This window comes from Pseudomonas sp. IPO3774, assembly GCF_013386835.1.
In the GTDB taxonomy this organism is placed as follows: domain Bacteria; phylum Pseudomonadota; class Gammaproteobacteria; order Pseudomonadales; family Pseudomonadaceae; genus Aquipseudomonas.
On the sequence record NZ_JACAQY010000005.1, the window covers coordinates 54004 to 108768 of the forward strand.

Below are 54765 nucleotides of genomic sequence, written 5' to 3' on the forward strand. Positions count from 1 at the left end.
ACTTTCGTACGTTTGCCAAGCTGGCCGGCCACACCCTGCTGCATGAAGAAGACGAAGCGGGCGTCTATCGTTACTGGTTGCGCAAGGCCTGAATCGCTTGAATATGCTGTCCTTATCGCCTGAGGTTTATTGATGTTCAAAGTGTTACGTGACTGGATTCAGCGCTACTTCTCCGACGAAGAAGCCGTGGTGCTGGCCGTCCTGCTGTTTCTTGCCTTTACGGCCGTGCTCACTTTGGGCGGCATGCTGGCGCCGGTACTGGCGGGGATGGTGCTGGCGTACCTGATGCAAGGCCTGGTCTCCATCCTGGAGCGTCTGCGCTTGCCGGGTGGGGCAGCGGTGGGTCTAGTGTTTGCCTTGTTCATGGGGCTGTTGCTGGTATTTATCGTGATCGTGGTGCCTTTGCTGTGGCACCAGTTGATCACCTTGTTCAACGAGCTACCGGGCATGCTCGCCAAGTGGCAGTCATTGCTGCTGCTGTTGCCTGAGCGCTATCCGCACCTGGTGTCGGACGAGCAGGTCCTGCAGGCCATTGAGGTGGCTCGCGGCGAAATCGGAAAGTTCGGACAGTGGGCGCTGACCTTTTCCCTTTCGAGCTTGCCGCTGCTGGTCAACATCATGATCTACCTGGTACTGGTGCCGATCCTGGTGTTTTTCTTCCTCAAGGACCGCGAGATGATCGGTCGCTGGGTGCGTGGCTATCTGCCCCGTGAGCGTGCGCTGATTACCCGGGTCGCCGAGGAAATGAACCGGCAGATTGCCAACTACATCCGCGGCAAGGTTATCGAGATTTTTATCTGCGGTGGCGTCACTTACATCGGTTTTGTCGCGCTGGGGCTTAACTACGCTGCCCTGTTGGCGCTGCTGGTGGGTGTTTCAGTGGTGGTGCCATACGTTGGCGCGGTGGTGGTGACGGTGCCGGTGATGTTGATCGCGCTGTTCCAGTGGGGCTGGAGTGATCAGTTCATCTACCTGATGGCGGTGTACGGCATCATCCAGGTGCTGGACGGCAACGTGCTGGTGCCGCTGCTGTTCTCCGAGGCGGTGAACCTGCATCCGGTGGCGATCATCTGTGCGGTGTTGTTGTTTGGCGGGTTGTGGGGCTTCTGGGGGGTGTTCTTTGCGATTCCCCTGGCGACGCTGTTCAAGGCGGTGCTGGATGCCTGGCCTCGGCAGGAGCCGGTGGTGGCGCCGTTACTCTGATATTTGTGGTGCCGGTGCAGGCCTCATCGCGGGCAAGCCCGGCTCCCACATTGACTGAGTTGTCCTGTCGAACAATGATCACAGGTGGGAGCTGGCTTGCCTGCGATAGCTATTTCAAAGCCAGCAGGTGAATCAAGCCTGGTTCAGCGCCTGTGCCGCTTCGAGCACTGCATCCACATGGCCTGGCACTTTCACACCGCGCCATTCCTGGCGCAATACGCCATTCTTGTCGATCAGGAAGGTACTGCGATCAACACCCAGGTATTCCTTGCCATACAGCTTCTTCAGCTTGATCACATCAAACAGCTGGCAAACCGCTTCGTCCTTGTCGCTGATCAGCTCAAAGGGGAATTCCTGCTTTGCCTTGAAGTTCTCGTGGGACTTCACGCTGTCCCGGGACACGCCAAACACCTCGGTGTTGGCCGCCTTGAACGCAGCATGCTGGTCACGGAAGCCCTGGCCTTCAGTGGTGCAGCCCGGGGTGCTGTCTTTCGGGTAGAAGTAGATCACCACTTGCTTGCCCTTGAGCCCGGCGAGGCTGAAGGTTTGCCCGCTGGTGGCCTGGGCTTCGAAGTCGGCTACCGGTTGGTCGATCACTACAGACATGAAGACTTCCTTACATAGGGTTCTGTGGGCGCCAAGGCTCGATCAGTGCGTCGAGGTTCAGGGCATCGGCGAAATCCAGAAACTGGTCGCGCAGCCAACTGATCTGCACGCCGGCCGGCAAGGTCACGGTAAAGGTGGCGTTGAGCATGGTGCCGCCGGTCTGCGGAGCCTGATAGGTGTCGCAGGTCAGGTTTTCCAGCTCGACGTTGTGGTCGATAAAGAACTGGCACAGCTCGTTGACGATGTCCGAGCGGTAGGCCGAACTGACATAGGCCACGTAGGGCAGGGCCTGCGGACGGTTTTCCAGGGCGGCGCTGCGCACCACGTTGACCGTGAAGTCATGCTTCTTCGCCAAACCCGGTAAACCGGTTTCAAGGCGGGCCAGGGCATCCCAGGTCCCGGAAATCTGCAGGACCAGCGCACTGCACTCGCCATGGCGGGTCAGGCGGGAGGTCACGACGGCGCAGCGGTTTTCATGGCTGGCGCGGCACAGGACGTTAGTCAGCTCCATGGGGTTGGCGCCAAGGGCACTGATGACAAGGAATTGTTCGCGGACTGTGGGGGTGGACATGCAGCCTTCCTAAAGCGATGAGCGGTCGATACGATGCAAGCGGTATCAATCAAAGGTTGAAGGGTAGCGAAAACCATCGCCAAGGGCTAGGAGGTGGCGTTTTCATTACGTAATCAGCTTCATCAAACCCCGCTTTGGCAGAATGATGGCGCTGCTGCGAACTAAGTTGATCCAGAACGCATCCTCAGGCGGTACTTCGCTTGTACAAGCATCTTGGCGCCAGTACCATTACCGCTCTCTTTTTCCGGCAGGAGCGGTTGCATGATTGCGGGCAGTATGGTGGCACTGGTCACACCCATGGATGCACAAGGTAATCTCGACTGGGACAGCCTGGGCAAACTGGTGGACTTCCACCTGCAAGAGGGCACCAACGCCATCGTGGCGGTCGGCACCACAGGTGAATCGGCCACACTGGATGTGGAAGAACACATCGAAGTGATCGAGTTCGTGGTCAAGCGCGTTGCAGGGCGCATTGCTGTCATCGCCGGCACGGGCGCCAATTCGACCCGCGAAGCGATCGAATTGACCAGCAACGCCAAGAAAGCCGGCGCCGATGCCTGCCTGCTGGTGACGCCGTACTACAACAAGCCGACCCAGGAAGGCCTGTACCTGCACTTCCGCGCCGTTGCCGAAGCGGTCGATATCCCGCAGATCCTCTACAACGTACCCGGTCGTACCGCCTGCGACATGAAGGCCGAGACCGTGATCCGCCTGTCCACCGTACCGAACATCATCGGTATCAAGGAAGCCACCGGTGACCTGCAGCGCGCCAAGGACATCCTGGCCGGCGTCAGCAGCGACTTCCTGGTGTACTCCGGTGACGACGCCACGGCGGTCGAGCTGATCCTGCTGGGCGGCAAAGGCAACATCTCGGTGACTGCCAACGTTGCACCGCGCGCCATGAGCGAGCTGTGTGCCGCGGCCATCGCCGGTGATGCGGTCAAGGCCCGGGCGATCCACGAACAACTGGCACCGCTCAACAAAACCCTGTTTATCGAATCCAACCCTATCCCCGTGAAATGGGCGCTGCATGAGATGGGCCTGATGCCGGACGGTATCCGTCTGCCGCTCACCTGGCTCAGCGAAGCCTGTCACGAACCGCTGCGACAGGCCCTGCGCCAGTCCGGCGTCCTGGTTTAATTGAGGAAGCACTACGCATGAAGCGATTGGCCGGACTTTCCGCACTTGCCTTGATTATCTCCAGCACCAGTGGCTGCGGTTGGATCTGGGGCCCGGAAGGCTACTTCCGCGACCGCGGTAGCGATTACCTGGAAGCCCAACAAACCGCCCCGATGAAATTGCCGCCGGACGTCAATGTCGCCAAGCGCCTTGACCCGTTGCTGCCGATTCCGCGCAACGTGGCCGACGACACCGTCAAGGGTGAATACGAAGTGCCGCGTCCACAGCCGTTGTCGGCCGTGGCCGACGCCAGCGACTACAGCCTGCAGAAGAGCGGCGACACCCGTTGGGTCATGGCCCAGCGCCCACCTGCCGAAGTCTGGCCGGTGGCGGTCCAGTTCTTCCAGGACAACGGTTTCCGCATTGACGAACAACGCCCGCAGACCGGTGAGTTCACCACCGCGTGGCAGCACACCAGCGAACTGTCGGCATCCATGGCCAAGCGCCTGCAGGCCGGTGGTGTAGCCAATGACAGCGAAGCCCGCATCCGCGTGCGTATCGAGCCAGGCGTGCAACGCAACACCAGTGAAGTCTACGTAGTCAGCGCCGAGCGTCCTGCCGGCAGCACCGCCAACGTCGATTTCACCCCACGTTCGGTCAACACCGGCGTGGACGCTGCCCTGGTCGACGAAATGCTCGCCAGCATGAGCCGTATCTCCGAGAAGGGCGGTTCCGTCTCCCTGCTCGCCGCCGGTAGCTTTGACACACCTAGCCGCGTCAGCCTCAGCGAAGACGGCAGCGGCAACGTGGTGCTCAACCTGGGTGAAGACCTGGATCGCGCCTGGTCGAGTGTCGGCCGCGCGCTGGAGCACGGCGAATGGCGCGTTGAAGACATCAACCGCAGCCTGGGCCTGTACTACATCAACCTGGCCGAAAAAGCCGAGAAGAAAGACGACGAGCCAGGTTTCTTCAGCAAGTTGTTCGGCAGCAAGCCGACCAAGGAAGAGATCGAGACCCGCGCCGAGCGTTACCAGGTTCGTTTGAGCAAGGTAGGCGAAAGCGTGCAAGTCACCGTCGAGAAAAACATCAACACCGTGGCGCCGGCAGAAGTGGCGCGCAAAGTGTTGGGCGTGATTCAGGACAACCTGGGCTGATCCGATGCGTTTTGCCGTTCTCGGCAGCGGTAGCCAAGGGAACGGCACGCTTGTAGCCCACGACGACACGTACGTCCTGGTGGATTGTGGTTTCTCCCTGCGGGAAACCGAGCGGCGTCTGCTGCGCCTGGGGGTTCACCCCGCGCAGTTGAGCGCGATTCTGGTGACCCACGAACATGCCGACCACGTGCATGGCGTGGGTTTGCTGTCTCGGCGCTACAATCTTCCGGTGTACCTGAGTCGCGGCACCTTGCGCGGGATGCGCAAACCGATTGAACCCGCAGGTTTGCTGGCCGGTGGCGAACAATTGCAGATCGGTGCCTTGAGCATCGATGTGATTGAAGTGGCCCACGATGCCCAGGAACCGACGCAATACGTATTCAGCGACGGTGAACGGCGTTTTGGCCTGCTCACCGACCTGGGTTCGTACTGCGCCAAGGTGCTGGACGGTTACCGGGACCTCGACGCATTGATGATCGAGTCCAACCACTGCCGTGACCTGCTTGCGCGTGGCCACTACCCGGCCTTTCTCAAGCAGCGGGTCGGCGGGCAGTTTGGACATTTGAATAACCACCAGGCGGCGTACCTGGTGTATGAGTTGGGCTGGCAAGACCTGCAACACCTGGTCCTGGCCCACCTGAGCAGCAAGAACAACCTGCCGCAGCTGGCCCGGCAATGTTTTGTCGACACCCTTGGGTGCGACCCGGACTGGCTGCAACTGGCCGATCAAGATTCAGGGCTCGACTGGCGACACATCGCCTAGCCCACCTACTTAGCAAGCGGAGCCCATCATGGAAAAACGTGAAGAACTCTACCGCGGCAAAGCCAAATCGGTTTACAAGACCGACGACGCCAACCGCTTGATCCTGCTGTTTCGCAACGACACCTCGGCGTTCGACGGCAAGCGCATCGAACAGCTCGACCGCAAAGGCATGGTGAACAACAAGTTCAACGCCTTCATCATGCAGAAACTCGAAGCGGCCGGCATTCCGACCCAATTCGACAAACTGCTGGGCGACAACGAATGCCTGGTGAAAAAACTCGACATGATCCCGGTCGAGTGCGTCGTGCGTAACTATGCGGCCGGCAGCCTGGTGAAGCGTTTGGGCGTGGAGGAGGGCCTCAAGCTCAACCCCTACACCTTCGAGCTGTTCCTGAAAGACGACGCCAAGGGTGACCCGTTCATCAACGAATCCCACGTGGTGGCATTTGGTTGGGGCACCGCTGAGCAACTGGCTCGCATGAAGGAGCTGTCGCTGAAGGTCAACGACGTCCTGAGCAAACTGTTCGACGACGCCGGCCTGCTGCTGGTGGACTTCAAACTGGAATTCGGCGTGTTCCACGACGGCTCCATCGTCCTGGGCGACGAATTCAGCCCGGACGGCTGCCGCCTGTGGGACAAAGACACTCGCAAGAAGATGGACAAAGACCGCTTCCGCCAGGGCCTCGGTGACGTCATCGAAGCCTACGAAGAAGTCGCCAATCGTCTCGGCGTACCGCTGTAACCGACGCAAGCATCTGATAGCACGGAAAAAAATCGCTTTGGCGCTTTGCTTCCAGGAAACAGGCTGTTATGATGCGCGCCGTTGGAGAGATGCCAGAGTGGCCGAATGGGACGGATTCGAAATCCGTTGTACCTTCACCGGTACCTAGGGTTCGAATCCCTATCTCTCCGCCATATTAAAAACCCTTATAAATCAATAGTTTATAAGGGTTTGGTAAAGCGAGCTTGTACCAGCGCTTTGTACTAAAAAAATAGCCCTGATCTTCGGATTGGGGCTTTTTTTTGCTTGAAATTTGACCAGTCCCAATGCCTAGGATGCATCAATAATAGACTTCTCGGGGGAGTTTGCTGAAGGCGTTGATTGCTGAGGGTTCAATTCCCGTGATGATGGTTAGCCGATAAGATGCCGATCATCCTTTTGTAAGAGCACACACCAATCCTGTAAGGTCCTGTACCGACTAGATCGTTTTTGGAATGGATACCCTAAGTACATTATGAAAATCTGGGCTTGTGCAAAAAATTCTAATGGATTCATTAACCGCGAAGATGGCCGATATAAGCTTTTTTTTATCTGGCAAGCTTTAAAGCTGAAGCGTGAGAATTACCATTTTTATGAGTCGTTATCGTTCTACAGCACTCATGCACGCGAGCATAAGCGTAAGCCAATGGTTGCGGTAAAAAACGGTTGGTTCAGATACAAAAACCTTGATAAACCTTCAGGTGGAAGCACAAGCAGCGATGGAGAATCGATTTCGCATGCTTTTGTAATTGCTGCCTTATCGCAACTCGAAACTATCAGTTTTGTGTTTGGCAACCAAGTGGTGCCCTTCAAGTTCACAAGGCTTGTGGCTGACGAAGCAGAGCTTCGTTTTGGTAATGGGCGCACTTATTACCCGGACCTTTACGGCGAGTTTACAGAGGACAATCCGTTCTATAAAAAATGGGGTGGGAAGGTCGCCATTGAGGTTTGGGTGGAGCACCAGTGTGAACGTCCTAAAATTGATGATTTCGAGGCGCACTGCGTACCCATCATTGAAGTCAAGGTGGGACCAGGTTTGAGGGTCGAACAACATATACGCCAAGATGATCTTGAAGGTAGTCTTGAGAGACGATTTGCTAAGACTAAAGAACTACTTTCTGAGAAGGTCTACGCGAAGATTGTTTCTGATCCTGTCAGCACTAAATTCCATCGTGAATTTGCCGCTGACCAAGCTGAAAAGTTGAAGGCTACAGAGGCTAATCGACAACGTGATTGTGCGCTTCTCTATCAGAAAATCACTGCAAAGGATGAAGAGCTTAAAGCCACGCACAGTAGGCTCGTAAAAGCCCACAGTCTTTGGCAGAACTCAAGCGACCAATTCAATAAGCTAAAGGGTCAATCTATCGACCTGAAAGCGGCACTGGATGGCAAAGAGCTGGAATTGCAGCAAGCTCACAATCAGCTAGTCGCGGAGAAAAAGAAGGGCTTTTGGCATTGGATGAAAGGGCGGTTTAGCCGCAACTGACATGGGTAGGTGCAGTTAGGGGGCAGCGTATCGCACTGGTCGTTTGTCGGACGGTCCTTTCGGGGAGCCTTTGGATAGTGACATTGTGGCGATGGTCATCGGGGCTGACTTTTGTTGCAAGGAGTACAGCTCGCGCCTAGGCAACTAGCCTATTTTGCTGGCTCACTACCCCCTCAATGCAAGCATTGAGGTTGGATAGTGGGAAGACATTGAGCTGTGGGGTATCGTCTTTCACAACCTCCATCGTGTCTCTCGTTGACTAGGTATCACATGACTACTAGAAAGGAAGCTCTACAACGCATGTCCCAGCAGGTTCTTGAAACCCGGAGTGAGGTCCGTACTGGGCTTGAAATTGTTGAGAAAGAATTGCGCGAAGCTCTGAATGGATTGAGCCTATACGTCACAGGTAAGAAAATTGTGTTGGGCATGGTCGATGAAGATGATTGGGAATACGCCAAATTGAATTTTGATGGAAGTAATCTTCGCGTTCTAACTTCTACCACTCATGAAGACGGACACAATTATGGGACAGCTCGCGAAGGAGAAATGACTGTCCACTATATTGGCGATTTTAAAGATGATGAGAAATTAACCAAAGTAGCTTCAAGAGATTCAATTAATTCGCTCTGGATTGCCGTTGAAGAAGCCGTTTCTGAAATGCTTGGTGAGGCTAAAGGCTCTGCTCGGCTTCTGTCAGAATTCTCAGACATTCAAAGCGAGAGCATTCATAAAGATTTATCTGATTTGATGAATGGCAATTACTTTGAAAAGCAGTGGGTGAAAGCACGCTTGGCAATTGACACGGATGCAAGCGACTCCCTAACGCGCACAACCCAGTTTCTTGAATCTGTTTGCCGCCATTACCTCGAAAAAAGGAAAATTCCTTTAGGCAACAAAAAAACAATTACCGATTTCATAAATGCTGTCGTTGCAGATTTTCCGCCGTTAAAGTTTCCCAATGGCGAAGACCATACAGCAGATATTAAAGCCTTTTTTGGTGGGGTTAAGGGCATATCACAAAGTGCCGGTGCATTAAGAACACATTTGGGTACAGCGCATGGTGGTGACAAAACCGCCAATGCTGATGAGGCACGTCTGTCCAACAATCTTGCTGGTGCAGTGGCAATCTACATTCTGGAAAAGCTGAAAGATCTGATGGTTTCAGAAAATGAGTGAAGATGGATTTTTAGAGCTGGCCGCTCGATCAGCAAAAGTAAAAAACGAGAACCTGCAATTGCTGCATGGATTGAGAGCTTTCGAGCAAAAGCTACTCGATTTGGTCGAAGGTCTTGGGTGTGGTGGCAACAGTGAAACCATTGCCTTTGATGAAATTCTTGACCATGAAGGAGACCCCATTGGGCACACACTGTGCTATCTCGCATTCACTGGTCGAGAGCTGAAGATTTGCTGGAAAGAGGCGCCTCGGCCAAGCGATTTTGATTACTGGAATTACTGCTCGTTGGAGGAAGCTGGTACTGACATGCAAAGACGTGTCAGTGACCACAAGGTTCTAAATTCACTGGTAGCTGATTTGCTGGTGAACCTTGAGCGGGAGTACCTGAAAACTGCCTCTGCGGTTCAGTCCCTTTCTCAATTTGTGACTGTTGAGAAAACCGAAATTGATGCAGACCTCGATGGACTTTTTAGCGGCAATACCATGCTGCTGGACTCATGGTTGAAGGCTAGGGGATGCGTCCTGACTGATCCAGAGCTTTCCATCACGTTGAGCTGTAGCCACATCGAAACTGTGCTGAAAGGGTGCCTCAGGTCACTAGGTGAAAGTGGTTACGAGAAAGAGGCTGTGGAACGGCTTTCCACTCTCACTATGAAAGCGTTGAAGGCATCAGGGGCTATTGATGAAAACACCTCTCAGATGTTGCGAGGTACAGCTACGATTTTCCAATGTGTAGGGGCTTCTAGGAACGATAAAAGCGTCTCCCATGGTAAGAGCGCCGGTTATGTGCCGCCATCATCGAACCTCGCACAGACCATCAACCATCTTGCCGGTGTTGCCTCCGTCTTTGTGATGAAGCAGACCGACCTTGTATTGAAGGGCAGATGATGTGGCCGACTTCTGTTTGGTTTGAGACGCGCATTTTTCCAATACAGATACTGTTTTGTACCACCATTTTGCACCAAAACTCAGCTGTAGCCCTTATGGCGCTTGTGTTTTGGGCGCGCGCGGGGCATTTAGCAGAGTGTCCCTATCTCTCCGCCATTATTGAAAAATGAAAAACCCCCGATAACTTCAATGTTGTCGGGGTTTTTTTGCTTTCAGTCAGAAACTGCATAATGGATTCTGCTACGGTCTTCGTTAATTGGCGCTTCGGACATCAGTCATGAATTTTAAAAAAGTACTGGCGCGTTTGCAGGCTGAAGTTCCCGAACTATTGGCTGTGTATGTGTTCGGTAGCCAAGTGACGGGTGAGGCAGGTAGTGAGAGTGATCTGGATGTTGCGGTCCTTTCTGCGGGAGTGGTCGAGCCTTTATTGCTATGGCAGCTCTCCGGGGAGTTGGCCGATATCGTTGGAGTTCCCGTCGACTTGCTTGATTTGCGCGCAGCCTCAACGGTAATGCAATACCAAGTATTGACCACTGGGCGTCGGCTCTGGTCCGGGAACGTCCAGGCGGGTTTATTCGAGAGCTACGTCCTGAGCGAAAAAACCGCGCTGGACACGGCAAGGGCTGAGTTGTTGGCGGATATCCAGAAGGAAGGGAAAGTTTATGGTCGATGATGTTCTCATCAATAAAGCAGCCAGCATTGAGCGGTACGTTGCGCGCGCCCGTCAGGAATACGATAAAGATCCCACCAGCTTCGCCACAGATTTCACGCGCCAGGATGCGGCGATTTTGAATATTCAGCGTGCCTGTGAGGCAGCGCTGGATATGGGCCAGCACTTGATTCGTCGTGAGCGCCTGGGCGTTCCACAAGGCGCTCGTGACGTGTTTGAGTTGTTATGCCAGGGCGGTTGGGTCAATCCTGCGTTGCTGACCAACCTGAAGAACATGGTCGGGTTCCGTAACATTGCTGTTCACGAGTACCAGACGCTTCAACTGCCGATTACCGTAGCGATCATCACAAAACACCTGGGGGAGTTTCTAGCATTTAGTTCGCATATTTTGACCAAGGATGCGGGGTTGGAAAATAAACAGGTCTAATCTGTGAATTTTACTCTCCCTCTGAATAAGTTTTCCTGCTGCGGTGTTCACCACACAGCCCCCCCAGGAAACGCCCATGAACAGCCCCGCCGACCGCTACGACCGCCTGACCCGCACCTTCCACTGGCTGACCGCCGCGTTGGTGATCTTCATGTTCGCCAGCGCCCATATCTGGGAAAACCTGGAAAAAGGCACGCCGCTGCGCAAGGGCCTGCAATCCGTCCATATCTCCCTCGGCATCGCCATGGCAGTGCTGATCGCTGCACGTATCCTCTGGCGTCTGTTCGGCGGCAATCACCCAAAGGCCGACAATCACCCTGCGCTTAACGTGGCCGCCAAAATCGCCCACGGCTGTCTATACCTGTTGTTACTGACGCAGGTGACCCTGGGCTTCCTGTTCCGCTGGGCCCAAGGCGAGCCCTTCAACTTTTTCGGACTGTTCCCGGTGCCAGCGCCTTTTGTGATCGATCACGAATTGCGAGGCACTCTGGGTGGCCTGCACAACAATGTCGCCTGGGCGATCATCGTACTCGCCGGGCTGCATGCCTGCGCCGCGCTGTGGCATCACTACATCCAGCGCGACAGCACGTTGCGCCGCATGCTGCCGGCCCCTCGTGGCGATCTTCCCTACTGAGTTTGCTGCTGTACTTTCCCTATCGTTACGGAGCATGAATGCCATGAAGAATCGTCCCGAGCACGCCGTTGGTTACCGCACCGCTTTGTTCTTTGGCGCCTGTATGGCCGCCGCGCTATTGGCCGGCCAGGCCCATGCCTCCGGTGACGAATCGGCGCCGCCCAAGCCCAACTGCCCCAAAGGCCAGGTCTGGGATACCAAGACCGGCAAGTGCGTGCTGCAAACCAGCAAGGCCACGTCGGACGCCGACCGCACCGACTACGCCTATCGCCTGGCCAAGGACGGGCGTTATGAAGAAGCCTTGTCACTGCTCGACACCCTGCACAACCCGAACACCGCCAAGGCCCTGAACTACCGCGGCTACGCCACCCGCAAACTGGGGCGCACCGATGAAGGCATCAGCTACTACCTGAAGTCCGTGGCACTGGACCCCAACTACGCACAAGTCCGTGAGTACCTGGGGGAGGCCTACGTCATCAAGGGCCGTGTGGACCTGGCCCAGGAGCAACTGGTGAAGATCAAGGCGTTGTGCAGCACCACCTGCGAAGAGTACGAAGACCTGGCTGAAGCCATCGCCGCCGCGCCTCAGGCTTGAAGCTGTGAGCGAACAGCCGGGAGATTGCCATCACCACAGACGCTGAGTTGCGCCGAGAGTTGAGCCAGCTGTTGCCACGTTTATGGCGATACGGGCTGGTGCTGTCGCGACAAAAGCATGTGGCTGATGACCTGGTGCAAGCCACCTGCGTGCGGGCGTTGGAGCGTGCAGGCCAGTTCGTGGCTGGCACGCGGCTGGACCGCTGGTTGCTGACGATCATGCATTCGATCTGGCTTAACGAATTGCGCGCCCAGCGAGTACGGCAAGGGCAGGGGTTTGTCGACGCCGAGCAGGCGTTGTCGTTCGACGGTGAAGCCCTGGCTCAGGACCAGGTCCTGGCCGCGCAGGTGATCAAGCGCGTCAATGCATTACCCGAAGCGCAGCGGGAGACTGTTTTTCTGGCCTACGTCGAAGGCCTCTCATACAAGGAAATTGCCGAAGTCCTGCATATTCCCGTAGGAACGGTGATGAGCCGGTTGGCCGCTGCACGCATGAAGCTGGCTGAAACTGCGCACTCAAGCGGCTTGTTGGATAAATCGAGCGGAGAACGACGATGACTCAAAATACACCACCGTCGGATGAACTGCTGGTGGCTTACCTGGACGGTGAGTTAGACCCTCAGCAGCGTCAGGTTATCGATAACCTGCTGGGGATCGATCATGCCGTGACGGCCCGCTTGGAGCTGCTCAAGCGCGGCCACTTGCCGTTCAAATCAGCCTTCGATTCGGTTCTCGATCAAGCCCCTACAGAGCGTTTGCAGGTGATGCTCGATGCCTTGCCGCCGGCACAAACACCCACCCTGAGTCGACGCAAATTTCTCGCGGTAGCAGCAAGCTTTGCGGTGGCCGGTGTGGTCGCTGATCGATTGTTCATGACCTGGCCCCGGCCTGAGCCCGGTTCGGGCTGGCGTGCCTCGGTGGCCGAATACATGGCGCTGTATACGCCCCAGACCCTGGAAAACCTCAGCGCCGATCCCGACTCCCATATCGCCCAGCTGAGTTCGGTCGGGACCCAGCTCGGCCTGCCGTTGAACCCGGATGCAGTACACCTGCCTGGCGCCGAATTTCGCCGCGCACAAATCCTCGATTATGACGGCGTACTGATCGGCCAACTGACCTACCTCGACGCGCGCCACGGCCCGCTGGCGCTGTGCATTACGGCGGCGAAAAAAGGTGCGGTGGCCATGGCCACCGAGCAGCGCCGGGGCATGAACGTGGTGTTTTGGTCCAGCCCGTCCCATGCGTTCATGTTGATTGGCAGAAACCCGTTCGAGGATTTGCAGATCATGGCGCGCAGTGCCGAGAAGGCTTTGTCGGCATAGCGTCAATGAGACGATGAGGGCGTCTGCAACGCCCGCCACCGAGCCGGCGTCGTCCCCTCCCAGGAACGAAACGCACGATAAAACGAGTTGGTATCTTCATAGCCCACCAGGCACGCGATCTCGTCTATCTCAATCGACGGCTCGGTGAGCAGATGCCGCACCACTTCCTGGCGGGTTTCCAGCATCAGTTGCCTGAAACTGGTGCCGGCCTCGGTAATGCGCCGTTGCAACGTGCGTTCGCTCATGCCCAGCTCCCGCGCTACCTCGACCATCTCGGGGCGGCCACTGGCCAGGAAGCGCTTGAGGGTGATCTTGACCTGATGGCTGATGCTGGCCGGTGTCGAGGCCTCCGCAAGCGCTGCCACCAGGCCCGGGTTCAGCATTTCGAGCATTTGCGGGTTGTACCCCGGAAAAGGTCGGTCCAGATCGGCGGCGTCCAGTATCAGCGCGTTGCGCCCGGCACCAAAACGCACGGAGCAACCGAAAAACTCGGCCAGTGCACGGCTGCCATCGTCCGGGCGAGCCAGTTCGACCTGCAGGGGAGTGATCTGCGTCCGTGCTCCCCGTCGCCCCAATTCAACAAACGTCGCAAACGCCGCATCCACCAGCAGCGCAGGCGGTAATTCTGGCGTGTGCAACCAGTCGATGGTCACCGTACAGGCACGGCCATCCTCGCAAACCAGCAGGCGCTCGGGTGTGCACAATTGCTTGAAGCGGGCGAGGCGGTGCAGGCCATCCCGATAATCCCGGGCGATAAAAGCGGCAAAGCTGGAGGGTGGAAGCGCGGTGATATCCAGCCGCGTCACCAGTAATATCCCGACAGCCGGATCAGGATTAAGTATGCGCACCGCCTCCCACAAGCGAAAGAACTCCAGCGTCGTCACCTGCCGCCGGTCTCGCCGCTCGCGGATATGCAGGGTCATGGGCAAGCGTGCCTGACGCAACACCACCGACGGCTCCAGCCCGACGCTCTGCAGCGCCAGCCAGAACACATCCGGTATGTTGAAACGGGGTTGGGTCACGTCAGGCATGCGGCACCTTTTTCAAAAGCGTGAGATTAATCCGAGGCCGACACGCTGAGGTCGTGCCACTTCTTATCCGACTCGGCCAAATCTGCGGCTGCACGGGCGGCGTATTGCACGGCATCGCTGCCGATCAGCAAGCGTAGCGGGGCGTCTTTGTTCAGTGCCAGCTCCAGCACGATTTCGGCAACCCGGTCCGGACCCGTCGGCAGGATGCCGGGGGAGTTGAGCAATTCAACCAAGGCGCCGACCGTTTGTTGGTAGGGCTCACTGATGGCCGGAATCGTCATGGAACTGCCCGACCAGTCCGTGCGCATGCCGCCTGGCTCCAGCACGGTCACCTGGATGCCCAATGGCGTGACTTCCTGTGCCAGTACTGTGGAAAATCCACCGACTGCCCATTTCGCACTCTGATACGCGGCCAGGCCGGCCATGCCGATGCGGCCACCCAACGACGATACCTGGAAGATATGCCCACGGCCCTGGGCGCGCAGCACCGGCACCACCGCCTTGCTCACGTGCACCACACCATAGAAGTTGGTGCTGATCTGCGCGGAAAAATCCTCCAGCGTCACATCTTCCACCGACGCCAGGTCACCGTAGCCGGCGTTATTGACCACCACATCCAGGCGACCAAAATGTTTCACCGCGGCATCCACCGCTTCCAGCACCTGCTGGTTATTGGTCACGTCCAGCGTGACCGGATAAATCGCCTCGCCGTATTCGGCCACCAGGTCATCCAACTGCTTGGGATTGCGCGCGGTGGCAACCACACGATCACCGGCGCGCAGGGCGGCTACGGTAATCGAGCGGCCGAGGCCGCGGGAACTGCCGGTGATAAACCATATCCTGGACATTCGAACACCTCTTCGTTTGAGACTGCGGGAGTAACCTGTGAACGAATGATGGTCGACCGGCTTCTCTCATACACTAGCAAGAGGCCGCCAAGTGACTTGCATATCACGCCATTTATTCTGCGGCCAACCGTGCCGACAGGCTTTCGATAAACACCGTCTCCGCCCGGCTCATCTTCTGCTCACGGTTCCACAGCAGGTGGATATCCACGTCGGTAATCCCTTCGTCTGGCGGCAAGCGCCAGAGCAGCCCATGCTTCACATCCTCGGCCACCACATGAATCGGCAGGCAGCCCAGGCCAAACCCGGCAATCACCAACCGCCGCACTTCCTCCAGGCTGGAGGACGACGCCACGATGCGCCCGCTGAAGCCCTGCTGGTCGCGAAAGATCGTCAACGGCGAGAGCATTCCGCCGATCTGGTCGCTGGTAAAACTCACGAAGTTCTCCGACTGCAAATCTCCCTCCGCCAGCCCGGTGCGTCCGAACAACGGGTGATGCCGCCCGCAAAAAAATGCATAACGCTGACGCAGGAACAGGTGCTGCTCCAGCCGTGGTTGCGGCCGGCGATTGAGGCTCAGGCCCAGCGTCGCGGTTTTCTCCAGCAGGGCGGCGACGATGTCAGAGCTGCGCATCACCTCAACGTCCAGGTCGACCCGGGGATGCTGGCGATGGAAGTCCGCCAGGAAGTCATCAAAGGTGTCCGAACTGATCCGGCTGATCATCAGCAACCGCACTTTGCCAAGCACCTCGTCGCCAGGCTTTTGCAGGGCGTTGCTCATCTGCGAGACCTGGCCATACATCTCGCCGGCGATCGCGAAAATCTGCTCGCCGGCTTCGGTCAGCACGAAGCGCGGGCCGCGCCGGGCGATCAAGTGGCAGTCGAGCTGTTCTTCCAGGCGCTTGAGCGCCTGGCTGATGGCCGGCTGGGTGAGGTGCAGGCGGGCGGCGGCGCGACTGATGCTCAACTCCTGGCCGATCACCCGAAAGGTGCGCAACAGGTTCCAGTCCAGGCGGTCATTGAGCAGCGGATGAACATCGCGGCGATTTTCAGGCATGTCGACAGCTCGATAATAAGCAGAATTTATAATCGGAATAATAAATAGAAAATTGACTAATCATAGGGCCGAGACGAAAAATCACCCTCAACCAGCGCCATCAGAGCGCGTGCGCCAGACCTTTCTCCTGCCAAAAAAATAACCAAAGGAGCCAGCCCCATGAAGCCTTCCGCTTCGCCGCAGCCGCGCCGTGCCGCGGCCGCCGCTTTCATCGGCACCATGATCGAGTGGTACGACTTTTACATCTACGCCACCGCCGCCGCGCTGGTGTTCGGTCAATTGTTCTTCCCTTCCGACGACAAACTGTTCAGCACCATGGCCGCGTTCGGCACCTTTGCCGTGGGCTTTTTCGCCCGGCCATTGGGCGGCATTGTGTTTGGGCATATCGGTGACCGTATCGGTCGCAAGAAATCCCTGGTGATCACGCTGGTGATGATGGGCGTGGTCACCGTATGTATCGGCCTGTTGCCGACCTATGCGCAGATCGGCGTCGCGGCGCCGGTGTTGCTGGTGCTGCTGCGCATCGTGCAGGGCATCGCCGTTGGCGGCGAGTGGGGCGGGGCGGTGCTGATGGCCGGCGAACATGCACCCAAAGGCCGTCGCAATTTCTTTGCCTCCTTTGCACAGTTGGGCAGCCCGGCGGGTTTGATCCTGTCGTTGCTGGCCTTCAGTGCGGTAACCCGTTTGCCGGAGGCCGACCTGCTCAGTTGGGGCTGGCGCGTGCCGTTCCTGGCCAGTGCCTTGTTGTTGATCGTCGGTCTGGCAATCCGCCTGGGCGTCAACGAATCGCCTGAGTTCCTGGAAGACAAAGCCAAGGCAGAAAAGGCCCGGGCCATCACCCAGGATCAGGCCCCGGTCATCGAAGTGCTGAAAACGGCCTGGCGCCCGCTGCTGCTGTGCATCGGCGCCAACACCCTGGGGATTGCCGGGGTGTATTTCACCAACACCTTCATGATTGCCTACACCACCCAGCAACTTAACCTGCCGCGCTCGTTGATTCTGGAATGCCTGTTTGTCGTGGCCATCATCCAGTTCTGTGTCCAGCCGCTGGCGGCCTGGGTGGCGGAGAAGGTCGGTGCCACACGCTTTCTGTGTGCGATGAGCGTGCTTGCGATGGCCTCGCCTTATCCGATGTTCGTGCTTGTCAGCAGCGGCCAGGCGCCATTGATCATCCTCGGCATCGCCCTGGCCGTGGTGTGCATGGCCTCGTTTTATGCGGTGATTGCCGGCTTCGTCAGCGGCTTGTTCGAAACCCGCGTGCGCTACACCGCCATCTCCCTGGCCTACCAAGTGTGCGGCGCACTGGCCGGTGGCCTCACGCCGTTGATCGGCACCTGGCTGGCCCATGAATACCAGGGCCAGTGGTGGCCGATGGCAGTGTTCTACAGCGCGATCGCGGGGGTTTCGCTGCTGTGCGTACTTGCGTTGTCCCGGCGTCACGCCACCGCCCACCGTCTTGAAATGGCTTGAAGCGTTTGATTGGAGAATGTGTATGTTGAAGATTAATGGCGAGCGCCTGTGGGCCAGCCTGATGGCCATGGCCGAAATCGGCGCCACGGCCCGCGGTGGCAGTTGCCGCCTGGCGTTGAGCGCCGAAGACCAGGCGGGCCGCGCACTGTTCAGCCGCTGGTGTGAAGAGGCCGGGCTGACCCTGAGCGTCGATGCCATCGGCAACCTGTTCGCCCGCCGGGCTGGCACCGACCCTGAAGCTGCGCCGGTGATGATGGGCAGCCACCTCGACACCCAGCCGGAAGGCGGGCGTTTTGATGGCGTCTATGGTGTGCTGGCCGGACTGGAAGTGATCCGCAGCCTCGACGACCACGGCATCAAGACCCGCAAACCGCTGGAAATCGCGGTGTGGACCAACGAGGAGGGCGCCCGGTTTACCCCGGCCATGCTCGGCTCGGCCGTGTTCACCGGCACCTTGGCGTTGGATAACGCGCTGGCCACCCGGGATGTCGCCGGTGTCAGCGTGGCGGATGCGTTGCGCAGCACCGGCTACAACGGCGAGCGCCCCTTGGGTGGCGCGGTGGATGCGTATTTTGAAGCGCACATCGAGCAAGGTCCTATTCTGGAAGACAACGCCAAGAGCATTGGCGTGGTCACCGGTGGGCAGGCGATTCGCTGGCTCGACGTGCGCGTGGAAGGCATGGCCGCCCATGCCGGGACCACGCCGATGCCACTGCGCAAGGACGCCTTGTACGGCGCCGCGCAGATGATCCAGTCGCTGGAAAACCTGGGGGCTGATTTTGCGCCTGAGGGCCTCACGACCGTGGGTGAATTGAGCATCGCCAAGTCGTCGCGCAACACCATTCCCGGCTTGCTGAATTTTACCGTCGACCTGCGTCATCACCGCGACGCCGACATAGAAGCCATGGAGCAACAGGTGCGTGCCCGCTTGCAGGACATCGCCGCCCAACGTGGTCTGAGCGTCACCGTCAGCCCGCACTGGATCAGCCCGGCGACACCGTTTGATGCCGAGTGTGTCGCCTGTGTGCAGTCCGCCGTGGATGCGTTGGGTTATGCCCAGCAATCGATTGTCAGCGGTGCTGGCCATGACGCCATCCACCTGGCGCGGTTCTGCCCCACGGCGATGGTGTTCATTCCGTGCGTGGGAGGCTTGAGTCATAACGAAGCCGAAGATGTGCTGCCCGAGGATGTTCGCCAGGGCACCGATGTATTGCTCAATGCCGTGTTGAAACGTGCCGGCCAGGCTAATTAACGAAACATTTCTGCAAGGTTGAACACGATCAAAATGTAGGAGCTGGCTTGCCTGCGATAGCGGTGGTTCAGGCAACAAATTTGTATCTGAGCCACCGCAATCGCAGGCGAGCCAGCTCCTACAGGTCCGGTGTTCAACCGCAGATGTGTGCCCATCAGGAGAAATCCCATGCGTACTTATTTCCACCCCGAACAACTCCTGCACCATCCTCGCAGCTACTACTCCCGTGGCCAGATGCGTACCCCGCAGGAAGTCCCGGAGCGCGCCCGCAATCTGCTGCTGGCCGCGCAAAACCTGGGCTTCGACATCCAGCAACCCCACGACCAGGGCCTTGATCCACTGCTGGCTGTGCACGGTGCGGCCTACCTGGCCTTCCTCCAGGAAGCCCACCAGCGCTGGAAAGAAATCCCCGAAGACTGGGGCGACGAAGTCATGTCCAACATCTTCGTGCGCGAGCCCAACGCCCTGCGCGGCATCCTTGCCCAGGCGGCGCGCTACCTCGCCGACGGCAGTTGCCCGATTGGCGAACTCACCTGGCGCTCGGCCTATTGGTCCGCCCAAAGCGCCGTCGCTGCCTCCCGGGACATCCTCGACGGCGCACCCGCGGCCTACGCGCTGTGCCGCCCGCCAGGCCACCACGCGCGTTTTGATGCAGCCGGTGGGTTCTGCTATATCAACAACGCGGCGGTTGCGGCGCAGGCGTTGCGCGCTGGCTTCGAGCGCGTCGCCGTGCTCGACACCGACATGCACCATGGGCAAGGCATCCAGGAGATTTTCTACGAGCGTGATGACGTGCTGTACGTGTCGATTCATGGCGACCCGACCAACTTCTATCCGGGGGTTGCAGGCTTTGCGGAGGAGCGCGGCGCAGCCAAGGGGGAAGGCTTCAACCTCAACCTGCCAATGGCGCATGGCGCGAGTGAGGCGGTGTTTTTCCAAAAGCTGGAACTGGCATTGAAGGCAGTGAAGGACTTCTCGGCGGACGTGCTGGTGTTGTCGCTGGGGTTCGATATCTACGAGCTGGATCCGCAAAGCAAAGTGGCGGTGACGCGGGAAGGATTTGCGCGGCTGGGGGAGTGCATTCGTGGATTGGGGTTGCCGTGTGTGATCGTGCAGGAGGGCGGGTATCACCTGGAAACGCTGGACAGTAATGCTCAGGCGTTTTTTGCAAGTGCGCAGGCGTGGTCAATGTAACCCGCTGAATAAAGCGCCCCGGACTGCCTTGGAAATACATTCAAGGCGCGTCCGCCCCGTGGGCCTTTCACGTCGATAATTTATATCTGTTAACTTCTGGTCGACACCCCTAAAGTCCCGCCCTGACTGGCCGAAACTCTGTCATACGATGTCGTATGCCCATAATGAGAACAATCGCCATGTCGCTCCGCAGCCTGTCCATCGCCCGCCGTGCGGGTCTCGGTTTTGCCTTGATTGCCTTGCTCGTGGCGCTGTTGGGGTTCTTTGCGCTCTCGAACATGGCAAGCATCCGCGAAAGCGCCGTGCAGGTTGAAAGTGGCCTGGTGCCGAAAATGCGCCTGGTCTCGGATATCCGCGAAATCATGCTGCGCATCCGCACTATTTCCCTGCGCATGGCCCTTGATCCCAATCCCGCGAGCCTCTCGCAATACCGTAGCCAGATGGACACCCGCAGCCAGGATCTGACGAAGAAACTGGCCGACCTGAATGCGGTGATTGATACCCCCGAGGTACGCAATCTTTATGATCAGTTCCAGGTCTCCCTGCGTCAGTATCAGCAAGGTCTCACTCAGTCATTCATCCTCGCCGACAAGCAGCAGACCGCCGAGCTGAACAAGTTGCTGCTGGTGGACATGAAGACCGTGGTCGACGGTTCCGGCAATCAGCTCAATGCCCTGGCCGACTATTACAACGCCCAGATAAACCTGCAGGGCCAGACGGCCGAGTTGCAGTACAGCCGCTCGCGCACGATGGTCTTCGGCTTCGTGCTGCTGGCGGCGTTGAGCACCGTGGCCCTGGCCTGGTTGCTGACGCGCAGCATCGTTGGTCCGCTGAGCCACGCGGTGCGCGCCGCAGAAAACGTCGCCCAAGGCGACCTGACGCAAACCGTTGAAGTAACCGGCGATGACGAAGTGACGCGCCTGCTGGTGGCGTTGCAGACCATGCAAGGCAGCCTGCGCAGTACCTTGCAGCTGATTCGCCAGTCGGCCGGGCAGATGGCCGCGTCGGCCACCGACCTCAACGGCATCACCGACCAGAGCAGCCGCAGCCTGCAAAAGCAGACCGCTGAAATCGAGCAAGCCGCCACCGCGGTCAACGAGATGACCTCGGCCGCCGATGAGGTGGCACGTAATGCAGTCTCCACTTCCGAATCCACCCGGCTCTCTAATGAAACGGCCCGCGATGGCCAGCAGCGCGTCGGCGAGACGGTCAGCGCGATTCAGGCGTTGAGTACCAACATCGGTGAAACCTCGAGCCTGGTGCAAAACCTCGCCGATCAATCGCGGGACATCGGCAAGGTGCTCGATGTGATTCGCTCCATCGCCGAGCAGACCAACCTGTTGGCCCTGAACGCCGCCATCGAGGCGGCGCGTGCCGGTGAGTCCGGGCGTGGCTTTGCCGTGGTGGCCGACGAAGTGCGTGCGCTGGCCCATCGCACCCAGCAATCGACCCTGGAAATCGACCAGATGGTCACCGCGATGCGCAGTGGCTCCAGCGAGGCACTGACCTCAATGCAATCGAGCACCCAGCGGGCCAGCGAAACCTTGATCCTGGCCGAAGGCGCCGGTGGAGCCTTGAGCCAGATCACCGACTCCATCGACCAGATTCACCAGCGCAACCTGGTCATCGCCAGCGCCGCCGAGGAGCAGGCGCAAGTGGCCAAGGAAGTGGATCGCAACATCGTCAACATTCGTGACCTGTCCGCGCAATCATCTTCGGGAGCAGGGCAGATCAACGGGTCGAGCCAAGAGCTGGCGCGCTTGGCCGTGTCGCTCAATGAGGCGGTGGCGCGGTTTCAGCTGTAACGGGGTCTACTCGTGCCACGGATGGCACCAGTTCCAGGATACGGTCACGGCCACCTTCGGCCACGAGGTACGTTCCCTTCGTCGTACGCACAATCGACTGTGGCGCCTTCAGGAAAGACAGGATCGTCTGCTGGCGCCCGTGCTTGTCGATCAGCAACAAACGCGCACGGTGGGTTGAATCCTCGTTGATCCATAACCCGCGTTCATCGCACATCAGGAAGGTGGGTTTGTTCAAATGGCTCAGTACCACCGGGTCGCTACCGTCGATGGTCAGCTCTCGCACCACGCCCTTCTTCTTTTCTGTGTAGAGCATGCGCCCATCCGTGCAGCGAACAATCGACTCGCCTTCGCTGAGTTGGTCACGCACGACGCTCAAGGTCCTGTCGCTCCAGTGATAGCGCAGGATCCGCGCCCCGACCTTACGGTCTTCGATGGCATACAGGTACTCGCCGTCGTCCCATAACCCTTGCACGCTTTCTCCCCTGAACAGCTCGGTGACGACGCCGTCCTTGAGGAAGCTGACCGGCGCGCCGTCCACTTCCTGGCTGAACACCCAACCGCCCTGAGTGGCGACCATGCCATCGGGCTTGGATAGTTTTCCTACAACCAGCTCGCGTTTTCCGTCGGGCAAGATGCGTACGATACTGCCAAGCCCATCGCTCAATTCCTGGCTCACCATCAGCGAACCGTCGGGCATCGGCATCAGTGATGCGGCCTTTGCTACGTCTCGGTGGACGACATGAACACTCCAGTCTTCGGCTGCACTGACCGGGTAGAAGCTTTGCCAGGCGAAGAAGCCCAAAGCTGCAAGGCAGAGCAAACCCAGGAGCCACAACCCCGCTCGAATCGCTCGATAGAGAGGCACAGGGCTGGAAGTCCTTTTTATTGTTTCATCCATTGATTGCGTTACCAGTCTGTATTCGTGAGTGGAAAAGATTGCCGCTGCGGTTGATTGTCGTCGTCATCCTGCAAGAGGCTCTAAGTAGGAATTTTCCCGCATAAAGAATTTCCTTTATACCCATGCATGAGTGGTGCGAGAAACATAAAGGGACCGCAGGCATACAGCGGGGATTTGGCAGGAGGCGAGTTGCACATAGGCAATTTCAGTGGGAGTGGAACTACAGCCCATACAGTCATTCCGCACCATTCACGTTTGGTAGGTTGTGGTCGGGTGTTGGTGTGAGCATCTTTATCATCGGGAAGGGCTAGATGGATCCCTACGCATCCAGTAAGACAAATCAGCAGTGTTGTGCTGACAACTGTTTTTCCCATGTTAGACCTGTGAGGTGGTACCTAAGAGCTGTCAGTATTGACGCTTTTCAGAAGTCTCGTTTCCAACCCACGCAAATTCCCTGCTGATATGTATGACCGCATATTTTCCGTAGGGTTATTGGCTGATCCCGAGTCTGTGGCCCGCGCCAATAGCATCCCGCCAGCCTCCATACGATAATGCCCGCCACATCTGCTCAACCAATGGCTGCCCCCGTGATCATCAACTTCGACCTCAACGACCTCCAGGCCTTCCGCGCCGTCGTAGACAAGGGCAGTTTCCGTGCGGCGGCCGAAGCCATCCGTATCTCCCAGCCGGCCCTCAGCCGGCGTATCGAGAAGCTCGAATCCGCCCTCGACGTCAAACTCTTCGAACGCACCACGCGCCGGGTCAGCCTGACCATGGTCGGCCGCGCGTTCCTGCCGCAAGTCGAGCGCATGCTCGATGACCTGGACATCGCCCTGATGGGCATCAGCAACGTCGCCTCGACCCGCATGGGCAATGTCACCATCGCCTGTGTGCCGTCCACCGCGTACTACTTCATGCCCCACGTGATCTCCGAATTCCACAAGCTCTATCCGAAGATTCGCCTGCGGGTCCTGGACGCGAGTGCGGGCGAGGTGTGTGCGGCAGTGGAAAGTGGCGAGGCGGATTTCGGCGTGAGTTTTAGCGGCAGCCTGGCAGACGGGGTGGAGTTCGAGCTGTTGTTGCAGGAGCGTTATGTACTGGCCTGTCGCCGGGAGCACCCGCTGGCGGACCGCGCCAGTGTGACGTGGGCCGAGGCGTACGAGTACGACTACATCACCGTGGACAAGACCTCAGGCAACCGCTTCCTGCTGGACCAGGCCCTGCGCGGCGTGCGGGTGAAGAAACCAAGCATCTGCGAAACCCATCACGTGACGACCATGATCGGGCTGGTGGAGGCGGGGCTTGGGGTGGCGATGGTGCCGTCGATTGCGATGCCGGGCGGCGAACATCCGATTCTGACGAGCGTGCCGTTGGTGGAGCCGGAGGTGGTGCGCAACGTGGGGTTGATCAAGCGCCGCGGGCGTACGTTGACGCCGGCGGCACTGGAACTGGAGCGGTTGACGCGGGAGATGCCGTTCCGGTCAGTGTGAGACCGAATCCAGGCCGGTGGATTGCACCACCGGTTGCGCCTGGGGCGAGGCGAGGAATTGCAGGAGCTTTTTCGCCTGCGCCGGGTGCTGCGCATTTACCGGAATGCCGGCGGCAAAACGGGTGACGGACTGCACGTCTTCAGGGATCTTTCCGACGTAGGTCACGCCTGGAATCGGCAGCAGTTCGGACACCTGTTGCAAGCCCACTTCGTAATCACCCTTGGCCACCTGTGAGGCCACCGGGATGCGTTCGATCATGGTGCCCTTGGACGGCATGCCGAGCTTCTTGAACAGTTCCTTTTCGACGTAGACGCCGCTGGCGCTGTCCGAGTACGCGACGGATTTGGCGTTGGTCAGTACCGTCTTCAGTTCGGCATCGGTGGCAATCGAGGGCTTGGCCGCGCCTTCCTTGACCACCAGGCCGATGCGCGAGTCCGCCAGTTCAACGCGGGACGCCTTGTCGACCTTGCCTTGCTTGATCAGCTCATCCAATGCGTAGCCGACCATGATCACCACGTCGGCGTGTTCGCCACGGGCCAGGCGGTTGGGAATCGCTTCCGGCGCCTTGCCCATCGACGGGCCGAGGATGGTGTCGAGGGTGTCGCCGCTCTGGGTGGCGTATTGCGCACCCAGCACCTTGTAGGCAGCGGTGAAGCCGCCGGAGGTCATGACTTTCAGCTCTTCGGCGTGGGCGACCATCGCCAGGGAACCGATCGCCAGTGCCGCCAGTGTTTTCAGCATGGGGTTCATCAGTGCGACTCCTCAGGCAACTTGCAGACGGGCGCTGGCGCGGCGATACAGCGCGAACGTCGCGCACAGGGCGCACAGCGCGGCGAACATCAGCCAGTAGGCGGGCGATGCCTTGTCGCCCGTCTCGTGGATGAACCAGGTGGAAATCGCCGGGGTAAAACCGCCGAAGATCGCGGTCGCCAGGCTATAGGCCAGGGAGAAGCCCGCCACACGCACTTCCACCGGCATGATCTCGGTCAGGGCCGGGATCATGGCACCGTTGTACATGCCGTAGAGGAAGGAGAACCACAGCAGGGTTTCCAGCATGTGCGCGAAGCTTGGCGCATTGACCACGTAGGAAAGTGCCGGGTAAGCGGTCAGCACGGTCAAAGCAGTCATGGCGATCAGCACCGGCTTGCGGCCAAAACGGTCACTGAGGGTGCCACCGATGGGCAGCCAGATGAAGTTCGACACGGCCACCAGCAGGGTCACCAGCAGGGCGTCGGCGGTGGTCAGGTTGAGTACGGTTTTGCCGAAGGTGGGTGCGTACACGGTGATCAGGTAGAAGGCCGTGGTGGTCATCGCCACCATCATCATGCCGCCGATCACGATGGTCCAGTTCTTCACCAGGGTGGCCAGCACTTCGCGCATGGTCGGGCGATGCTTGCGGTTGGCGAACTCTTCGGTTTCCTGCAGGTTGCGGCGCAGGACGAAGATGAACGGGATGATCACGCAGCCGATGGCGAACGGAATGCGCCAGCCCCAATCGGCAACCACCGCCGGTTCCATCCACTGGTTCAGGCCATAACCCAGGGCGGCCGCGACCACGATGGAGATCTGCTGGCTACCCGATTGCCAGCTGGTATAGAAACCCTTGCGGCCCGGGGTGGCCATTTCGGCCAGGTACACCGAAACGCCGCCCAGTTCGGCACCGGCCGAGAAACCTTGCAACAGCCGACCCATCAGCACCAGCAGCGGTGCCCACAAACCAATGGTGTGATAGCCGGGCACCAGCACGATCAGCAGGGTGCCACTGGCCATGATCGCCAGGGTCACGATCAAGCCTTTGCGACGGCCCACATCATCGATGTACGCGCCGAGGATGATAGCCCCCAGCGGACGCATCAAAAAGCCCGCGCCGAACACGGCGAAGGTCATCATTAATGACGCAAATTCATTAGCGGCAGGGAAGAAGGCGGCGGCGATATAGGTGGCATAGAAACCGAACAGAAAGAAGTCGAACTGTTCGAGAAAGTTGCCGGAGGTGACGCGAAAGACCGCGCCGACTTTGGAGCGGGCAGAGTCAGGCCGTGAAGGGTTTTGCATTTTCTTGTGTCTCCAGCGTTCTTTTTAAAGTGCTTGTTTCGCTTAAGACCGCGGATAGTGGCTGACACATTTGGAAATGATAAGTGAGTTGTTTACATGTATTGATGCGTCGTGGTTATCAATTGCTGGATGCACACAAAACCGCTCCCTCATCTATGCTTGCCCAGTGTGTCCAATTCTTACGGATGGGAGGTGGGTATGAGCAACGAACAGAAGCAGCGCGAAGAGTTGGAGCAGGAGCGGGCGAGGAAGCTTCGCGAGGAAGAAAAGCCGCAGACCTGGAAGCATCCGGACGATGGCACCGAGCTGTCGGAGCGCGATCAGGAGCGCCCGCTCAGGCCTTGATGCAGGCAATTCACTGTGGCGAGGGAGCTTGCTGTGGCGAGGGAGCTTGCTCCCGCTGGGCTGCGAAGCGGCCCCAAGATTTTTGGGAGCGCTTCGCACTGGAGCGCCAGCCCGGTCCAGCGGGAGCAAGCTCCCTCGCCACATTACGATTTACTGAATCGGCATTCCCAACTCCACCAGCGTGCCATCTGGGCACCGCACACTAGAAACAACCTTTGCGCCTCCCCACGCCGCCCTTGAAGTTCATCCCGCCCTGCGAAGCAGAGGGTGGTGTCGCCGGTATCCCGCTCGCCATAGATCCCTGATTAATACACTCGACGGCGACTGAAGCCATACCGTCAACGGGAAACTATTTGACATATTTGATTTGTGATCACATATTGGAGCCATAAGAACGACAACACAGGTTTTGACTCATGACAGATGGCCCGCTACTCCTTCCGACCTTGCGCCAGGTGTCCCGTGATACCTTGCAAGACCAGGTCTATCGCCAGATCCGCGAAGCCTTGATGAGTGGTCGTTTCCAGCCCGGCCAGAAACTCACCATCCGCGGCCTCGCCGAAGCCCTCGGCTCCAGCCCCATGCCAGTGCGCGAAGCCCTCCAGCGCCTCAGCGCCGAAAACGCCTTTGAAGTCACCGAAACCTCCCGCCTGCGGGTACGCATGATGACGGTCGAACGCCTGCGGGAAATCCGCGATGCGCGGGTCGCCCTGGAAGGTTTGCTGGCAGAAAAGGCCGTATTGCTCCTGGAAAAAACCGACCTCGACGAAATCTCCGACCTCTGCCAACAGATGCAACAGGCCGCCGACGAAGTCGACGTTTCCCGCTACCTGTGGACCAACTTCGCCTTTCACCGTCGGATCTATGCCGTCGCCCAGGCCGAATTGACCATGGCCGCCGTGGAAAACTTCTGGCTGCACATGGGCCCGTGTTTTGCCCTGGTCGCCCCCGATAAAGCTCACTTGCAACGCTCGATGGAGGCGCATACGCGCATCGTCGAAGCCCTGGCCGCCCGCGATGGCGCCGGTGCCCGCGCGGCCGTGACCGATGACATCATGCAGGCCGCCGATTCCCTGGCGCGCCTGCTCGTCAAGAACGACCGTTCGCGGTCGTCTGTTTCAGGAGGTAAACGTGCATGAGTGTCCTACAGCGGCTGCAGCCCTATCCTGGGTTACGTGTGTTGATTTCCGGCGGGGCTGCCGGCATCGGTGAAGTGTTGGCGGCGGCCTATCTGGAGGCGGGTGCCAAGGTGCATGTGTGTGATGTCAGCGAAGCGGCCCTGGCGGCGTTTCGCGACAAGTACCCGGGCACTGTCGCCACCCGTGCCGACGTGAGCGATGCCGCGCAGATCGAGGCGGTGTTCCAGGTGCAGCGCGAGCAATTCGGCGGGCTGGACGTGCTGGTCAACAACGCCGGGATTGCCGGGCCCACCGGCGGCATCGACGCCATCAGCGATGCCGAGTGGCAAGCCACGATCAATATCAACCTGACGGCGCAATACCGCTTTGCCCACCACGCGGTGCCGATGCTCAAGGAATCGTCCCACGGCCATCTGCTGCATATCGCCTCGGTCGCCGGGCGCCTCGGCTACGCCTGGCGCACGCCATATGCGGCGACCAAATGGGCCATCGTCGGCCTGATGAAATCCCTGGCCTCGGAGCTGGGCGAAAGCGACATCCGCGTCAACGCCTTGCTGCCCGGCATCGTTGAAGGCCCGCGCATGGACGGCGTGATCCGCGCCCGTGCCGAACAGGTCGGTGTGCCGGAAGCCGAGATGCGCCAGGAATACCTCAACAAGATCTCCCTCAAGCGCATGGTCACCGCCGAAGACGTCGCGGCCATGGCCTTGTTTCTCTGCTCGCCTGCTGCCCGCAATGTCACCGGCCAGGCGATCAGTGTCGACGGTAACGTCGAGTACCTGTAGGCCGCGTCAGCGTTAAGCCAGGGAAGAACACACAAGTTACACCCGGGATTTTTTTCATAAGAATAAAAGTCGGAGAATCGTCATGTCCAAAAATCGTCCTGTGATCATCACCTGCGCCGTCACCGGTGCCATCCATACGCCGTCGATGTCGCCGCATTTGCCGATCACCGCGCAGGAAATTGCCGACGCCGCCATCGGTGCCGCCGAAGCCGGCGCCGCCATTGTCCACCTGCATGCCCGTGATCCCATCGATGGCCGTCCCAGCCAGGACCCCGCGCTGTTCGCCGAATTCCTGCCGCAGATCAAGGCCGCCAGCGACGTGGTGATCAACATCACCACCGGCGGCGCACCGACCATGGGCGTCGAAGAACGCCTGCAACCGGTGATGCAGTTCAAGCCGGAACTGGCCTCGCTGAACATGGGCTCGATGAACTTCGGCCTGTACGAAATGCTCAACCGCTTCACCGAGTTCAAGCATGACTGGGAGCGTCCGTACCTGGAAGAAAGCGACGACCGGATCTTTCGCAATACCTTCCGCGACATTACCCACATCCTCAATTCCTGCGCCGAGAACCGCACCCGTTTTGAAATCGAGTGCTACGACATCGGCCACCTGTACACCGCCGCCCATTTCCTGGAGCGCGGCCTGCTGAAACCACCGTTGTTTATCCAGTCGGTATTCGGTTTGCGCGGCGGCATCGGCGGGCACCCGGAAGACCTGGCCCATATGCGCCGCACCGCCGACCGCCTGTTTGGCGACGACTACGTGTGGTCGATCCTCGGCGCCGGCCGTGGGCAAATTCCGCTGGCCACCATGGGCCTGTCCATGGGCAGCAACGCCCGGGTCGGCCTGGAGGATTCGCTGTGGGATGGCCCGGGCAAACTGGCCGCGTCCAACGCCGACCAGGTACGGCGCATTCGCACAGTGATCGAAGCCCTCGGCCACCGCGTCGCCACGCCGGATGAAGCGCGGGAAATCCTCGGGCTCAAGGGGCGTGACCAGGTCAATTTCTAAGTGATAAACCGGCCGCGTCACGGCGCGGCCATGCCCATCCCGCACAACAACAAAAAAGGGGATAACACCATGCGTATCGAAGTGCTTGTGGACGTGAAGACCACCCTGGGCGAAGGCCCGGTGTGGGACGTCGAACAACAACGGTTGTACTGGATCGACAGCGCCGACGGCCGAATCCTGCGCTGCACCGAGGATGGCCGCGAACTGCGGGCCTGGGATGTGGGCCAGAAAATCGGCTCCATGGCCCTGCGCCATAGCGGCGAGCAAGCCATCGTCGCCCTGCAAAACGGCGTGCACCTCCTGGACCTCAACAGCGGCGAACTGGCCCTGGTGATCGACCCGGAACCCGCACTGCCCAACAACCGCCTCAACGACGGCAAGGTCGACCGCCAGGGGCGCTTTGTCTTCGGCTCCATGGACACCCTCGAAGACAGCGCCAGCGCCAAACTCTACCGCCTCGACGCGGACCTGAGCCTGCACACCCTGGACGAAGGCATCATCGTGTCCAACGGCCCCTGCTGGAGCCCGGCGGGCGATACGTTCTACTTTTGCGACACTTGGTCCGGCGAGATCTGGGCCTATGACTACGACCCAGCCAGCGGCGCGGTGAGCAATCGACGCACCTTCGCCAAGGTCGATACCAGCGGCGGTGGCGCTGCCGACGGCTGCACCGTGGATGCCGAAGGCTGCCTGTGGCAGGCGCTGGTCTATGCCGGAAAACTGGTGCGCTACACGCCCGACGGCCAGGTCGACCGAATCATCCAGATGCCGGTGAAAAAGGTCACCAGCCTGACCTTTGGCGGGCCGAACCTGGACACCCTGTTTGTCACCTCCATGGCCAAGCCACCGTTGCCGCGTTTCCCGGCCGACGGTCAGCAGCGCGGGGCGCTTTTTGCGATCACCGGGCTGGGCGTGCAAGGAATAGCCGAGCGACGGTTCGCCAGCTAGCGCGTTTTTTTCAACAAGGCACTTTCCTTTCGCAACCTTGTGTCAGTGCGCGCCCTCGCGCGCCTGGAGAAACCCATGGCAACCTTGAAAAAAGCCTCGCTGCGCAGTATTCACCGGCACTCCTGGGTGTCGCTGCTGGTGTGCTGGATGATCTGGATCCTCAACGCCTACGACCGTGAGATCGTGCTGCGCCTGGGGCCGACCATCTCCAAGCATTTCGATTTGTCGGCCGACCAGTGGGGCACGATGGCCACGGTGATCATGCTGGCCCTGGCGCTGCTGGATATTCCCGGCTCCATGTGGAGTGACCGCTACGGCGGTGGCTGGAAACGTGCGCGGTTCCAGGTGCCGCTGGTGCTGGGCTACACGGCTATTTCGTTCCTCTCCGGGTTCAAGGCCCTGAGCGGCAACCTCGCGACCTTTATCGCGCTGCGGGTTGGCGTCAACCTCGGCGCAGGCTGGGGCGAGCCGGTGGGCGTGAGCAACACCGCCGAATGGTGGCCGGTGGAGCGTCGTGGTTTTGCCCTTGGCGCGCACCACACCGGTTACCCGATCGGCGCCATGCTCAGTGGCATCGTCGCCAGCTTTGTCATCAGCACCTTCGGTGAAGACAACTGGCGCTACGTGTTCTTCTTCGCGTTCGTGGTGGCGTTGCCGCTGATGATTTTCTGGGCGCGCTATTCCACCGCCGAACGCATCACCGCGCTGTACGTCGACATCGCCGCCAAGGGCATGACCCCGCCGGACAACGCACCGGCCAGCCAAGTGAAGGGCCACGCCTGGCGCACCTTTATCGCCACGTTGCGCAACCGCAATATCGCCCTGACGGCGGGTAATACGATGCTGACCCAAGTCGTGTACATGGGCGTCAACATCGTGCTGCCGGCCTACCTGTACAACATCGCCGGGCTGTCCCTGGCCGAGTCGGCGGGGATGAGCGTGGTGTTCACCTTGACCGGGATTCTCGGGCAACTGGTGTGGCCGTCGCTGTCGGACATCATTGGCCGGCGCGTCACCCTGATCATCTGCGGGGTGTGGATGGCCGCCAGTGTCGGTGCGTTCTACTTCGCCAACACCCTGACCCTGATCATCGTCGTGCAACTGCTGTTCGGCCTGGTGGCCAACGCAGTGTGGCCGATCTACTACGCGGTGGCCTGCGACTCGGCCGAGCCGTCGGCGACCTCCACCGCCAACGGCATCATCACCACCGCGATGTTTATCGGTGGCGGCCTGGCGCCGGTGCTGATGGGCAGCCTGATTGCCATGGGCGGCGGCTGGACCACCTTGCACGGCTACACGGTGTGCTTCTTCGTGATGGCCGGCTGTGCCCTGGGCGGGGCGCTGCTGCAATTGTTTTCCCATCGCCCGTCGGCGCTGGTTGCGCAACTCGAACCCTAGAACAACACCGATGCGTCCCCCAGCCGTTGCGCTGGCGGGGCGCCAAGAGGAATTGCCCGATGAAGACTGCCAACACCGCCCGTGAACCACGGGAGTTGAACAAACTGATGTTCGTCAAGCTGATGCCCTTGCTGATCATCGCCTACGTGCTGAGCTTCCTGGACCGCACCAACATCGCCTTGGCCAAGCACCATCTTGACGTTGACCTGGGGATTTCAGCAGCGGCCTATGGCCTGGGCGCCGGGCTGTTTTTCCTGACCTATGCGCTGTCGGAAATCCCCAGCAACCTGATCATGCACAAGGTCGGCGCGCGGTTCTGGATCGCCCGGATCATGGTGACCTGGGGCCTGATTTCGGCGGCCATGGCGTTCGTCCAGGGTGAGACCTCGTTCTATATCCTGCGCCTGCTGCTGGGCATTGCCGAAGCCGGCCTGTTTCCCGGGGTGATGCTGTACCTCACCTACTGGTTCAACCGCGAGCAACGGGCGCGGGCTACCGGGTATTTCCTGCTCGGCGTGTGTTTTGCCAACATCATCGGTGGCCCGGTGGGCGCGGCGTTGATGCGCATGGACGGGCTGCTCGGCTGGCACGGCTGGCAGTGGATGTTCCTGCTCGAAGGGCTGCCGGCAGTCGCGTTTGCCTGGGTGGTGTGGTGCAAGTTGCCGGACCGTCCGAGCAAGGCGCCATGGCTCTCGGCCGCAGAGGCGCGCGGGATTGAACAGCGCATCGCGATGGAGACCGAAGAGGGCGCAGGCGAGGGCGGGCATTCCCTGAAGAACTGGCTGACACCGCAGATCCTGCTGGCGATCTTTGTGTATTTTTGCCATCAGATCACCATCTACACCGTGATCTTTTTCCTGCCGAGCATCATCAGCAAATACGGTGAATTGAGCACCATGAGCGTCGGCTTGCTGACCTCATTGCCGTGGATTGCCGCAGCGGCCGGCGCTGTGTTGCTGCCGCGCTTTGCGACCACGCCCACCCGTGCCCGGCGGCTGTTGATTACCGGTTTGCTGACCATGGCGTTGGGGCTGGGGATTGCCTCGGTGTCGGGGCCGGTGTTCAGCCTGCTGGGCTTTTGTGTGTCGGCGGTGATGTTCTTTGTGGTGCAGTCGATCATCTTTCTCTACCCGGCCTCGCGCCTCAAGGGCGTGGCGCTGGCGGGCGGGCTGGGGTTCGTCAATGCCTGCGGATTGCTCGGCGGGTTTGTCGGGCCGTCGGTGATGGGCGCGATCGAGATGAGCACCGGCAATGCCACGAATGGCTTGAAAGTGATTGCCGTGGTGCTGGTGGTGGCCGCGTTGGCCGCCTTGCGTTTGCGTCAGGGGCAGGAGCAGGAGCCCGGTCACACCAGCAACGAGGTAGGGAACCCCGAAGCCAGCACCAGGTAAGCCACGACTGCCGCCAGGCACAAACCGACAAATACCCGTAACAGTGTCCTGGCGGTGGGATGAGCGATGAATTTGATGGCCCAGAGCAAAATCCCGGCAACCAGGACGCTCAAGGCAGAAATGACCAGCACGATGGTGTTCTCGCAAGCCTTGGAAGCTGCTTTATAGTCCCAAAGGCCCGTGTTGAACAGTGTGCGCATAGACGCAGGGCCCCGGGTGTTTCTAAACTGCGACTTATCCAGGGCAGTGGGGCGGTCGCCGATGAATCGCAATGAATTACGCAAGGCCGATATCAATTTGATGGTGGTCTTTGAAACCTTGATGCTCGAACGCAACGTGACCCGGGTGGCGGAGAAGCTGTTTCTCGGGCAACCCACCATCAGTTCGGCCCTCAACCGCCTGCGTACGTTGTTCAATGACCCGCTGTTCATCCGTGTCGGCCATCGGATGGAACCTACCGCGCGGGCCGAGGAAATCATCAAGCACCTGTCGCCGGCCCTCGACTCCTTGTCGTCGGCCCTGAGCCTGACCCACGATTTCGACCCGTCCATCAGCACCATGACCTTTCGCATCGGCCTGTCCGATGACGTCGAGTTCGGCCTGCTGCCGCCGCTGCTGCGCGCCTTGCGCCAGGAAGCGCCGCAGGTGGTGTTCGTGGTGCAGCATGTGGATTACTGGCGCATCCCGGACCTGCTGGGTTCCGGGGATATCACCGTCGGCATCACCCAGACCCGCGGCCTGCCGGCCAATGCCAAGCGCAAATTATTGCGGCATATCCGCCCGTGCCTGCTGCGGGCGGACGCCTCGGACAAACCCCTGACCCTCGACGAATATTGCGCACGGCCCCATGTGCTGGTGTCCCACACCGCCAACGTGTCCGGGTTTGCCGATGAGTGGCTGGCGGAAATCGGTCGCAAGCGCCACGTGGTGCTCTCGGTGCCGCAATACAGCGCATTGCCGGCGCTGCTCGCAGGCACCGACATGATCGCCAGCCTGCCGGATTACACCGCCCAGGCCATGGCCGCCGGGGGCAATCTGTTCTGTGAACCGTTCCCGTTCGAAACCCCGACCCTGGATTTGTCGATGGTCTGGCTCAGCCACGTTGACACCGATCCGGCGGAGCGCTGGATGCGTTCGCGGCTGGAGGCGTTCATGAGCGAGCGGGACATGCTGCCGGTGGTCGCATCCAAATCTTGAGATAAAACCTTCAGGGAGATCCAGGCATGGCCCTATCCCGTTCCTTGCTGCGTGGGCGCGGCAGTCATGACAGCGGCAAGGTTGGCATGGTCGAGCTGTTTTTCGACCTGGTGTTCGTGTTTGCCGTGACCCAGTTGTCCCATTCGCTGCTCGCCCACTTGTCCATCGGCGGTGCCGTGCAGGTGGCGTTGATGATGGTCGCGGTGTGGTGGGTGTGGATCTTCACTTCGTGGGTCACCAACTGGCTGGACCCGGAAAAAATCCCGATCCGCATCGGCCTGTTCGGTTTGATGGTGGCGGGCCTGTTGCTGTCCTCGTCGATCCCCAAGGCGTTTACCGATCGCGGGCTGTTGTTCGCCGGCGCCTATGTGTTCATGCAGGTAGGACGCACGCTGTTTGCGTTGTGGGCGGTGCGCGGCGAGTCGCTGAACATGACCCGCAATTTCCAGCGGATTCTGGCGTGGATGCTGTTTTCCGGGGTGTTCTGGATCACCGGTGCGCTGCTCGAAGGCGAGCAGCGTTTAGCCTTCTGGGCCCTGGCGCTGTTGATCGAGTTGATTTCCCCGTCGGTGTATTTCTGGGTGCCCGGGCTTGGGCCCTCGACGCTTGCGGACTGGAATGTGGAAGGCAACCACATGGCCGAACGCTGCGGCCTGTTTGTGATCATCGCCTTGGGTGAGTCGTTGCTGGTGACCGGCGCGACCTTCGCCGAGCTGCCCTGGAGCGTGGACGGGCTGGCGGCATTCCTGGTGGCAGTGGTGGGCAGTATCGCCCTGTGGTGGATCTATTTCGACAGCGGCGCCGAGCGCGCCCACCATCGCATTGCCAGCTCTGCCGACCCGGGCCGTCAGGCGCGGATCGCCTACACCTACCTGCATGTATTGATCGTCGCCGGGATTATCGTCAGCGCCGTGGCCGACGAACTGGTGCTGGTGCATCCGGGGCATGCCAGCCAGGCAGGCGTGGTGGCGATCATCGCCGGCCCGTGGTTGTTCCTGCTGGGCAGTGCGCTGTTCAAGTGGGTGATGAGCGACCGGCCGTTGCCACCGTTTTCGCACCTGGGCGGCTTGCTGATGCTGCTGGTATTGCTGCCGCTGGGATTGCAGCAGGTGTTTTCGGCGTTGGTACTGGGGGCGTTGACGTCGGCGGTGTTGGTGATCGTGGCGATCTGGGAAAATCGCTCGCTGCACAGCCTGACCGAAGTTTCACACTGAAAGCGGTCTGATTCCGCCCGGCCCCGTGCTATATGTATGACTCTTTTCCTACAACAACTCGGAGCCTTTCATGCCGCATCTGCATCTGGAATACACCGCCAATCTCACAGAGCTGGCCGTTGAGAAAACCTTGTTGCGGCTCAACAACGTGCTGATGGCGTCCGGGCAGTTCGGTTCCGAGTTCGATATCAAAAGCCGCGCGCTGAAGGTGGAGACATTCCAGGTTGGCACGTCCATCAGCCCGCGCGCTTTTATCGCGGTCAAGCTGTCGCTGCTCAGCGGGCGTTCACCGCAGGTCAAGAAGCAATTGTCGGAAAGCCTGTTGGCGGCGCTGCAGGACCTGGGCGAATGGCCGGCGGATTTGCAGGTTCAGCTCAGCGTCCTGCTGGTAGACATGGATCGCGATTCCTACAGCAAAGTCACCATCGGCTAACTACTTTAGGAGCGAGCTTGCTCGCGAAAAACTAACAGACGACGCGGGGATCCTGAATGCCCGTGTCATCGTTAACGTTCTTCGCGAGCAAGCTCGCTCCTACAAAAAAGTTATAGCAACCCCTGATCCGCACACACCTTCACCACCTGCTCCCTGAACCACGTGTTGGCGCTGTCCTGCGCGCTGTGTTCATTCCACTGCATATCCAGGGTAAACCCCGGCAAACCGTTCGGCGCTTCGCAATGGCCGAACACGGTCGTGTCTGCCAGCAGCTTCAGCACTCGACGGGGCAAGGTGACGATAAAGTCAGTGCCGGTGATCATCTTCAGCGCCGCGCTGTAGCTGTTGGCGCGGGCGATCACCTGGCGTTTGTGGGACTGGCGCGCCAGCCAGCCGTCGATCATGTTGGTGTCGGAACTCCAGGGCGTCGGAAACACATGGCGCCGGGCGACGAAGGATTGCAGGCTGAACGCCGGTTCCCGGGGCGCCGAGTGTTTGTCGAACACGCACACCAGGTCGTCCTCCAGCAGCATCTGGGTCTTGATGTCCTTGTGCTCGCGATGAAAGTGCGGCCCGAAGCAAATCACCAGGTCCAGACGCCCGTCGCGCAAGGCGTCGGCCGGGACCTCGGTTTCGAGCTTCTGCACGTTGACGATCACCGGCAGGTCGGCGCGGTCGAAGTTTTTCAGCAGGCGCGGCAGGATCAACTGTTCGAAGTATTCGGGGGCGCAGACGTTGAAGGTCACAGCCTTCTGGGTGGGGTCGAACGTTTGGCTGCCGGCATGGCACAGGTTGATGCTTTCGAGGATTTTCTGCACATGCCCGTACATGGTGGCGGCTTTGTACGTAGGACGCATGCCCGCCCGGGTGTTGATAAACAACTCGTCTTCGAAGCTGGTGCGCAGCTTCTTCAGGCTGTAGCTCACGGTGGACTGGCTGACGAACAGGGTTTCGGAAACCTCGGTGACGCTGCTTTGGTCGTAAACAGCGACAAACACCATCAGGTCCTGCATATCGAGCTTTCTAAGCAAGTTGCTGTTTAGCATCCGTTCCGTCCGCAAGCGCTTTGTACCGAAATCGGTACAAGACAATACAAAATGTTAACGGAACGCTCGTACCAATAGAAAGCTCTGTCGGACCTTTCTCTGTTTGAGGTGGGACAAATAATGTTTACAACACGACCTCAGCGAATATGCCGCGCGTAATGCCGGGGATCGAAGCGCAGTACGATCAGCAGCATCACCACCACCACGGCCGTCAGTGACCACCAGGCCCACTCGAAGCTGCCCAGCTGGTCGCGGATCATCCCGGCAATCAACGGCGACAACCCGGCGATCAGGTAGCCGATGCCCTGCACAAAGGCCGTCAGGCCACCGGCGCGGCGCGGGTTGTCGAGGTGGTCGAGGGACAGGATCAGGCTCATCGGAAACAAGCCGCCAATCCCCAGGCCGAGCAAACACGGCCACAGCAGGCTCAGGTATTGCGGGCTCAGGATCAGCCCGCAGAAGCCGGCGATGATCAGCACCAGCAGCACCGCGACCACACCCCGCTTGTCCCTCCGGCGGTTGGCGATGGCCGGGGTAATCAGGCCGGAGACCACTTCCATGGCCGTCAAAAAGCCCAGCAACAGGCCGGCGTTCTGTTCACTCCAGCCTTGTTCCACGTAGTACGGCGCCAGCCAGGCCAGCACGCAGGTGTAGGACGCGGTACCGAGGCCGAAGAAAATCGCCAGCAACCAGGCCCTGCGATTGCCGAAGAATGACGCCTGCGGGCCTGCGCCGGCTTGCGGCAGCGGCGGCAGCACCGAGCGTTGGGCGTACCAGAACACCAGCGCCAATACCGCGAGAACCGCCCAGATGGCCAGGCCGATGCGCCAGCTGCCGGTTTGCACCTGGATAAACGGCGAGAACGAAGCGGCGAGGGCCGCGCCGCCCATGATCGCGGTGACGTACAGGCCCATGAACAGGGAAACGTTGTCGCTGAAGCGCGACTTGATCAAGGCGGGCATCAACGCCTGGATCATCGCGATCCCCACACCGGCCGCGATGGCGCTGAGGATCAGCTCAACCGCCGAGTCCAGGAACAACCGGGAGACGGTGGCCAGGCCGATCACCACCAGCGACAGCACAATGCTGCGATGCTCGCCGAAGCGTTTGGCCACGCCCATGCCAAAAAACATCGCCAGGCCCATGGCCATGACCGGCAGCATGGTCAGCAGGGAGGCCGTGCTGAAACTCAGGGCCACATCGGCGCGAATCGACGACAACAACGGGCCGACGGCGGCCATCGACGGGCGCAGGTTGAGGGCAACCAGCACAACGCTGATCATCAGCCAAACGGCGGTGGCGGGTTTTGCGCGGACGTTTTCCATGGGCAGGCCTTGAACTGACAAGGGCAGTATTAGGCCGGGCGTGGGGGAGGGCGGCAAATGAGAAAGTCGTTGGGGCTATTGAAAAAATGCATCTGCTGACACGGCACAAATCAACAGGTAGGAGCTGGCTTGCCTGCGATAGCGGTGGGTCAGGCAACACATCTGTGTCTGATAGACCGCAATCGCAGGCAAGCCAGCTCCCACAGGGAACAGTGGTGCTCTTGAGTGTTTCTACACCGCCCGGATCACATGCTTGATCTCCTGAAACGCCTGCAACCCCCAAGGCCCCAGTTCGCGGCCAATGCTGCTCTGCTTGTAACCACCCCACGCCGTTTGCGGGAAGATCACCTGCGGCGCATTGATCCACACCAAACCCACCTGCAAAGCATTGGCCACTCGCTCAGCCGCTTCCAGGTTGCTGCTCAGCACGCTCGCGACCAGGCCAAACTCACTGTCATTGGCCAGCGCCACCGCCTCGGCGTCATTGGCAAAACTGCGCACGCACAGCACCGGGCCGAAGATCTCCTCGTTCCACAACGCGCTGTCCAACGGCACTTCAGTGAAGACCGTCGGGCGAATGAAATACCCATGAGGCAAATCCGCCGGGCGCCCGCCGCCACACAGCAGCTTCGCGCCGGCTTGCAGGCCACGTTCGATATGCCCCAGCACCCGCTGGTACTGCGCACGGTTGACCAATGCGCCCATTTCCACGTCTTCGGCAAACGGGTCCGCCACGCGAATGCTCTCGGCCCTGGCCTGCAAGCGGGTGAGAAACTCGTCCGCCAGTTCGTCGGCCACCAACACCCGGCTGGTGGCGGAACACATCTGCCCGGCGTTGAAGAAACCACCGCCGCAGGCCAGTTCCACGGCCAGGTCGAGGTCGGCGTCCGCCAGCACCAGCAACGCGGATTTGCCGCCCAGTTCCAGGCTCACACCCTTGACCGTTTCGGCGGCGCGCTGCATCACCTGCACGCCCACGGCATTGCTGCCGGTGAAGGAAATTTTCGCGATCCGTGGGTCAGCCGCCATCGGCGCGCCCACCGCCAGGCCAGTGCCGCAGACCAGGTTGAACACACCGGCAGGCAAGCCCACCGAGGCGATGATCCGGGCCAGTTCCAGCTCTGCCAGCGGCGTCACTTCCGAAGGCTTGAGCACCACGCAGCAACCGGCCGCCAGCGCGGGGGCGAGTTTCCAGGCGGTGGTCACCATCGGGAAATTCCACGGCACGATCAGGCCCACCACGCCGCAGGGTTCACGGCGTACACGGGCGCTGAAATCCTCAGTGGGCAGTACCACCGGACGGTCCTGGGTGGCGTCCATTTCGTCGGCCAGGTTCGCGTAATAGGCAAAGGTGGCGATCACGTCATCCACATCGATGCCGGCTTCAAACAGCGGCTTGCCGTTGTTGCTCGATTGCAGTTGCATCAGGTGTTCACGCTCTGCGCTCACACCCTCGGCGATCTTGCGCAACAGCGCGGCGCGGTCGCGGCCGGTGCTTTTCGACCAGTCCGGGAAGGCCGCGCTGGCGGCGCCGATGGCCTCAGTCACCGCGCCTGCATCACCCACGCTCACTTGGGCCAGGGTGGCCTCGGTGGCCGGGTTGATCACGTCCAGCACGTCATGGCCGGCACGCCACGCGCCATTGATAAACAGCCCATTCAATACCGCGCTCATACCGCCACCTCCTTCATCCAAAGCCCCTGGTCGATTTCAATCAGCGTCGGGCCCTGGCGATCAGTCGCGGCACGCAAGGCGCTGCGTAATTCCTCAACACCCTGGACGCGCTGGGCAGCAGCGCCGAGGGCCTTGGCCACGCCGATAAAGTCCGGGGTGTAGATGTCCACGCCCACCGGTTCGATGGCGCGGTTGACCATGTATTTCTTGATCTCCTCATAGCCCTGGTTATTCCACAGCAGCACGATCACCGGCGTGCGCGCTTCCACGGCGCTGGCCAGTTCCGGCAGGGTGAATTGCAGGCCGCCGTCGCCGATCAGGCACACCACCGGCGCACCGTTGCCGCGCCCCAGCCACGCACCGATGGCCGCCGGCAAGGCGTAGCCGAGGGTGCCGTAGCCGGTGGAGGAGTTGAACCAGCGGCGCGGCTGGTCGAGGTTCAGGGTCAGGTTGCCGGTATACACCGGTTGGGTGGAGTCGCCCACCAGTACGGCGTCGGGCAGTTCGTCCAGGACGGTGTTGAGGAACAGGGTTTGCGCGCGGGTGGCGGCGTCCCAGGTGGGTTCCAGTTCGCTCCACAGGCGGGCGACGCGGTGGGCGCCCCAGTTGCTGTCGCGGACGGCCAGGGGTTTGTTGCCCAGCTCGGCAAGCAGTGCCTGCGCAGCGATTTGCGCGTCGGCTACCAGCGCGACTTGCGGCGGGTAATTGCGCACGGTCTGGTCGGAATCGATGTCGATGCGCAGCAGGGCGCCGGGAATGTCGAAGCCGCCGGCGAAGGTCACGTCGTAGTCGGTTTCCGCCAGCTCGGTGCCGATCGCCAGCACCACGTCTGCCTCGGCCACCAGCGCGCGGGTGGCGACCAGGGTTTGGGTCGAGCCGATCAGCAGCGGGTGGTTGGCGGCCAGCATGCCCTTGGCGTTGATGGTCAGCGCCACCGGCGCGCCGAGGGTTTCGGCCAGCTGCGTCAACTCGGGGGCTGCGTCGATGGCGCCACCACCGGCGAGAATCAGCGGGCGTTTTGCCGCCGCCAGCAACTGGCTCATCTGCTTGACCGCCGACGGCGCAGCGCCAGCGCGGGAAACGCTGACCGGTTCACTGCCGAGCAACGCGTCGGCGTTTTCCACCAGCACGTCCAGCGGGATTTCGATGTGCACCGGGCGCGGTCGTCCGGCCTGGAACAGCGCAAATGCCCGGGCCAGTACACCGGGCAACTCGGCCGCCGACATCAAGGTATGGGAGAACGCCGCCACGCCCGCGATCATCGCGTTCTGGTTCGGCAGCTCGTGCAGCTTGCCGCGCCCGCCGCCCAGCTGGCTGCGGGACTGCACGCTGGAGATCACCAGCATCGGGATCGAGTCGGCGTAGGCCTGGCCCATGGCGGTGGTGATGTTGGTCATGCCGGGGCCGGTGATGATGAAGCACACGCCGGGCTTGCCGCTGGTGCGCGCATAGCCGTCGGCCATGAAGCCGGCGCCCTGTTCGTGGCGCGGGGTGACGTGGCGGATGCTCGAGCGCGCCAGGCCCCGGTAGAGTTCCACGGTGTGCACGCCGGGGATGCCAAACACCTGGTCCACGCCGTAGCCTTCCAGCAGGTTGACCAATACTTCGCCGCAGGTCGCCATTGTCGTCGCTCTTATTGTTGATAAAGGCCCGTATTGGAACGGCTGGCCCGTAGCGGCAACAATCGATAAAAAGTCATACTAGCCATGTCCTCACGTCATGGCTGCGCCCTTATGAAACGTCTTCCGCCGCTGCCGGCCCTGCACACCTTTTGGGTCACGGCCCAGTGCTGCAACTTCACCCGAGCCGCCGAGCAATTGCACATCACCCAGGGCGCGGTGAGTCGGCAGATCGCCGGGCTGGAAAGTCATCTGGGCTATGCGCTGTTCCAGCGCCAGGCTCGTGGCTTGAGCCTCACCGAAGAGGGCCGCGAATGGTCACTGCGGGCGCAGCAGGTGTTCGGCCTGATCGGCGAGGCGGTTGAGCAGATCGGCACCCGCCGCGAGACCTTGCAGCTCAAGGCCTCCACCTGCGTGATGCGCTGGCTGTTGCCGCGCCTGATGCAGTGGCAGCAGGAACGCCCGGATGTGCCGGTGGAGTTGACCACCACCGTGGCCTACACCGTCGACTTTCGCCGCGAGCAGTTCGATGCCGCGGTGATCTACGCGCCGATTGCCGAGCAGTCGGCCCAGGCCCGGCATCTGTTCGATGAGCGCCTGACACCGGTGTGCGCGCCGGCCTTGCTCGGTGGCTTGCAAACGCCCGCCGATTTGCAGCAACAGGTGTTGTTGCACCCTACGCGGGATGAGCGCGATTGGGCGTTGTGGTTGAAAGCGGCGAATACACGCTTGAGCAATCTGGCCCAGGGGCATCATTTTGAAACCCTGGACCTGGCGATGACGGTGGCGTCCCAAGGCTCGGGCGTGGCGATTGGCGACAGCGCGCTGATTGGCGAGGACCTGAAGGCGGGGCGGTTGGCGACGCCGTTTGAACTACGGGTGCCGACGGGGATGGGGTATTACCTGGTGTACCCGCCGGGCACTGAGCCCTCGGCGGGGTTGGAGCAGCTTATGGATTGGCTGGTGAGCCAGGCACAGTCGCCGTCACAATGAAGATCAAAATGTGGGAGGGGACTTGCTCGCGAAGGCGCCGGGTCAGCCAATCCATCTGTTGACTGACACACCGCATTCGCGAGCAAGCCCGCTCCCACATTTTTAGTGCGCGTCAGCCTTAGTAGCCGACGGTAAACCGCTGGCGTGAATGCTTCGGTGTTTCCACTTCATCAATCAGCGCAATCGCAAAGTCGGCAAAACTGATCCAGCTGCGGCCTTCACTGCTCACCAGCAATTCATCCTGGCCCAGGCGGAATGTGCCGGTGCGTGCGGTCTCCACGAACTCCGCCGAAGGTGACAGGAAGGTCCAGTCCAGGTCTTTTTCCTGGCGCAGGGTATCGAGGAAAACACTGCCGGCGCTGGCTTCGGCTTTGTATTCCTCGGGGAAGCCCGGGCTGTCGATCACTCGGCTGCCGCCCGGCAACAACAGCGAACCGGCACCGCCGACCACCAGCAGGCGCTTCACGCCGGCTTTTTTCACCGGGTTGATCACCGCTTCCGCAGGCAGGGTGGCGAAGTGCGCCGCGCTGATCACCACGTCGTTGCCGCGGATGGCCTGTTCCAGCGCCTGGGCATCCAGCGCATCGACTTGCTTGGCGGTGACGCCAGGGCGCGCGCCGATCTTGTCGGTATTACGTGCGATGGCCGTGACGGTGTGCCCGCGACGCAGCGCTTCTTCCAGCAGTTGGCTACCGGCACGACCGGTGGCACCAATGATTGCGATCTTGCTCATGACGTTCTCCAGTACGGTTAAGGGTTGAATCGACTCACCACTGCATTTCGCCCTTGGCGACTTTGGCGCCCAATTCCAGGGTGCTTTCGTCGCCCAGGTTCGGGTAACGCTTTTTCATCGCCGCGATCAGGGCGGCAGAGTCCTTGGCCTTGGCGGTTTCTTCATCAAACGCCTTGATGTAGTCGGCGGTGAACGCTACGGATTTGAGCGACGGTGTGCCCAGGTAGTGACCTGGGATCACGGTGCGCGGTTTCAAGTCCTGGATACGTTGCAGGGTTGCCAGCCAATCGGTGTGGGACTTCGCGGTCTGTGTGTCGGCCATCCACACATGAATGTTCTCGGAGACCACCACACCACCGACCACTGCCTTGATCGACGGGATCCACACAAAGGTGCGGTCCGGTTGTGCGCCGTCCAGGCCGATCACTTCCAGTTGCTTGCCTTCGAGGGTCAGGCTGTGGCCTTCAAGTACCTGGGGGATGACGGCTTTGGCAGGCTTGTCGGCCCCCAGTTTCGGACCCCAGAACGCCAGTTTGTGTTCAACGGTGGCCTTGATATGGTCCACCACCGGCTGCGGTGCCAGGACTTTGGCCTGGGGGAAGGCGGCGGTCAGGGTATCGAGGCCGAAGTAGTAGTCCGGGTCGCCGTGGCTGATGTAGATGGTAGTCAGGCGCTTGCCGCTGGCGCGGATTTTTTGCACCAGTTGCTCGGCCTGGGTCTTGCCGAATTGGGCGTCCACCAGGATCGCATCTTTGTCGCCGCTGACCAGTACCGAGGTGACCGGCATCATCGCGGTCTCGCCCGGGTTGTAGGCGTCCAGAGTCAAGTCGGCCGCCATGGCGTGCGCGGCGAAGGCCAGGAAGGCGGCGGCCAGGGCCACGCGCTTGAGCGGGGAGAATCCAAACATGTGCAGCTCCAGTCATCGGTAAGGTGTGGACAGAGCTTAGTTGCACCAAACGCTACAAAAAATGCGATGCTTGGACATAGTTTGTTTCTAAAAGCGGGCAAATCATGGATCGTCTTCAAGCAATGCGGGTGTTTGTCGCGGTGGTGGACTTGGGCAGCCAGTCGGCGGCAGCCGACCATCTGGACCTGTCGCGCCCGGTGGTGTCGCGCTACCTGGCGGAGCTGGAAGACTGGGTCGGCGCGCGCCTGATGCACCGCACCACCCGCAAGCTCAGCCTGACCGCCGCCGGCAGCGAAACCCTGCCCCGTTGCCGACAGATGCTGGAGTTGTGCAGCGACATGCAGGCCGCCGTCAGCGAACCCGACGAAGCGCCTCGCGGCCTGCTGCGCCTGAGTGTCAGCACCTCGTTCGGCCAGGCGCAACTGGCCGATGCCATGGCCGAATACGTCAAGCGCTACCCGCTGGTCAACATCGATATGCAGATGCTTGATCGCACGGTGAACCTGGTGGATGAGCGCATCGACCTGGCGATCCGCACCAGCTTCGAACTGGACCCCAACCTGATCGCCCGCCGCCTCACGCTGTGCCGTTCGGTGATCTGCGCATCGCCCGCTTACCTGCTGGAGCATCCGCAGCCGCGGCAGGTACAGGACCTGGCCCGGCACAATTGCCTGACCCACTCCTACTTCGGCAAAAGCCTGTGGCACTTCATGGAGAACGGCGAGCCGGTGTCGGTGCCGGTGCAGGGCAATATCAGCGCCAACGAGGCCAGTACCTTATTGCGGGTGACGCTGGCGGGAGCAGGGGTGTCGCGGCTGCCGAGTTATCAGGCGGGCGACTACATCCGCAGTGGCGAGTTGATCCGCTTGTTGCCCGAGGCCGAGCCGCAGCAGATGAACATCTACGCGGTGTACGCCTCGCGCAAGCATATGCCGGCGGCGCTGCGCAGCCTGCTGGATTTCCTGGTATTGAGGTTTCCGGAAGAGCCGGTGTGGGACGTCGGTCTCTAAGCCTGCATAAACAGGTTGAATGTCGCCCGATAATGGCGACTTGCCCCAGCTGACCTATGCTTATCAAAGCACCTTCTTGATCGGATCAGAGGTCAGCATCATGTCGATCAAAACAAGAAAGTACCTGATGATTTTCACCCTGTGCGCCGCCGCCACCGCGCTCTATGGCACTGCCGCCTACCGCGTCGAACAGACCCGCATGCAGCCGGGCTTCGCCTCCAGCTGCAATCACGGTCAATGCGTTGGCCACATGGCTGCCTTCAGTTCGCTTCGCTAGCGTCCTGGTCGGCTTTCAACTGCTCCCGAAACGCCTTCGGGGAGAACCCGACGCGTCGGCGAAACAGCCGTGAGAAGTTGGTCGGGTCGGAAAAGCCCAACACCTCCGACATTTCATTGATGGTCATGCTGGTGTAGGTCAGCAGGCGCTTGGCTTCCAGCAACTGGCGGTCGTGCATGATCTGCAACGCGGGCTGCCCGCCCAACTCCCGACACGTCCCGTTCAGGTGTGAGACCGAGATCCCGAGCTTGTGGGCCAGGTCTTCGATTTTCGGGTGCTCGCGATAATGTTGCTCTACCAGCTGGGTGAACCGGCGGAAGTATTCGCGGCCCCGCGGTGCCCGTGGATGGCGACGCTGGATGGCCTGGCGGCTGATCCACACCAGCAGTACGCTGACCAGGGCGTGCATCATCATGTCTCGCGCCGGTTGGTCGCTGGCGTACTCCTCCTGCAGGCGCGCAAACAGGCTGTTGAGGTAGTCACTGTCGTTGCCGGCAGGGTAGCTGCCCAGGGCATTCAGGCCATCCAGCGCCGCGCCCAGTTGCCCCTGCAGGTGCGCCATCAGCGGCGCGGCCAGGGTGACCACAAACCCCTCGACGTTTTCGGAAAAGCGAAAGCCATGCACGCATAACGGCGGCAGCACCTGCAGCGTCGATTCATTCAGGGTGCTGCGCTGCCCCTCGATCTCCAGTTGTGCCTGGCCTTTGTGCACGTAAAGCAACTGGCACAGGTCCGCATGCCGGTGGGGCTGGATTTCCCACTGGTACTCACGGCTGCGCCGGGAGATGGTTTCACAGTGCAACAAATCCGGGGTCGGCCATTGCTGGCTCTCACCGTAGAGTTTGAACACTGGAATCGCGGCACTGGCAGTTTTGGTCATGGCTTCATCCGATACTTCGGGAGAGTTGTGCGGTAATCGCCCCAATTGGCGAAAAGCGCAGCTTTGGGCTCAGTTTTCACCTTCTTATGCCGGGCACTCAAGTGAAAAATGCCAGCAACACCTTCAATGACAACTCTTTCACCGGATACGTTCGGATGAAGCTTGCGGGCCATAAAAATAATGAAAACGCTGAAAACCCAAGTCGCCATCATCGGCGCCGGTCCCTCGGGGCTGCTGCTCGGTCAACTGTTGCACAACGCCGGGATCGAAACCCTGATTCTTGAGCGCCAGACGCCGGATTACGTGCAAGGGCGCATCCGTGCCGGGGTGCTGGAACAAGGCATGGTCGACCTGCTGCGCCAGGCCGGCGTGAGTGCGCGGATGGATGCCGAAGGCCTGGTGCATGAGGGCTTTGAGCTGGCGCTGAATGGGCAACTGACCCATATCGACCTCAAGACGCTGACCGGCGGCAAGACGGTGATGATCTACGGGCAAACCGAAGTCACCCGCGACCTGATGGCCGCGCGCCAGGCCAGCGGCGCGACAACGTTGTATGAAGCCGGCAACGTGCAGCCCCATGATTTGAAGAGCCCGGAGCCGTGGCTGAGCTTCGAACATAAAGGCGAGCAGTACCGGCTGGACTGCGACTACATCGCTGGCTGCGATGGATTTCACGGTGTGGCGCGCCAGTCAATTCCCACCGAGGCATTGAAAGTCTTTGAACGGGTCTATCCGTTTGGCTGGCTGGGCATCCTCGCCGACACCCCGCCGATCCACGATGAACTGGTGTACGCCAAGCACGAACGCGGTTTTGCCCTGTGCAGCATGCGTTCACCGACCCGCAGCCGTTATTACCTGCAGGTGCCGGCCGATGAGTCGGTGGACGACTGGTCCGATGCACGCTTTTGGGATGAACTGAAAACCCGCTTGCCCAGCTCACTCACCGAGCAACTGGTGACCGGCCCGTCCATCGAAAAGAGCATCGCGCCACTGCGCAGTTTTGTGGTGGAGCCGATGCAGTACGGCCGCCTGTTCCTGCTCGGCGACGCCGCCCACATTGTGCCGCCCACCGGCGCCAAGGGTTTGAACCTGGCGGCCAGCGATGTCAGTACCTTGTTCAATATCCTGCTCAAGGTGTATCGCGAGGGCCGGGTAGAGTTGCTGGAAAAGTACTCACAGATTTGCTTGCGGCGGATCTGGAAGGCCGAACGGTTTTCCTGGTGGATGACCTCGATGTTGCATCAGTTTCCTGAGGCAGACGGCTTCAGCCAGCGCATTGCACAGAGCGAATTGGAGTATTTCGTGGACTCAGAGGCGGGGCGTAAAACCATTGCAGAAAATTACGTCGGACTTCCTTACGAGGCTATCGAATAGTCAGCTATCTAGTACACTGACGAGCATTCCCGTGGGCCTCCTTTTCCCGCGGGCCCTTGCTCGCAGGTTCTGCCGTGACCAACCTCAATCAGCCCGCCACACCCGCCGTGCGCAGTGTCCTTGTCGCCTTGATGATGGCGATCTTTCTCGGGGCCCTGGACCAGACCATCGTCGCCGTTTCCATGCCGGCCATTTCCGCGCAGTTCCATGATGTAAACCTGCTGGCCTGGGTGATCTCCGGCTACATGGTGGCAATGACCGTGGCCGTGCCGATCTACGGCAAGCTCGGCGACCTGTACGGGCGCCGGCCAATGATGCTGATCGGCATGGGCCTGTTCACCCTCGCGTCACTGTTCTGCGGCATGGCCCAGAGCATGGAGCAGTTGGTGCTGGCGCGGATCCTCCAGGGTATCGGTGCTGGCGGGATGATTTCGGTCAGCCAGGCGATTATCGGCGACATTATTCCGCCCCGTGAGCGCGGGCGCTACCAGGGTTACTTCAGCAGCATGTACGCGGTGGCGAGCGTGGCCGGCCCGGTGTTGGGCGGCTACATGACCGAGTACCTGTCGTGGCGCTGGGTGTTCCTGATCAACCTGCCGCTGGGCGCGGGCGCCTGGTGGGTGGCCCATCGCACGCTGGTGGGGCTGCCGGTGCCGCAACGCAAGCCGGTGATCGACTACCTCGGCACTGTGCTGATGATCGTCGGTTTGACGGCGCTGTTGCTGGGTATCACCGAAATCGGCCAGGGCCATCATTGGCGCGACAATGAAGTGCTGGGGCTGTTGGTCTGTGCCGTGGTGGCGTTGACGGTGTTTGTGTGGCACGAGCGTCGGGCGCGGGAGCCCTTGTTGCCGATGCACCTGTTTGCCAACCGCAGCGCGGTGTTGTGCTGGTGCACGATTTTCTTTACCAGTTTCCAGGCGATTTCCCTGACGGTGCTGATGCCGCTGCGCTACCAGACCGTCACCGGTTCCGGTGCCGACAGTGCCGCCTTGCATTTGCTGCCGCTGGCGATGGGTTTGCCGATGGGGGCGTATTTTGCCGGGCGCATGACCTCGGTGACCGGGCGTTATAAACCGATGATCCTGATTGGCGCCTTCCTGAGCCCGATCGCGATTTTCGGCATGGCGTTGAGTGCGCCTCAGGCGGTGGCGGTCACCAGTCTGTTTATGTTGCTGTGCGGGATTGCCGCCGGGATGCAGTTTCCGACTTCCCTGGTGGGTACGCAGAACTCGGTGGAGCAGCGGGATATCGGGGTGGCGACCAGCACCACCAACCTGTTCCGTTCCCTGGGCGGTGCGGTTGGGGTGGCATGCATGTCGGCGCTGTTGCTGGCGTTGTTGCAGGACTCCAGTGTTGCGCACCTGGCCAGTGGGGCGCTGGTCGCGGAGGGGAGTTCGGGGAATGTGCTGCTGGATGGTTTGAATGCCGCGCCTGGGCCGGCGCAGGATGCCTTGCGGGGGGAGTTGTTGATTACCTTCAGGCATTTGCTGATGGTCAGTGCCGGGGTGTCGTTGTTGGGGTTGGCGGCGGCGATTGCCATGCCTAATCGCGTGTTGCGGGGTCGGGAAGACAAGGCCAAATAGTCGAAAAAATGAATATTAAATGTGGGAGCGGGCTTGCTCGCGAATGCGGTCTGTCAGTTGATAAATAGGTTGGCTGATACACCGCATTCGCGAGCAAGCCCGCTCCCACATTCGATTGCGTTCCAGCATTTAAATAGCTGACCTTCACGGGCTGTAATACCCCACAGCCACCATGAAATGTCCGGTTTTGCGCAAATACGCATGCTTGTTCTCAACCTTTCCGGTCACCGGATTTTTCCAGCGGTACTTGTATTCCCCCTGATCCTGCTCGGCCATGACCGCCAGGATCGGCTCACCCACCGGCTTCCCGTCGGGATCCTTGATCTTGCTGAAATCCGTATTCACCAACCGCGGAGTCGTGCCATGGGCCACGTAGCGCTGGGTGTCGAGGTCAACCACAAACACATACAAATCGTCCTGTAGAAAACCACCCTGCATGGCGTTGATGGCCTTGAGCGTCCCAACCGGGTCTTTCTCCAGCGCCTTGACGGCTTTGTTTCGCAGCGCTCTGGCATGTTCCGGCGTCGCCCGCGGCAGGTAGTAGCCAACGGCCAAAATCCGCTGCCCGACGCGCTGGTAATACACATGCTTGCGCTCCACCTTGCCGTCATTCCAGTTCTGCCACCGGTAATCGGCCTGCTGGATGCCACTGCCCTCAGGCACCGCCAACGCCTCCTTGAACGACTTGTTCAAATCCGGCCCCAGTACCTCGGAAACATTGCGCCCGATCAACGCAGAAGAGGGCCCGCCACTCGCCAGCAGCACGCCCTTGGTGTTGACCACGAACACGTAACGGTCCTGGTCGACGAATTCACCCTGGCGGCTGAACGCCGCAAAAGCCTTGTCACCATTCGTCTGGTAATACGCCAAGGCCTTTTCCAGCAAGGCCTTGGCGGCTTGGGCATCCGCCTCCTCAGCGGTGGCGGCGTGCACCTGGCCAACACATAACAGCAGCAGCCAGGTGGCTCGGAGCATTGCCTTCATTACCCGTCCCTCGATCTTGTTGGTGTGCCAAGAGCGTAGACGGTTTGCCGGCAAATCAGAACGGTTTGGTCGGCAGGTATTTGCCATCCAGGGTGATCACCGCGCGGGAGCCGCCGTCCGGGTCTTCGACCTTCTTGATGTCCAGCTTGAAGTTGATCGCGCTGATGATGCCGTCGCCAAATTGTTCGTGCACCAGGGCCTTGAGGGTCGAACCGTAGACCTGCAGCATTTCATAGAAACGGTACATGGTCGGGTCCGTCGGCACGCCGCCCGGGAAGCTGCCGCGCAGGGGCACGGTTTGCAGCAGGCGGCTGGCGTCCTGGTCGAGGCCAAGCTTTTCGCAGACCACATCGGCAGCGTCCTTGGGCAGCGGATGCTGGCCGAGCAGGGCGGCGGTAACGAACGCCAGGCTCAGGCCGGTGCCGTCGGTGAGGTCCTGCCATGACAGGTTCTTGCGCGCCTTGATGTCGATGATGGTGTCGGCCAGGGCCAGGCGTGGGGATTGGGCGAATTGGGATTGCAGCATGGTGATGTCCTCTTGGGTTTGAATAAGGTTCAGGCGGCGTAGGCACGGGTGGCCGGGTGGTCGAGCAGCGACACGAAGCGCCCGCTGCGGCCATCCAGGGCGTCGATGGCGCCGCTTTCGATGTCGTAGACCCAGCCGTGCAGGCTCAGCCGGCCTTGTTCCAGGGCCAGGGCCACGGAAGGGTGGGTCTTGAGGTTGGCCAGTTGGGCGACCACGTTTTCCCGTACCAGCGAGTTCAGCCGGTCGGCATCCGATGCGTGAGTGCGGGCGGCGTTGATCACCTTGGCCGACTCGGCGTGGCGCAGCCAGTTGGCCACGGCGGGCAAGTGGTCGAGGCATTTGCAGGTGGAGATCGCGGTCATGGCACCGCAGTCGGAGTGGCCGCAGATCACGATGTCGCTGACGCCGAGAACGGCTACTGCGTATTCGACGGTGGCCGACACGCCGCCAGGCTCCGGCCCGTAGGACGGGACGATGTTGCCGGCGTTACGGATCACAAACAGGTCACCGGGTTCCTGCTGGGTCAGCAGTTCCGGGACTACGCGGCTGTCGGAACAAGACACGAACAACGTGCCGGGGTTTTGCGTGGTAGCCAGGTGTTTGAACAGGTCGCTGCGTTGGGTGAAGGCTTCACCCTGGAACTTGCGAAAGCCGTCGATGAGATCTTGCATGGTGGTTCTCCTTGCGTCGCTGATGGGGCAAGGATGGAAGTTTTCAGCTATAGCGTCCAAGACCGGCTTATTATGGTTTCTATAAGTCATGCCTATAGTTGGAGCGCCTTCCATGTTGCTGCGTCATATCCGCTACCTGCTGGCCGTTGCCGAGCACCGTAATTTCACCCGGGCGGCGGAGGCGCTGCATGTGTCGCAGCCGACCTTGTCGCAGCAGATCCGGCAACTGGAAGACACTCTCGGTGCGCCACTGCTGGACCGTTCCGGCAGACGCGTCAGCCTGACCGATGCTGGCGAGGCCTATGTGCGGTTTGCGCGCCTGGCCTTGCAGGATCTGCAGGCCGGCACCCGCGCCATGCATGACGTGCAGGACCTGAGCCGTGGCAGCTTGCGCCTGGCGATGACGCCGACATTTACCGCCTACCTGATCGGGCCGCTGCTGGCGCGATTTAACGGGCTGTATCCGGGGATTACAGTGAGTGTCGAGGAGCTGACCCAGGACCGCATGGAGGCGGCACTGACGGAGGATTTGCTGGATATCGGCATCGGTTTTACCGGCGAGCATTTGCCGGATATCGAGTGTGAAGGGGTGTTTGTCGAGGCGTTGAGCGTAGTGGTGAGCGCCGGTCATCCCGGCATTGATCGACAGTCGTGGCTCCAGCAGCCGTTGGTGCTGCTGAATGCCGGCTTCGCCACGCGTCGCTATATCGATGAGTATTTTCGCAGCCAGGCGGTGAAACCGCTGATTACCATGGAGGCCAATTCCATCAGCGCGATTATCGAAATCGTACGAAATACGCAGTTGGCGACCATCCTGCCCAGCGCGATTGCCCAGGTGCAGCCGGGGTTGCAGGCGGTGCCGCTGAGCCCGCCGTTGCCGCAACGCACGGCGGCGTTGCTCAGCCGCAAGGGAGGCTATCGCAGTGCGGCGTGCAGGGAGTTTGTCGAGCTGATCAGGGCGCAGCCAGCCACTGATTGATGATGCCGTCGTACACGCCGGTCACCGTGCTCAAGTGCAGCCACTGGTCCACATAACTCTTCCATGCGACATCATCGCGGGGCAGCAGGAACGCTTTTTCGCTGTACTGCATGTACCGCTCGGGATTCACCGCGCACAGTCCCGGCTTGAGCTTCTGCTGATACCGCGCCTCGCTGGCGTCGGTGATCATCACGTCCGCCTTGTTCGCCAGCAGTTCCTCGAAAATCGTCACGTTATCCGGGAACAGCGTCAGTTGTGCCTTGCCCAAATGCGCCCGCGCAAATACTTCATTGGTGCCGCCCGCAGGCTCGATCACGCGTACCTGCGGCTGGTTGATCTGCTCCACCGTCTGATAGCGCTGCACATCGGCGCAACGTACCAGCGGGATCTTGCCGTCGACGCCCAATGGTTGGCTGAAAAACGCCTTTTTCTGCCGCTCCAGGGACACTGAAATACCACCCACCGCAATATCACAGCGCTGGGCCAGGAAGTCCGGCATCAGGGTTTTCCAGGTGGTCGGCACCCACTTCACCTGCACCGCAAGGCTCTTGGCCAGGGACTGGGCCATCGAAATGTCGATGCCTTCGTAGCTGCCGTCCGGGCGTAAATAGCTGTAGGGCTTGTAGTCGCCGGTGGTACAGACGCTCATTTCGCCGCGCTGGAGCACTTCATCCAGGCGCGACGCAGGGCTGTCGGCCAGGGCCTGGGCAGACAGGCCGGCCAGCAGGGAAAGGGTCAGCAATGCTTTCATGCGGTCGGGTCCTTGGGCATGGGCAGGGCCGCCATTATTTGCAAATGTTTAGCCACGGCACAACCAAACTCCATCAAGACTGGATTTAACGGCTTAACCTCGCGTGTGAGGCTGCCCGGCATCTCTTTACTGTGAATCCCGCATGGACGGTTCCCCCGACACACACCCTGAGACATCGCCAGGCGCCACCGCGTCCAGCCGTCCGGATCGTCGTCGAGTCACCGCTGATGCCCTCCCTTCCGAACTCGCCTTCTGGGCGCTCTGGCACTGCCGCCACGCGCGCCCACCGGACACCTTTCTCCTACGTTGATTTGCCCGAATGGATGCCCCGCGCATCTGCCCGGCAGCGCCCGCGCGCCTGCCTGACGCGAACGTATGAGAATGCCCATGAGCACGCCCTTTGCCACCCTGCACGAAGCCCAGTCCTTTCTTGAGCAGAACCCGGATATCGAGATGTTCGAGCTGTTCATCCTCGACAACAACGGTGTGCCTCGCGGCAAACTGCTGCACCGCGATGAACTGCTGGCGGTCTATGAAAGTGGCCGGCCGCTGCCGAGTACCATCCTCGGCCTGACCATCAATGGCGACGACGTGGAGAACTCAGGGCTGGTCTGGGAAGTCGGTGATATCGACTGCCGTGCCTACCCGGTCAGCGGCAGTTTGCAGCGCATGCCGTGGCGCCTGATCCCGACGGCAGCAGTGCAAGTCAGCATGCACCCCACCGAAGGCATGCCCGCTACCGTGGCCGATCCCCGGCACCTGCTGGCCAGGGTGATTGACGACCTCAAGGCCGACGGCTATTACCCGGTGATGGCGGCGGAGCTGGAGTTCTATTTGCTCGACCAGAAACCCGACAGCAACGGCCGCCCGCAACCGGCGCGGGATGTCGACGGCGGGCGCCCGCGCTCGACCCAGGTCTACGGCCTGCGGGAGCTGGAGCAGATCGAACCGTTCCTCGCCGACCTCTACAGCGCCTGCAAACTCCAGGGCATCCCGGCGCGCACGGCGATTTCCGAATACGCCCCGGGCCAGGTGGAAATCACCCTGGAGCATCGCAGCGATGCCCTGCAAGCCATGGACGAGGCGGTGCGTTACAA

57 protein-coding genes, 1 tRNA gene and 1 pseudogene (2 of these 59 cut by a window edge) are annotated in these 54765 nt (G+C 60.4%); 39 read left to right on the forward strand and 20 right to left on the reverse strand.

Going from position 1 to position 54765, the window contains the following annotated elements; all coding sequences use genetic code 11:
* Both HYE77_RS01900 and HYE77_RS01905 read left to right on the forward strand, forming a co-directional pair.
* A protein-coding gene (locus tag HYE77_RS01900; protein WP_003211989.1) for a sulfurtransferase TusA family protein crosses the window boundary here: on the forward strand, window positions 1-92 show its 3' portion. 148 nt of this gene lie to the left of the window's left edge; only the last 92 of its 240 coding nucleotides appear in the window; its start codon lies off the left edge, out of view; the stop codon is at window positions 90-92.
* 40 nt (window positions 93-132) lie between these two features.
* On the forward strand, window positions 133-1203 hold the full coding sequence (locus tag HYE77_RS01905) for an AI-2E family transporter (protein ID WP_003211986.1): 1071 nt from the start codon (window positions 133-135) through the stop codon (window positions 1201-1203).
* A 132-nt stretch (window positions 1204-1335) separates the two neighbouring features.
* On the opposite strand, the gene HYE77_RS01910 is transcribed toward HYE77_RS01905, so the two are convergent.
* Together HYE77_RS01910 and HYE77_RS01915 are read right to left on the reverse strand one after the other, a co-directional pair.
* Window positions 1336-1809, reverse strand: coding sequence for a peroxiredoxin (locus tag HYE77_RS01910; RefSeq protein ID WP_003211984.1), 474 nt, complete (start codon window positions 1807-1809; stop codon window positions 1336-1338).
* Window positions 1810-1819: 10 nt separating this feature from the next.
* A complete protein-coding gene (locus HYE77_RS01915) occupies window positions 1820-2380 on the reverse strand; it encodes a glycine cleavage system protein R (RefSeq protein WP_003172487.1) in 561 nt (186 codons plus the stop codon).
* 261 nt (window positions 2381-2641) lie between these two features.
* Here HYE77_RS01915 and dapA point away from each other — a divergent pair, with 261 nt between their 5' ends.
* From dapA to HYE77_RS01985, 14 genes are all read left to right on the forward strand, one after another.
* The gene (gene dapA, locus HYE77_RS01920; protein WP_003211981.1) at window positions 2642-3520 is read left to right on the forward strand and encodes a 4-hydroxy-tetrahydrodipicolinate synthase; all 879 of its coding nucleotides are present in this window, start codon (window positions 2642-2644) and stop codon (window positions 3518-3520) included.
* Between the two features lie 17 nt (window positions 3521-3537).
* Window positions 3538-4653, forward strand: a complete 1116-nt coding sequence (gene bamC / locus HYE77_RS01925; protein WP_177019696.1) for an outer membrane protein assembly factor BamC — start codon at window positions 3538-3540, stop codon at window positions 4651-4653.
* Window positions 4654-4657: 4 nt separating this feature from the next.
* Complete coding sequence (locus HYE77_RS01930; protein WP_003211977.1) at window positions 4658-5416, forward strand: MBL fold metallo-hydrolase; 759 nt, start codon at window positions 4658-4660, stop codon at window positions 5414-5416.
* Between the two features lie 28 nt (window positions 5417-5444).
* A complete protein-coding gene (purC, locus tag HYE77_RS01935; protein WP_003211975.1) occupies window positions 5445-6158 on the forward strand; it encodes a phosphoribosylaminoimidazolesuccinocarboxamide synthase in 714 nt (237 codons plus the stop codon).
* Between the two features lie 83 nt (window positions 6159-6241).
* Window positions 6242-6331 (forward strand) — tRNA-Ser (locus HYE77_RS01940).
* A gap of 320 nt (window positions 6332-6651) precedes the next feature.
* Window positions 6652-7662, forward strand: coding sequence for a hypothetical protein (locus tag HYE77_RS01945; RefSeq protein WP_177068333.1), 1011 nt, complete (start codon window positions 6652-6654; stop codon window positions 7660-7662).
* Window positions 7663-7962: 300 nt separating this feature from the next.
* A complete protein-coding gene (locus tag HYE77_RS01950) occupies window positions 7963-8838 on the forward strand; it encodes an abortive infection family protein (RefSeq protein ID WP_256347092.1) in 876 nt (291 codons plus the stop codon).
* The gene (locus tag HYE77_RS01955; RefSeq protein ID WP_177068334.1) at window positions 8831-9724 is read left to right on the forward strand and encodes an abortive infection family protein; all 894 of its coding nucleotides are present in this window, start codon (window positions 8831-8833) and stop codon (window positions 9722-9724) included. The genes HYE77_RS01950 and HYE77_RS01955 overlap by 8 nt, the downstream gene beginning before the upstream one ends.
* Before the next feature lie 277 nt (window positions 9725-10001).
* Window positions 10002-10397 carry a nucleotidyltransferase domain-containing protein gene (locus HYE77_RS01960; RefSeq protein ID WP_017479235.1) on the forward strand — a complete coding sequence of 132 codons (396 nt, stop codon included), beginning with the start codon at window positions 10002-10004 and terminating at the stop codon, window positions 10395-10397.
* Entirely contained in the window at window positions 10387-10821 is a 435-nt protein-coding gene (locus HYE77_RS01965; protein WP_177068335.1) for a DUF86 domain-containing protein, read from the forward strand. Before HYE77_RS01960 ends, HYE77_RS01965 begins: the two co-directional genes overlap by 11 nt.
* A 76-nt stretch (window positions 10822-10897) precedes the next feature.
* On the forward strand, window positions 10898-11455 hold the full coding sequence (locus HYE77_RS01970; protein ID WP_177068336.1) for a cytochrome b: 558 nt from the start codon (window positions 10898-10900) through the stop codon (window positions 11453-11455).
* A gap of 43 nt (window positions 11456-11498) precedes the next feature.
* A complete protein-coding gene (locus HYE77_RS01975) occupies window positions 11499-12050 on the forward strand; it encodes a tetratricopeptide repeat protein (protein ID WP_003211945.1) in 552 nt (183 codons plus the stop codon).
* Window positions 12051-12109: 59 nt separating this feature from the next.
* Entirely contained in the window at window positions 12110-12607 is a 498-nt protein-coding gene (locus tag HYE77_RS01980) for an RNA polymerase sigma factor (RefSeq protein ID WP_003211943.1), read from the forward strand.
* Window positions 12604-13371, forward strand: coding sequence for an anti-sigma factor (locus tag HYE77_RS01985; RefSeq protein ID WP_177068337.1), 768 nt, complete (start codon window positions 12604-12606; stop codon window positions 13369-13371). Before HYE77_RS01980 ends, HYE77_RS01985 begins: the two co-directional genes overlap by 4 nt.
* A 2-nt stretch (window positions 13372-13373) precedes the next feature.
* Here HYE77_RS01985 and HYE77_RS01990 read toward each other — a convergent pair whose 3' ends face one another.
* The 3 genes from HYE77_RS01990 to HYE77_RS02000 all read right to left on the reverse strand — a co-directional run bounded on the left by HYE77_RS01990 (window position 13374) and on the right by HYE77_RS02000 (window position 16304).
* Complete coding sequence (locus HYE77_RS01990; RefSeq protein WP_177068338.1) at window positions 13374-14402, reverse strand: AraC family transcriptional regulator; 1029 nt, start codon at window positions 14400-14402, stop codon at window positions 13374-13376.
* A 26-nt stretch (window positions 14403-14428) separates the two neighbouring features.
* Window positions 14429-15250 carry an SDR family NAD(P)-dependent oxidoreductase gene (locus HYE77_RS01995; RefSeq protein WP_008437872.1) on the reverse strand — a complete coding sequence of 274 codons (822 nt, stop codon included), beginning with the start codon at window positions 15248-15250 and terminating at the stop codon, window positions 14429-14431.
* Between the two features lie 112 nt (window positions 15251-15362).
* On the reverse strand, window positions 15363-16304 hold the full coding sequence (locus HYE77_RS02000) for a LysR family transcriptional regulator (protein WP_177068339.1): 942 nt from the start codon (window positions 16302-16304) through the stop codon (window positions 15363-15365).
* Between the two features lie 159 nt (window positions 16305-16463).
* On the opposite strand from HYE77_RS02000, the gene HYE77_RS02005 reads away from it, so the two are divergent.
* From HYE77_RS02005 to HYE77_RS32875, 5 genes and pseudogenes are all read left to right on the forward strand, one after another.
* Entirely contained in the window at window positions 16464-17774 is a 1311-nt protein-coding gene (locus tag HYE77_RS02005; protein WP_177068340.1) for an MFS transporter, read from the forward strand.
* Between the two features lie 22 nt (window positions 17775-17796).
* Complete coding sequence (locus HYE77_RS02010; RefSeq protein ID WP_177068341.1) at window positions 17797-19026, forward strand: Zn-dependent hydrolase; 1230 nt, start codon at window positions 17797-17799, stop codon at window positions 19024-19026.
* A 168-nt stretch (window positions 19027-19194) separates the two neighbouring features.
* Window positions 19195-20220, forward strand: a complete 1026-nt coding sequence (locus tag HYE77_RS02015) for a histone deacetylase family protein (RefSeq protein WP_177028557.1) — start codon at window positions 19195-19197, stop codon at window positions 20218-20220.
* A gap of 179 nt (window positions 20221-20399) precedes the next feature.
* A pseudogene (locus HYE77_RS32870) lies at window positions 20400-21167 on the forward strand (MCP four helix bundle domain-containing protein); the annotation flags it as partial.
* A 48-nt stretch (window positions 21168-21215) separates the two neighbouring features.
* Complete coding sequence (locus tag HYE77_RS32875; protein WP_371316412.1) at window positions 21216-22025, forward strand: methyl-accepting chemotaxis protein; 810 nt, start codon at window positions 21216-21218, stop codon at window positions 22023-22025.
* Here the strand turns inward: HYE77_RS32875 and HYE77_RS02025 are convergent.
* Window positions 21994-22845 carry a hypothetical protein gene (locus HYE77_RS02025; RefSeq protein ID WP_177022954.1) on the reverse strand — a complete coding sequence of 284 codons (852 nt, stop codon included), beginning with the start codon at window positions 22843-22845 and terminating at the stop codon, window positions 21994-21996. The genes HYE77_RS32875 and HYE77_RS02025 overlap by 32 nt on opposite strands.
* Window positions 22846-23510: 665 nt before the next feature.
* Between HYE77_RS02025 and HYE77_RS02030 the strand changes: the two genes are divergently transcribed.
* Window positions 23511-24413, forward strand: a complete 903-nt coding sequence (locus HYE77_RS02030) for a LysR family transcriptional regulator (RefSeq protein WP_003211921.1) — start codon at window positions 23511-23513, stop codon at window positions 24411-24413.
* Here HYE77_RS02030 and HYE77_RS02035 read toward each other — a convergent pair.
* Entirely contained in the window at window positions 24405-25163 is a 759-nt protein-coding gene (locus HYE77_RS02035) for a substrate-binding domain-containing protein (protein WP_008437882.1), read from the reverse strand. The two genes, HYE77_RS02030 and HYE77_RS02035, sit on opposite strands and share 9 nt — an antisense overlap.
* 12 nt (window positions 25164-25175) lie before the next feature.
* Window positions 25176-26468 (reverse strand): MFS transporter, encoded by a 1293-nt coding sequence (locus HYE77_RS02040; RefSeq protein WP_003211917.1) that lies wholly within the window; start codon window positions 26466-26468, stop codon window positions 25176-25178.
* A gap of 198 nt (window positions 26469-26666) precedes the next feature.
* Between HYE77_RS02040 and HYE77_RS02045 the strand changes: the two genes are divergently transcribed.
* From HYE77_RS02045 to HYE77_RS02075, 7 genes are all read left to right on the forward strand, one after another.
* The gene (locus HYE77_RS02045) at window positions 26667-26813 is read left to right on the forward strand and encodes a hypothetical protein (protein ID WP_003211914.1); all 147 of its coding nucleotides are present in this window, start codon (window positions 26667-26669) and stop codon (window positions 26811-26813) included.
* 416 nt (window positions 26814-27229) lie between these two features.
* Complete coding sequence (locus HYE77_RS02050; protein WP_087692591.1) at window positions 27230-27952, forward strand: GntR family transcriptional regulator; 723 nt, start codon at window positions 27230-27232, stop codon at window positions 27950-27952.
* Complete coding sequence (locus HYE77_RS02055; protein WP_087692590.1) at window positions 27949-28737, forward strand: SDR family oxidoreductase; 789 nt, start codon at window positions 27949-27951, stop codon at window positions 28735-28737. Before HYE77_RS02050 ends, HYE77_RS02055 begins: the two co-directional genes overlap by 4 nt.
* An 82-nt stretch (window positions 28738-28819) precedes the next feature.
* On the forward strand, window positions 28820-29752 hold the full coding sequence (locus HYE77_RS02060) for a 3-keto-5-aminohexanoate cleavage protein (RefSeq protein ID WP_010176558.1): 933 nt from the start codon (window positions 28820-28822) through the stop codon (window positions 29750-29752).
* A 69-nt stretch (window positions 29753-29821) separates the two neighbouring features.
* On the forward strand, window positions 29822-30700 hold the full coding sequence (locus HYE77_RS02065; protein WP_003211906.1) for an SMP-30/gluconolactonase/LRE family protein: 879 nt from the start codon (window positions 29822-29824) through the stop codon (window positions 30698-30700).
* A gap of 75 nt (window positions 30701-30775) precedes the next feature.
* Complete coding sequence (locus tag HYE77_RS02070; RefSeq protein WP_177068342.1) at window positions 30776-32098, forward strand: MFS transporter; 1323 nt, start codon at window positions 30776-30778, stop codon at window positions 32096-32098.
* A gap of 59 nt (window positions 32099-32157) precedes the next feature.
* Entirely contained in the window at window positions 32158-33489 is a 1332-nt protein-coding gene (locus HYE77_RS02075) for an MFS transporter (protein ID WP_087692587.1), read from the forward strand.
* Here HYE77_RS02075 and HYE77_RS02080 read toward each other — a convergent pair.
* Window positions 33444-33689: a hypothetical protein gene (locus HYE77_RS02080; protein ID WP_023659101.1), complete on the reverse strand. Its 246-nt coding sequence runs from the start codon at window positions 33687-33689 to the stop codon at window positions 33444-33446. The genes HYE77_RS02075 and HYE77_RS02080 overlap by 46 nt on opposite strands.
* Before the next feature lie 61 nt (window positions 33690-33750).
* On the opposite strand from HYE77_RS02080, the gene HYE77_RS02085 reads away from it, so the two are divergent.
* The 3 genes from HYE77_RS02085 to HYE77_RS02095 all read left to right on the forward strand — a co-directional run bounded on the left by HYE77_RS02085 (window position 33751) and on the right by HYE77_RS02095 (window position 36333).
* A complete protein-coding gene (locus HYE77_RS02085) occupies window positions 33751-34686 on the forward strand; it encodes a LysR substrate-binding domain-containing protein (RefSeq protein ID WP_087692586.1) in 936 nt (311 codons plus the stop codon).
* Window positions 34687-34712: 26 nt separating this feature from the next.
* The gene (locus HYE77_RS02090; protein ID WP_102604246.1) at window positions 34713-35900 is read left to right on the forward strand and encodes a low temperature requirement protein A; all 1188 of its coding nucleotides are present in this window, start codon (window positions 34713-34715) and stop codon (window positions 35898-35900) included.
* A gap of 70 nt (window positions 35901-35970) precedes the next feature.
* On the forward strand, window positions 35971-36333 hold the full coding sequence (locus tag HYE77_RS02095; protein ID WP_087692584.1) for a 5-carboxymethyl-2-hydroxymuconate Delta-isomerase: 363 nt from the start codon (window positions 35971-35973) through the stop codon (window positions 36331-36333).
* Between the two features lie 110 nt (window positions 36334-36443).
* On the opposite strand, the gene HYE77_RS02100 is transcribed toward HYE77_RS02095, so the two are convergent.
* The 4 genes from HYE77_RS02100 to HYE77_RS02115 form a co-directional block, all read right to left on the reverse strand.
* On the reverse strand, window positions 36444-37379 hold the full coding sequence (locus HYE77_RS02100; protein ID WP_023659100.1) for a LysR family transcriptional regulator: 936 nt from the start codon (window positions 37377-37379) through the stop codon (window positions 36444-36446).
* 137 nt (window positions 37380-37516) lie between these two features.
* Window positions 37517-38704 carry a cyanate transporter gene (locus tag HYE77_RS02105; protein ID WP_087692582.1) on the reverse strand — a complete coding sequence of 396 codons (1188 nt, stop codon included), beginning with the start codon at window positions 38702-38704 and terminating at the stop codon, window positions 37517-37519.
* Between the two features lie 231 nt (window positions 38705-38935).
* The gene (locus HYE77_RS02110; RefSeq protein WP_177068343.1) at window positions 38936-40378 is read right to left on the reverse strand and encodes an aldehyde dehydrogenase family protein; all 1443 of its coding nucleotides are present in this window, start codon (window positions 40376-40378) and stop codon (window positions 38936-38938) included.
* On the reverse strand, window positions 40375-42000 hold the full coding sequence (locus HYE77_RS02115; RefSeq protein ID WP_177068344.1) for a 5-guanidino-2-oxopentanoate decarboxylase: 1626 nt from the start codon (window positions 41998-42000) through the stop codon (window positions 40375-40377). Before HYE77_RS02115 ends, HYE77_RS02110 begins: the two co-directional genes overlap by 4 nt.
* Window positions 42001-42111: 111 nt before the next feature.
* On the opposite strand from HYE77_RS02115, the gene HYE77_RS02120 reads away from it, so the two are divergent.
* Window positions 42112-42990, forward strand: coding sequence for a LysR substrate-binding domain-containing protein (locus HYE77_RS02120; protein ID WP_177068345.1), 879 nt, complete (start codon window positions 42112-42114; stop codon window positions 42988-42990).
* 118 nt (window positions 42991-43108) lie between these two features.
* On the opposite strand, the gene HYE77_RS02125 is transcribed toward HYE77_RS02120, so the two are convergent.
* The gene (locus HYE77_RS02125) at window positions 43109-43723 is read right to left on the reverse strand and encodes an NAD(P)-dependent oxidoreductase (RefSeq protein WP_177068346.1); all 615 of its coding nucleotides are present in this window, start codon (window positions 43721-43723) and stop codon (window positions 43109-43111) included.
* 34 nt (window positions 43724-43757) lie between these two features.
* Complete coding sequence (locus HYE77_RS02130; protein WP_177068347.1) at window positions 43758-44630, reverse strand: MBL fold metallo-hydrolase; 873 nt, start codon at window positions 44628-44630, stop codon at window positions 43758-43760.
* A gap of 104 nt (window positions 44631-44734) precedes the next feature.
* Here HYE77_RS02130 and HYE77_RS02135 point away from each other — a divergent pair, with 104 nt between their 5' ends.
* Window positions 44735-45640, forward strand: a complete 906-nt coding sequence (locus tag HYE77_RS02135) for a LysR family transcriptional regulator (protein ID WP_003210653.1) — start codon at window positions 44735-44737, stop codon at window positions 45638-45640.
* A 100-nt stretch (window positions 45641-45740) separates the two neighbouring features.
* The gene (locus tag HYE77_RS02140) at window positions 45741-45917 is read left to right on the forward strand and encodes a hypothetical protein (RefSeq protein WP_162835184.1); all 177 of its coding nucleotides are present in this window, start codon (window positions 45741-45743) and stop codon (window positions 45915-45917) included.
* Here the strand turns inward: HYE77_RS02140 and HYE77_RS02145 are convergent.
* The gene (locus tag HYE77_RS02145) at window positions 45901-46797 is read right to left on the reverse strand and encodes a helix-turn-helix domain-containing protein (RefSeq protein ID WP_177068348.1); all 897 of its coding nucleotides are present in this window, start codon (window positions 46795-46797) and stop codon (window positions 45901-45903) included. The genes HYE77_RS02140 and HYE77_RS02145 overlap by 17 nt on opposite strands.
* Window positions 46798-46986: 189 nt before the next feature.
* Between HYE77_RS02145 and pobA the strand changes: the two genes are divergently transcribed.
* A complete protein-coding gene (gene pobA, locus HYE77_RS02150; RefSeq protein WP_177046293.1) occupies window positions 46987-48171 on the forward strand; it encodes a 4-hydroxybenzoate 3-monooxygenase in 1185 nt (394 codons plus the stop codon).
* Between the two features lie 74 nt (window positions 48172-48245).
* Window positions 48246-49757, forward strand: a complete 1512-nt coding sequence (locus HYE77_RS02155; RefSeq protein WP_177068349.1) for an MDR family MFS transporter — start codon at window positions 48246-48248, stop codon at window positions 49755-49757.
* Window positions 49758-49901: 144 nt separating this feature from the next.
* Here the strand turns inward: HYE77_RS02155 and HYE77_RS02160 are convergent, their stop codons facing one another.
* Genes HYE77_RS02160 through HYE77_RS02170 form a run of 3 tightly spaced genes read right to left on the reverse strand, consistent with a single transcriptional unit; the run spans window position 49902 to window position 51938 of the window.
* Entirely contained in the window at window positions 49902-50741 is an 840-nt protein-coding gene (locus HYE77_RS02160; protein WP_003210658.1) for a cache domain-containing protein, read from the reverse strand.
* Window positions 50742-50796: 55 nt separating this feature from the next.
* Entirely contained in the window at window positions 50797-51267 is a 471-nt protein-coding gene (cynS, locus tag HYE77_RS02165) for a cyanase (RefSeq protein WP_177035892.1), read from the reverse strand.
* Between the two features lie 29 nt (window positions 51268-51296).
* The gene (locus HYE77_RS02170) at window positions 51297-51938 is read right to left on the reverse strand and encodes a carbonic anhydrase (RefSeq protein ID WP_087692575.1); all 642 of its coding nucleotides are present in this window, start codon (window positions 51936-51938) and stop codon (window positions 51297-51299) included.
* Window positions 51939-52050: 112 nt separating this feature from the next.
* Here HYE77_RS02170 and cynR point away from each other — a divergent pair, with 112 nt between their 5' ends.
* On the forward strand, window positions 52051-52917 hold the full coding sequence (gene cynR, locus HYE77_RS02175; RefSeq protein ID WP_177068350.1) for a transcriptional regulator CynR: 867 nt from the start codon (window positions 52051-52053) through the stop codon (window positions 52915-52917).
* Here cynR and HYE77_RS02180 read toward each other — a convergent pair.
* Window positions 52892-53668: a transporter substrate-binding domain-containing protein gene (locus HYE77_RS02180; protein ID WP_087692574.1), complete on the reverse strand. Its 777-nt coding sequence runs from the start codon at window positions 53666-53668 to the stop codon at window positions 52892-52894. The genes cynR and HYE77_RS02180 overlap by 26 nt on opposite strands.
* 387 nt (window positions 53669-54055) lie before the next feature.
* On the opposite strand from HYE77_RS02180, the gene HYE77_RS02185 reads away from it, so the two are divergent.
* Window positions 54056-54765 carry the 5' portion of a glutamine synthetase family protein gene (locus tag HYE77_RS02185; protein ID WP_003210664.1) on the forward strand. 664 nt of this gene lie beyond the right edge of the window, so the window shows 710 of its 1374 coding nt (coding positions 1-710); its start codon is at window positions 54056-54058; the stop codon falls past the right edge of the window.

What these genes read in the sequence shown, in the direction of transcription:
- HYE77_RS01905 (WP_003211986.1), top strand. Translation starts at nt 133, where the DNA reads ATGTTCAAAGTGTTACGTGACTGGATTCAGCGCTACTTCTCCGACGAA.
- HYE77_RS01910 (WP_003211984.1), bottom strand. Translation starts at nt 1,809, where the DNA reads ATGTCTGTAGTGATCGACCAACCGGTAGCCGACTTCGAAGCCCAGGCC.
- HYE77_RS01915 (WP_003172487.1), bottom strand. Translation starts at nt 2,380, where the DNA reads ATGTCCACCCCCACAGTCCGCGAACAATTCCTTGTCATCAGTGCCCTT.
- dapA (WP_003211981.1), top strand. Translation starts at nt 2,642, where the DNA reads ATGATTGCGGGCAGTATGGTGGCACTGGTCACACCCATGGATGCACAA.
- bamC (WP_177019696.1), top strand. Translation starts at nt 3,538, where the DNA reads ATGAAGCGATTGGCCGGACTTTCCGCACTTGCCTTGATTATCTCCAGC.
- HYE77_RS01930 (WP_003211977.1), top strand. Translation starts at nt 4,658, where the DNA reads ATGCGTTTTGCCGTTCTCGGCAGCGGTAGCCAAGGGAACGGCACGCTT.
- purC (WP_003211975.1), top strand. Translation starts at nt 5,445, where the DNA reads ATGGAAAAACGTGAAGAACTCTACCGCGGCAAAGCCAAATCGGTTTAC.
- HYE77_RS01945 (WP_177068333.1), top strand. Translation starts at nt 6,652, where the DNA reads ATGAAAATCTGGGCTTGTGCAAAAAATTCTAATGGATTCATTAACCGC.
- HYE77_RS01950 (WP_256347092.1), top strand. Translation starts at nt 7,963, where the DNA reads ATGTCCCAGCAGGTTCTTGAAACCCGGAGTGAGGTCCGTACTGGGCTT.
- HYE77_RS01955 (WP_177068334.1), top strand. Translation starts at nt 8,831, where the DNA reads ATGAGTGAAGATGGATTTTTAGAGCTGGCCGCTCGATCAGCAAAAGTA.
- HYE77_RS01960 (WP_017479235.1), top strand. Translation starts at nt 10,002, where the DNA reads ATGAATTTTAAAAAAGTACTGGCGCGTTTGCAGGCTGAAGTTCCCGAA.
- HYE77_RS01965 (WP_177068335.1), top strand. Translation starts at nt 10,387, where the DNA reads ATGGTCGATGATGTTCTCATCAATAAAGCAGCCAGCATTGAGCGGTAC.
- HYE77_RS01970 (WP_177068336.1), top strand. Translation starts at nt 10,898, where the DNA reads ATGAACAGCCCCGCCGACCGCTACGACCGCCTGACCCGCACCTTCCAC.
- HYE77_RS01975 (WP_003211945.1), top strand. Translation starts at nt 11,499, where the DNA reads ATGAAGAATCGTCCCGAGCACGCCGTTGGTTACCGCACCGCTTTGTTC.
- HYE77_RS01985 (WP_177068337.1), top strand. Translation starts at nt 12,604, where the DNA reads ATGACTCAAAATACACCACCGTCGGATGAACTGCTGGTGGCTTACCTG.
- HYE77_RS01990 (WP_177068338.1), bottom strand. Translation starts at nt 14,402, where the DNA reads ATGCCTGACGTGACCCAACCCCGTTTCAACATACCGGATGTGTTCTGG.
- HYE77_RS01995 (WP_008437872.1), bottom strand. Translation starts at nt 15,250, where the DNA reads ATGTCCAGGATATGGTTTATCACCGGCAGTTCCCGCGGCCTCGGCCGC.
- HYE77_RS02000 (WP_177068339.1), bottom strand. Translation starts at nt 16,304, where the DNA reads ATGCCTGAAAATCGCCGCGATGTTCATCCGCTGCTCAATGACCGCCTG.
- HYE77_RS02005 (WP_177068340.1), top strand. Translation starts at nt 16,464, where the DNA reads ATGAAGCCTTCCGCTTCGCCGCAGCCGCGCCGTGCCGCGGCCGCCGCT.
- HYE77_RS02010 (WP_177068341.1), top strand. Translation starts at nt 17,797, where the DNA reads ATGTTGAAGATTAATGGCGAGCGCCTGTGGGCCAGCCTGATGGCCATG.
- HYE77_RS02015 (WP_177028557.1), top strand. Translation starts at nt 19,195, where the DNA reads ATGCGTACTTATTTCCACCCCGAACAACTCCTGCACCATCCTCGCAGC.
- HYE77_RS32875 (WP_371316412.1), top strand. Translation starts at nt 21,216, where the DNA reads ATGGCCGCGTCGGCCACCGACCTCAACGGCATCACCGACCAGAGCAGC.
- HYE77_RS02035 (WP_008437882.1), bottom strand. Translation starts at nt 25,163, where the DNA reads ATGAACCCCATGCTGAAAACACTGGCGGCACTGGCGATCGGTTCCCTG.
- HYE77_RS02040 (WP_003211917.1), bottom strand. Translation starts at nt 26,468, where the DNA reads ATGCAAAACCCTTCACGGCCTGACTCTGCCCGCTCCAAAGTCGGCGCG.
- HYE77_RS02045 (WP_003211914.1), top strand. Translation starts at nt 26,667, where the DNA reads ATGAGCAACGAACAGAAGCAGCGCGAAGAGTTGGAGCAGGAGCGGGCG.
- HYE77_RS02050 (WP_087692591.1), top strand. Translation starts at nt 27,230, where the DNA reads ATGACAGATGGCCCGCTACTCCTTCCGACCTTGCGCCAGGTGTCCCGT.
- HYE77_RS02055 (WP_087692590.1), top strand. Translation starts at nt 27,949, where the DNA reads ATGAGTGTCCTACAGCGGCTGCAGCCCTATCCTGGGTTACGTGTGTTG.
- HYE77_RS02060 (WP_010176558.1), top strand. Translation starts at nt 28,820, where the DNA reads ATGTCCAAAAATCGTCCTGTGATCATCACCTGCGCCGTCACCGGTGCC.
- HYE77_RS02065 (WP_003211906.1), top strand. Translation starts at nt 29,822, where the DNA reads ATGCGTATCGAAGTGCTTGTGGACGTGAAGACCACCCTGGGCGAAGGC.
- HYE77_RS02070 (WP_177068342.1), top strand. Translation starts at nt 30,776, where the DNA reads ATGGCAACCTTGAAAAAAGCCTCGCTGCGCAGTATTCACCGGCACTCC.
- HYE77_RS02075 (WP_087692587.1), top strand. Translation starts at nt 32,158, where the DNA reads ATGAAGACTGCCAACACCGCCCGTGAACCACGGGAGTTGAACAAACTG.
- HYE77_RS02080 (WP_023659101.1), bottom strand. Translation starts at nt 33,689, where the DNA reads ATGCGCACACTGTTCAACACGGGCCTTTGGGACTATAAAGCAGCTTCC.
- HYE77_RS02085 (WP_087692586.1), top strand. Translation starts at nt 33,751, where the DNA reads ATGAATCGCAATGAATTACGCAAGGCCGATATCAATTTGATGGTGGTC.
- HYE77_RS02090 (WP_102604246.1), top strand. Translation starts at nt 34,713, where the DNA reads ATGGCCCTATCCCGTTCCTTGCTGCGTGGGCGCGGCAGTCATGACAGC.
- HYE77_RS02095 (WP_087692584.1), top strand. Translation starts at nt 35,971, where the DNA reads ATGCCGCATCTGCATCTGGAATACACCGCCAATCTCACAGAGCTGGCC.
- HYE77_RS02100 (WP_023659100.1), bottom strand. Translation starts at nt 37,379, where the DNA reads ATGCTAAACAGCAACTTGCTTAGAAAGCTCGATATGCAGGACCTGATG.
- HYE77_RS02105 (WP_087692582.1), bottom strand. Translation starts at nt 38,704, where the DNA reads ATGGAAAACGTCCGCGCAAAACCCGCCACCGCCGTTTGGCTGATGATC.
- HYE77_RS02110 (WP_177068343.1), bottom strand. Translation starts at nt 40,378, where the DNA reads ATGAGCGCGGTATTGAATGGGCTGTTTATCAATGGCGCGTGGCGTGCC.
- HYE77_RS02115 (WP_177068344.1), bottom strand. Translation starts at nt 42,000, where the DNA reads ATGGCGACCTGCGGCGAAGTATTGGTCAACCTGCTGGAAGGCTACGGC.
- HYE77_RS02120 (WP_177068345.1), top strand. Translation starts at nt 42,112, where the DNA reads ATGAAACGTCTTCCGCCGCTGCCGGCCCTGCACACCTTTTGGGTCACG.
- HYE77_RS02125 (WP_177068346.1), bottom strand. Translation starts at nt 43,723, where the DNA reads ATGAGCAAGATCGCAATCATTGGTGCCACCGGTCGTGCCGGTAGCCAA.
- HYE77_RS02130 (WP_177068347.1), bottom strand. Translation starts at nt 44,630, where the DNA reads ATGTTTGGATTCTCCCCGCTCAAGCGCGTGGCCCTGGCCGCCGCCTTC.
- HYE77_RS02135 (WP_003210653.1), top strand. Translation starts at nt 44,735, where the DNA reads ATGGATCGTCTTCAAGCAATGCGGGTGTTTGTCGCGGTGGTGGACTTG.
- HYE77_RS02140 (WP_162835184.1), top strand. Translation starts at nt 45,741, where the DNA reads ATGTCGATCAAAACAAGAAAGTACCTGATGATTTTCACCCTGTGCGCC.
- HYE77_RS02145 (WP_177068348.1), bottom strand. Translation starts at nt 46,797, where the DNA reads ATGACCAAAACTGCCAGTGCCGCGATTCCAGTGTTCAAACTCTACGGT.
- HYE77_RS02160 (WP_003210658.1), bottom strand. Translation starts at nt 50,741, where the DNA reads ATGAAGGCAATGCTCCGAGCCACCTGGCTGCTGCTGTTATGTGTTGGC.
- cynS (WP_177035892.1), bottom strand. Translation starts at nt 51,267, where the DNA reads ATGCTGCAATCCCAATTCGCCCAATCCCCACGCCTGGCCCTGGCCGAC.
- HYE77_RS02170 (WP_087692575.1), bottom strand. Translation starts at nt 51,938, where the DNA reads ATGCAAGATCTCATCGACGGCTTTCGCAAGTTCCAGGGTGAAGCCTTC.
- cynR (WP_177068350.1), top strand. Translation starts at nt 52,051, where the DNA reads ATGTTGCTGCGTCATATCCGCTACCTGCTGGCCGTTGCCGAGCACCGT.
- HYE77_RS02180 (WP_087692574.1), bottom strand. Translation starts at nt 53,668, where the DNA reads ATGAAAGCATTGCTGACCCTTTCCCTGCTGGCCGGCCTGTCTGCCCAG.